The 57,671-nt window shown below is 72.4% G+C and carries 44 protein-coding genes and 1 pseudogene (2 of these 45 running past the window's edge); 18 read left to right on the top strand and 27 right to left on the bottom strand.

The window, feature by feature from the left end; all coding sequences use genetic code 11:
• The 4 genes from AB0E91_RS26600 to AB0E91_RS26585 form a co-directional block, all read left to right on the top strand.
• Positions 1 to 480, top strand: the 3' portion of a protein-coding gene (locus tag AB0E91_RS26600; protein ID WP_361786813.1) for a hypothetical protein. Its footprint begins 3 nt before the window's first position; only the last 480 of its 483 coding nucleotides appear in the window; its start codon lies off the left edge, out of view; its stop codon occupies positions 478 to 480.
• A 9-nt stretch (positions 481 to 489) separates the two neighbouring features.
• Entirely contained in the window at positions 490 to 2,799 is a 2,310-nt protein-coding gene (locus AB0E91_RS26595) for a DUF6571 family protein (RefSeq protein ID WP_361786810.1), read from the top strand.
• Between the two features lie 209 nt (positions 2,800 to 3,008).
• Entirely contained in the window at positions 3,009 to 3,311 is a 303-nt protein-coding gene (locus tag AB0E91_RS26590; protein ID WP_361786807.1) for a hypothetical protein, read from the top strand.
• Between the two features lie 23 nt (positions 3,312 to 3,334).
• A complete protein-coding gene (locus AB0E91_RS26585) occupies positions 3,335 to 3,880 on the top strand; it encodes a hypothetical protein (protein ID WP_361786804.1) in 546 nt (181 codons plus the stop codon).
• A 10-nt stretch (positions 3,881 to 3,890) separates the two neighbouring features.
• On the opposite strand, the gene mycP is transcribed toward AB0E91_RS26585, so the two are convergent.
• Both mycP and eccB read right to left on the bottom strand, forming a co-directional pair.
• Complete coding sequence (gene mycP, locus AB0E91_RS26580; protein ID WP_361786801.1) at positions 3,891 to 5,129, bottom strand: type VII secretion-associated serine protease mycosin; 1,239 nt, start codon at positions 5,127 to 5,129, stop codon at positions 3,891 to 3,893.
• Between the two features lie 11 nt (positions 5,130 to 5,140).
• Positions 5,141 to 6,664, bottom strand: coding sequence for a type VII secretion protein EccB (eccB, locus tag AB0E91_RS26575; protein WP_361786798.1), 1,524 nt, complete (start codon positions 6,662 to 6,664; stop codon positions 5,141 to 5,143).
• Positions 6,665 to 6,861: 197 nt separating this feature from the next.
• Here eccB and eccE point away from each other — a divergent pair, with 197 nt between their 5' ends.
• The 3 genes from eccE to AB0E91_RS26560 all read left to right on the top strand — a co-directional run bounded on the left by eccE (position 6,862) and on the right by AB0E91_RS26560 (position 12,219).
• Positions 6,862 to 8,199, top strand: coding sequence for a type VII secretion protein EccE (gene eccE / locus AB0E91_RS26570; RefSeq protein ID WP_361786795.1), 1,338 nt, complete (start codon positions 6,862 to 6,864; stop codon positions 8,197 to 8,199).
• A complete protein-coding gene (locus tag AB0E91_RS26565) occupies positions 8,196 to 8,975 on the top strand; it encodes a hypothetical protein (protein ID WP_361786792.1) in 780 nt (259 codons plus the stop codon). The genes eccE and AB0E91_RS26565 overlap by 4 nt, the downstream gene beginning before the upstream one ends.
• A gap of 355 nt (positions 8,976 to 9,330) precedes the next feature.
• Complete coding sequence (locus tag AB0E91_RS26560) at positions 9,331 to 12,219, top strand: SCO5717 family growth-regulating ATPase (RefSeq protein ID WP_361786789.1); 2,889 nt, start codon at positions 9,331 to 9,333, stop codon at positions 12,217 to 12,219.
• 109 nt (positions 12,220 to 12,328) lie between these two features.
• Here the strand turns inward: AB0E91_RS26560 and AB0E91_RS26555 are convergent, their stop codons facing one another.
• From AB0E91_RS26555 to rimP, 9 genes are all read right to left on the bottom strand, one after another.
• Positions 12,329 to 13,276, bottom strand: coding sequence for a bifunctional riboflavin kinase/FAD synthetase (locus tag AB0E91_RS26555; protein WP_361786786.1), 948 nt, complete (start codon positions 13,274 to 13,276; stop codon positions 12,329 to 12,331).
• 204 nt (positions 13,277 to 13,480) lie between these two features.
• The gene (locus tag AB0E91_RS26550) at positions 13,481 to 16,861 is read right to left on the bottom strand and encodes a trypsin-like peptidase domain-containing protein (RefSeq protein WP_361786783.1); all 3,381 of its coding nucleotides are present in this window, start codon (positions 16,859 to 16,861) and stop codon (positions 13,481 to 13,483) included.
• A gap of 270 nt (positions 16,862 to 17,131) precedes the next feature.
• The gene (truB, locus tag AB0E91_RS26545) at positions 17,132 to 18,037 is read right to left on the bottom strand and encodes a tRNA pseudouridine(55) synthase TruB (protein WP_361786780.1); all 906 of its coding nucleotides are present in this window, start codon (positions 18,035 to 18,037) and stop codon (positions 17,132 to 17,134) included.
• The gene (gene rbfA / locus AB0E91_RS26540; protein WP_361786777.1) at positions 18,034 to 18,486 is read right to left on the bottom strand and encodes a 30S ribosome-binding factor RbfA; all 453 of its coding nucleotides are present in this window, start codon (positions 18,484 to 18,486) and stop codon (positions 18,034 to 18,036) included. The genes truB and rbfA overlap by 4 nt, the downstream gene beginning before the upstream one ends.
• Positions 18,487 to 18,526: 40 nt before the next feature.
• Positions 18,527 to 18,820, bottom strand: a complete 294-nt coding sequence (locus AB0E91_RS26535; protein WP_361786926.1) for a DUF503 domain-containing protein — start codon at positions 18,818 to 18,820, stop codon at positions 18,527 to 18,529.
• A gap of 324 nt (positions 18,821 to 19,144) precedes the next feature.
• The gene (gene infB / locus AB0E91_RS26530) at positions 19,145 to 22,237 is read right to left on the bottom strand and encodes a translation initiation factor IF-2 (protein WP_361786774.1); all 3,093 of its coding nucleotides are present in this window, start codon (positions 22,235 to 22,237) and stop codon (positions 19,145 to 19,147) included.
• Positions 22,238 to 22,380: 143 nt separating this feature from the next.
• Positions 22,381 to 22,677 (bottom strand): YlxR family protein, encoded by a 297-nt coding sequence (locus tag AB0E91_RS26525; RefSeq protein WP_361786771.1) that lies wholly within the window; start codon positions 22,675 to 22,677, stop codon positions 22,381 to 22,383.
• Between the two features lie 113 nt (positions 22,678 to 22,790).
• Positions 22,791 to 23,777 carry a transcription termination factor NusA gene (nusA, locus tag AB0E91_RS26520; RefSeq protein ID WP_361786768.1) on the bottom strand — a complete coding sequence of 329 codons (987 nt, stop codon included), beginning with the start codon at positions 23,775 to 23,777 and terminating at the stop codon, positions 22,791 to 22,793.
• Positions 23,778 to 23,779: 2 nt separating this feature from the next.
• The gene (gene rimP, locus AB0E91_RS26515) at positions 23,780 to 24,289 is read right to left on the bottom strand and encodes a ribosome maturation factor RimP (protein WP_161182502.1); all 510 of its coding nucleotides are present in this window, start codon (positions 24,287 to 24,289) and stop codon (positions 23,780 to 23,782) included.
• A 251-nt stretch (positions 24,290 to 24,540) separates the two neighbouring features.
• Here rimP and AB0E91_RS26510 point away from each other — a divergent pair, with 251 nt between their 5' ends.
• The 3 genes from AB0E91_RS26510 to AB0E91_RS26500 all read left to right on the top strand — a co-directional run bounded on the left by AB0E91_RS26510 (position 24,541) and on the right by AB0E91_RS26500 (position 26,620).
• A complete protein-coding gene (locus AB0E91_RS26510) occupies positions 24,541 to 25,134 on the top strand; it encodes a hypothetical protein (protein ID WP_361786765.1) in 594 nt (197 codons plus the stop codon).
• Positions 25,131 to 25,637, top strand: coding sequence for a ferritin-like domain-containing protein (locus AB0E91_RS26505; protein WP_361786762.1), 507 nt, complete (start codon positions 25,131 to 25,133; stop codon positions 25,635 to 25,637). Before AB0E91_RS26510 ends, AB0E91_RS26505 begins: the two co-directional genes overlap by 4 nt.
• Positions 25,638 to 25,702: 65 nt before the next feature.
• Entirely contained in the window at positions 25,703 to 26,620 is a 918-nt protein-coding gene (locus AB0E91_RS26500; protein WP_361786759.1) for an aminoglycoside phosphotransferase family protein, read from the top strand.
• 72 nt (positions 26,621 to 26,692) lie between these two features.
• Here the strand turns inward: AB0E91_RS26500 and AB0E91_RS26495 are convergent, their stop codons facing one another.
• The 6 genes from AB0E91_RS26495 to dxr form a co-directional block, all read right to left on the bottom strand.
• Positions 26,693 to 28,396: a proline--tRNA ligase gene (locus AB0E91_RS26495; protein ID WP_361786756.1), complete on the bottom strand. Its 1,704-nt coding sequence runs from the start codon at positions 28,394 to 28,396 to the stop codon at positions 26,693 to 26,695.
• Positions 28,397 to 28,473: 77 nt separating this feature from the next.
• Entirely contained in the window at positions 28,474 to 29,004 is a 531-nt protein-coding gene (locus AB0E91_RS26490; RefSeq protein WP_361786753.1) for a GNAT family N-acetyltransferase, read from the bottom strand.
• Positions 29,005 to 29,098: 94 nt separating this feature from the next.
• The gene (locus AB0E91_RS26485) at positions 29,099 to 29,947 is read right to left on the bottom strand and encodes a GNAT family N-acetyltransferase (RefSeq protein WP_161179256.1); all 849 of its coding nucleotides are present in this window, start codon (positions 29,945 to 29,947) and stop codon (positions 29,099 to 29,101) included.
• Positions 29,948 to 30,135: 188 nt separating this feature from the next.
• Positions 30,136 to 31,293 carry a flavodoxin-dependent (E)-4-hydroxy-3-methylbut-2-enyl-diphosphate synthase gene (ispG, locus tag AB0E91_RS26480; RefSeq protein WP_361786749.1) on the bottom strand — a complete coding sequence of 386 codons (1,158 nt, stop codon included), beginning with the start codon at positions 31,291 to 31,293 and terminating at the stop codon, positions 30,136 to 30,138.
• A gap of 174 nt (positions 31,294 to 31,467) precedes the next feature.
• Positions 31,468 to 32,772 (bottom strand): site-2 protease family protein, encoded by a 1,305-nt coding sequence (locus AB0E91_RS26475; protein WP_361786746.1) that lies wholly within the window; start codon positions 32,770 to 32,772, stop codon positions 31,468 to 31,470.
• The gene (dxr, locus tag AB0E91_RS26470) at positions 32,769 to 34,037 is read right to left on the bottom strand and encodes a 1-deoxy-D-xylulose-5-phosphate reductoisomerase (RefSeq protein WP_361786743.1); all 1,269 of its coding nucleotides are present in this window, start codon (positions 34,035 to 34,037) and stop codon (positions 32,769 to 32,771) included. The genes AB0E91_RS26475 and dxr overlap by 4 nt, the downstream gene beginning before the upstream one ends.
• A gap of 125 nt (positions 34,038 to 34,162) precedes the next feature.
• On the opposite strand from dxr, the gene AB0E91_RS26465 reads away from it, so the two are divergent.
• Positions 34,163 to 34,372 carry a type II toxin-antitoxin system VapB family antitoxin gene (locus AB0E91_RS26465; protein WP_361786740.1) on the top strand — a complete coding sequence of 70 codons (210 nt, stop codon included), beginning with the start codon at positions 34,163 to 34,165 and terminating at the stop codon, positions 34,370 to 34,372.
• Complete coding sequence (locus AB0E91_RS26460; protein ID WP_361786737.1) at positions 34,369 to 34,788, top strand: PIN domain nuclease; 420 nt, start codon at positions 34,369 to 34,371, stop codon at positions 34,786 to 34,788. Before AB0E91_RS26465 ends, AB0E91_RS26460 begins: the two co-directional genes overlap by 4 nt.
• A gap of 4 nt (positions 34,789 to 34,792) precedes the next feature.
• On the opposite strand, the gene AB0E91_RS26455 is transcribed toward AB0E91_RS26460, so the two are convergent.
• Positions 34,793 to 36,730, bottom strand: a complete 1,938-nt coding sequence (locus tag AB0E91_RS26455; RefSeq protein ID WP_361786734.1) for an acyl-CoA dehydrogenase family protein — start codon at positions 36,728 to 36,730, stop codon at positions 34,793 to 34,795.
• 500 nt (positions 36,731 to 37,230) lie between these two features.
• On the opposite strand from AB0E91_RS26455, the gene AB0E91_RS26450 reads away from it, so the two are divergent.
• From AB0E91_RS26450 to AB0E91_RS26435, 4 genes are all read left to right on the top strand, one after another.
• Positions 37,231 to 37,722, top strand: a complete 492-nt coding sequence (locus AB0E91_RS26450; RefSeq protein ID WP_361786731.1) for a hypothetical protein — start codon at positions 37,231 to 37,233, stop codon at positions 37,720 to 37,722.
• A 220-nt stretch (positions 37,723 to 37,942) separates the two neighbouring features.
• Positions 37,943 to 41,959: a polymorphic toxin-type HINT domain-containing protein gene (locus AB0E91_RS26445; protein WP_361786728.1), complete on the top strand. Its 4,017-nt coding sequence runs from the start codon at positions 37,943 to 37,945 to the stop codon at positions 41,957 to 41,959.
• Positions 41,956 to 42,339, top strand: a complete 384-nt coding sequence (locus AB0E91_RS26440) for a hypothetical protein (protein WP_361786725.1) — start codon at positions 41,956 to 41,958, stop codon at positions 42,337 to 42,339. Before AB0E91_RS26445 ends, AB0E91_RS26440 begins: the two co-directional genes overlap by 4 nt.
• A gap of 9 nt (positions 42,340 to 42,348) precedes the next feature.
• Positions 42,349 to 42,717 carry a hypothetical protein gene (locus tag AB0E91_RS26435; protein ID WP_361786722.1) on the top strand — a complete coding sequence of 123 codons (369 nt, stop codon included), beginning with the start codon at positions 42,349 to 42,351 and terminating at the stop codon, positions 42,715 to 42,717.
• 86 nt (positions 42,718 to 42,803) lie between these two features.
• On the opposite strand, the gene AB0E91_RS26430 is transcribed toward AB0E91_RS26435, so the two are convergent.
• The 5 genes from AB0E91_RS26430 to AB0E91_RS26410 all read right to left on the bottom strand — a co-directional run bounded on the left by AB0E91_RS26430 (position 42,804) and on the right by AB0E91_RS26410 (position 50,319).
• Positions 42,804 to 43,697, bottom strand: a complete 894-nt coding sequence (locus AB0E91_RS26430) for a formate/nitrite transporter family protein (protein WP_361786719.1) — start codon at positions 43,695 to 43,697, stop codon at positions 42,804 to 42,806.
• A 205-nt stretch (positions 43,698 to 43,902) separates the two neighbouring features.
• Entirely contained in the window at positions 43,903 to 44,724 is an 822-nt protein-coding gene (locus AB0E91_RS26425; protein ID WP_361786716.1) for an isocitrate lyase/phosphoenolpyruvate mutase family protein, read from the bottom strand.
• A 155-nt stretch (positions 44,725 to 44,879) separates the two neighbouring features.
• Positions 44,880 to 46,325 (bottom strand): aldehyde dehydrogenase family protein, encoded by a 1,446-nt coding sequence (locus AB0E91_RS26420; protein WP_361786713.1) that lies wholly within the window; start codon positions 46,323 to 46,325, stop codon positions 44,880 to 44,882.
• Between the two features lie 160 nt (positions 46,326 to 46,485).
• The gene (locus AB0E91_RS26415; protein ID WP_361786710.1) at positions 46,486 to 48,069 is read right to left on the bottom strand and encodes a PucR family transcriptional regulator; all 1,584 of its coding nucleotides are present in this window, start codon (positions 48,067 to 48,069) and stop codon (positions 46,486 to 46,488) included.
• 135 nt (positions 48,070 to 48,204) lie between these two features.
• A complete protein-coding gene (locus AB0E91_RS26410; protein WP_361786707.1) occupies positions 48,205 to 50,319 on the bottom strand; it encodes an ATP-binding protein in 2,115 nt (704 codons plus the stop codon).
• Between the two features lie 251 nt (positions 50,320 to 50,570).
• Here AB0E91_RS26410 and gabT point away from each other — a divergent pair, with 251 nt between their 5' ends.
• Together gabT and AB0E91_RS26400 are read left to right on the top strand one after the other, a co-directional pair.
• Positions 50,571 to 51,905 (top strand): 4-aminobutyrate--2-oxoglutarate transaminase, encoded by a 1,335-nt coding sequence (gene gabT, locus AB0E91_RS26405; protein ID WP_361786704.1) that lies wholly within the window; start codon positions 50,571 to 50,573, stop codon positions 51,903 to 51,905.
• Between the two features lie 476 nt (positions 51,906 to 52,381).
• Positions 52,382 to 53,044: pseudogene (locus tag AB0E91_RS26400) on the top strand (phosphatase PAP2 family protein); the annotation flags it as partial.
• Here the strand turns inward: AB0E91_RS26400 and AB0E91_RS26395 are convergent.
• From AB0E91_RS26395 to AB0E91_RS26380, 4 genes are all read right to left on the bottom strand, one after another.
• Positions 52,986 to 54,794, bottom strand: coding sequence for a glycoside hydrolase family 18 protein (locus tag AB0E91_RS26395; RefSeq protein ID WP_361786701.1), 1,809 nt, complete (start codon positions 54,792 to 54,794; stop codon positions 52,986 to 52,988). The pseudogene AB0E91_RS26400 and the gene AB0E91_RS26395 sit on opposite strands and share 59 nt — an antisense overlap.
• A gap of 86 nt (positions 54,795 to 54,880) precedes the next feature.
• Positions 54,881 to 55,333: a hypothetical protein gene (locus AB0E91_RS26390; protein WP_361786698.1), complete on the bottom strand. Its 453-nt coding sequence runs from the start codon at positions 55,331 to 55,333 to the stop codon at positions 54,881 to 54,883.
• Between the two features lie 185 nt (positions 55,334 to 55,518).
• Positions 55,519 to 56,949, bottom strand: a complete 1,431-nt coding sequence (locus AB0E91_RS26385) for an FAD-dependent oxidoreductase (RefSeq protein ID WP_361786695.1) — start codon at positions 56,947 to 56,949, stop codon at positions 55,519 to 55,521.
• A gap of 39 nt (positions 56,950 to 56,988) precedes the next feature.
• Positions 56,989 to 57,671, bottom strand: partial view of an ABC transporter permease gene (locus AB0E91_RS26380; RefSeq protein WP_161182143.1) — the 3' portion only. The gene runs 118 nt beyond the window's last position; 683 of the gene's 801 nt are visible here — the last part of the coding sequence; its start codon lies beyond the right edge, outside the window; it ends in the stop codon at positions 56,989 to 56,991.

The following is a 57,671-nucleotide window of genomic DNA, read 5'->3' as shown; positions in this document are numbered from 1 at the left end:
GCGTGGGACGAGTGGGAACAGCTCAAGGCTCAGGCGGCACAGCGGCCTTCGGACCGTACGGCCCGTACGCGGCTGAACCAGGTCGCGCCGGACGGCGGTGGCGGGGGCGGCGGGGAGCTGGTCGTGCACCAGGACGACCTCGGCGCCGTCGGCCATGACGCCCATCTCCTCTACGACGAGGTCAAGGGCTGCGCGGACATCGCGGGCGCGGGGGCGGACAAGGGCGGGAACGGCTCCACCGCGCAGGCGGCGGCCTCGCTGAAGTCGCACGGCTTTCAGCTCGGCGGCGCGCTCAACACGACTGTCGACGTGTGGAGTTCGCAGGTGAAGTCGGTGCTTCAGGCGTGTGCGCACATCTCGGACCACCTGGACTACACGAAGAGGCTGCACGCGGAGGACGACGCCAGGATCGGGACGGTGCTGCGCGGCAGTGACGGGGGCGCCGTGCCGGTGTCCCAGCTCGACGAGTACTTCGAGTAGGGGACTTCCGTGGCTCTCACCTTCACCGATCTCGCCGAGGTGGACCTCGGCCGGCTCGCCTCCGCCGTGGCGGACTGGAAGTCGGCTGCGGACGGTCTGAAGAAGGCGGCCGACAACGCGCGTACGGGGATGCGGACGAAGTCCGAATCCGCCCGGTGGGCGGGCGTCAACGCCACCGTGACGCGGGAGTTCGTCACCAAGACGGCCAAGGAGGTCGCGGACCTCCACGCCGAGGCGCACAGTGTGCACCAGGTGCTGGACGACGGGCACCGGGAGCTGGAGGCGCTGCAGAAGCAGCTCAGGACGGCCGTCGACGTCGAGGCCGTGCGGCTCGGGGTGCGGGTCGAGGACATCGGGGGCGGGAAGGCCCGCTGCTTCTTCCCGCACGTGCGCGGGGACACCGACGAGCGGACGCAGGAGCAGCTCGACTCCCGGCAGGCGCTGGAAAGCAAGATCAACCGGATCGTCGCCCACGCGGAGGAGATCGACGCCTCGGTCGCCCGCGCGCTGGGCAGGATCCACGGCGGCGACCGGCACAACGCGGGCCACACCACCTACGAGTCCCTGAACGACGCGGAGGCCGAGCGCGCGGTCGAACTCGCCCGCAAGGGCGACAAGATGTCCGACGCGGAGCTGCGTGAGCTGAACGAGCTGTTGCGGTTCAACGCCGGTGAGAAGGACGGGGAGTTCTCGACGGAGTTCTACAAGGGGCTCGGCGGCCCCGAGAAGGCGCTGGAGTTCTACGCCTCGATGTCCATCGACGGCACCGGCGCCGACGCGTCCAGGACGCGGCTGGACGAAGTACGCGATCTCCAGCGGGTGATGGGCTACAACCTCGCCAACGCGACCGACCCCGACCACCGGCACCACCTGCCCGACAGCTGGGGCCAGGACTTCCGGCGGCTCGGCACCCGGCGGATCGGCTGGGAACAGGGGCAGTGGAACAAGCCGTACGGCTACCAGGTCCTCGGCGGGCTACTCCGCTACGGCGACTACGACCCGCGGTTCCTCAACCCCATCGCGGAGCACATCACCCAACTCCACAAGAAGGACCCGCACTTCTTCGTCTCCGACAAGCCGGCCGGGAACCCCGACAGCTACGGCTTCAACCCCTCCGGCAAGCTCGGCAGCGGCAACGATCCGCTCAACAGCGTTCTGGAGGCACTCGGGCACAGCCCCGAGGCTTCGGAGAAGTTCTTCACCTCGGCCCCGACCGCCTACAACGAGGACGGCACCGTCAAGCCGGGCGGCAACCCCGGTTTCTCCTCCTACCTCGACCTGTTCACCGCCAAGGACTTCGAGTGGACGGTCGACACCAACGCGACCAACATCCTCGCGGACGAGGACAAGACCAAGGCCGCCCTCGGCTTCGGCCCCACCGCCCTCGGCCACGCCCTGGAATCCGCCACCACGGGCCGCCCCTACGACGGCGACCCGACCGGCGACGCCATCCGCCACACCGAGGCGCGGGCCCATCTGGTGGGCGAGATCGTCGACAAGTTCGGCGAACACCCGGAACTGATCCGGCACAACGAGAACGGGGAGCTGGAGGACGCGGAGTCGGGGCCGTTGTATGCGATGCGGGGGAGTCTGGGGGATATCACGGCTGAGTACATGGGGGATTTCCAGCAGGCCATGTACCGGGAGGATCCGAACAGCAGCCTGTTCCCGACGTTCGGAGCCGCCGCCGGCCTGGACCCGGACCATGCCACCCGATTCCTCGGAGAGGTCGGTCAGGATCCCGATGCCTATTCGGCCATCACCAGTGCGCAACAGGCCTACACGAGCGAGACAGTGGACCGTGTCATCAATGATCCAACGCATTCGACCGCGTCGTTGGACGGACGCGTGGGGGCGGCGGTCGCCCCTGGATCAGCGATCGCGGGTGTCATGAGCGATGCCAGGGCGCACGCCATCTACGAGTACCACGCAGCCTCGGACAAGGAGTTCAACGAGGCGGCCGCCGACAAGCAGAAATGGGTGAACCGCATTCTGGGCATGGGGATCGAGAAGGTCGGCGAACGGGTCCCCATCGCCGGTGCGCCTCTGGAATGGGCCTCCGAGGACATCCAGGAGTCCATCATGAAGAGCATCGAGAAGGACACCCTGACCGATGCCCAGGCTCAGGCGGGTGCCAGTTACACCCAGGGCAGGGACGCGGCCGTGCAGTCCGCGCAGAGGGCCGTCGACCATGCGCTGGTCAACAACCACAGCATCAACCCGGACACCATCGACGACCTCGGCAGGGCGGCGCGTACTTCCGCCGGGCGCAGCCATACGGACGGCGCGCAGTGGAAATCGGAAAGCGGAGAGCATTGAGGCACCGCACTGTCGAAGTGATGTTGTTGACGGGTCTGATCCTCGGGTGCGCCACCGGGTGCATGTCAGGCGGTGAGGAGCGTGCGTTTACCGTCCCCGAGGATTTGTGCGGGGTCCCCGTCCCGACGGGTCCGCTCGGTCGGCTGTTGCCCGTGTCGGGGAAACACCTCGATGTCAGGGGTAAGGCGTCGGCGACCGTCGCCTGCGAGGTGAGTGTCGATGGGCAACTGGTGCTCTGGGTCGAGCGGGAGCGCGTCGATGCCGGCCGCTCGGCCTGGAACATCGCCTCGTACGACCACCGCATCGGGCAGGTGAAGTCCGGCGCGGGCGACATGATCGCGTACGTCGGCGGCGCAGCGGTGTCGGTCGTGCCCTGCGTGCGGAAGAGCGCCCGGGACGAGTCCACGAGTACGTACGTCCGCACGCTGAAGCCGGGACGGCAGGACGAATCGGCCATGAAGAGTCTCATCGTCGGCTACACCGCAGCGCTGCGGAAGCAGCATCCCTGTTAGTCAGCACACGGAGAGAGGCCATCGTGAGGTCATCGTCGTACTCGCTGGGCGTCAGCGCGCTCCTGCTCGCCATGGTCGGAGTGTCCGCCTGCTCCTCTGCCGAGGCGAAGCAGGACTTCGCTGTGCCCGCGTCCCTCTGTGGCGTTTCCGTGCCGTCCGAGGCGCTCTCCCGACTGCTGCCCGCGGATGGTGAACGGGTCTCGGTGAAGCAGGAGGGAACCAAGGAGGACGGGTCGTATCTGTGTGACGTGGTGGTCGACAAGCGGACCGTACTGATCGTCACGCAGGAGTGGATCACGCCGGACTGGTCGGCTCGGCACATCCTGATCCATGAGCTGAAGATCTGGGACCAGAAGGAGGCGGAGGGGGGATCCGTGGTGTACGCCGGTCGGGGGGCCGCGTCGTTGGTGGAGTGTCGGGGGGCCGGGGTGGAGAAGGAGGACGTCAGCACGCTCGTGCAGGTGCTGAAGCCCGGGCGGGAGGACGCGGAGGCCATGGGGCGGTTGATCCGGGGCTATACGACGTCCCTCGGGGCGGGGAAGCCCTGCCATCCCCGGCCCGACGAGTGACCCGCCCCCGCTAAAGCCGGCCGCGCCGCCGCCGCGCGTCCCGTACCGCCACCCCCGCCCCCGTGAGTCCCGCGACCAGCACGCCCGCGCCGATCGCCACGTACGTGGCCAGGCGGGCGTTTCGTTCCTGGGGGGTTTCGCCGAGGGTGAGTTTGGCGGGGGTGGGGGGTTCGGCGTGGGTGAGGACGGGGTCGGGGTGAGGGGTCTCGATCGGGTGGTCGTCGTCCGTCAGGGCTCGGACGGGGTCCACCACGCCCCAGCCGACCAGGCGGTCGTGGCCGGGGATGGAGCGTTCGGCGGTCTGTTCGATCTGGGCGATGACCTCGCGGGAGGTCCAGTCGGGGTGGCGGGACTTGATCAGCGCCGCTACGCCCGCCACGTACGGCGCCGAGAAGCTCGTGCCGTTGTCGGAGCAGTGGCCGCCCTGGGGGACGGTGGAGATCATGTCGACGCCGGGGGCGGCGACGCCGACGAAGTCGCCGGACTGGGAGAAGGCGGCGCGTTCGTTGTTGCGGTCGGAGGCGGCGACGGCGAGGACGCCGGGGAAGGAGGCGGGGTAGGTCTTCTTGACGTTGCCGCCGAGGCCGTCGTTGCCCGCCGAGGCGACGACGACGATCTTGTGGGCGATGGCGTCGTTGACGGCCGCGAGCAGGTCGGCATCCTGGGGCACCGGCTTCACAGTGTCCTGGGAGATGTTGATGACCTGGGCCTGCTTCGCCGTCGCGTGGCGGATCGCCCGCGCCAGTGTCGCGGCCGTGCCGTTGCCCTCCGCGTCGTTCTGCTTGATCGGGATGATCGTGGCCTCGGGGGCAAGACCGACGAAGCCGGTGCCCTTCATCGGGCGGGCGGCGATGATGCCCGCGACGCGCGTGCCGTGGCCGACGGTGTCGGTGGTGCCGTCCGCCTTGCCGCGGTCGATGGCCTGGCCCTTGTCGTCCTTGGGCGGCAGGAGGTTGGTCCCGAGGGAGGCGTTCACCGCCTGCTTGAGCTGCGGGTTCGCCGTGTCGACGCCGGTGTCGATGACGGCCACGCGGACGCCCCGGCCCTTGGAGCGGCTCCACAGGTCGTCCAGGATGACGCGCTGGAGGGCCCAGGGCGTCCCGGAGTACACGTGGTTGGTCTTGCTGAAGGTGCACTGGTCGGTGCCGGAGTCGGCGACCGCCGTGGGTGCCGTCAGCACACCGCCGCCCACGGCGAGCGCCGCGGCCACGCCGGTACGGGCGAACAGGGAGACTTCGGAGCGCGTCATCGGGCCGCCCCTCAAGAGCCCTGCGGCTGGCGCGCGCCGGCCGTCGAGAGCCGGGGGCCCGTCGGCAGGAACTCGGACCAGGCGACGGGCACCGGCGCGGGCTTCACGTCGGCATAGCCGAGATGGGTCTGCGCCAGCTTGGCCTCCTGCTGGAGCTGCTGCCGCTGCTCGGCCGAGATGCCGATCCCGGCGTCGTCGCCGGCGCTGTCGTCGTTGGACTGGAGGGCGTAGCGCAGGCCGGTGTCGGTGACCAGGAAGACCGGTCCGACGGAGGTCTCCTTGCCCTGGTACTGGCGGTAGAGCTGGCCGGAGCCCGCGGTGACGTAGGCGCTGGAGGAGCCGGTGGCCAGGACGGCCGGGAAGTCGCTGCCCGCCCAGGTGCTGAGCGTGGCCTCGCCGCCGCCGGAGACGTGGCGCAGCACGTTGCAGACGGTGTTGCGACTGCCGGAGGCGGTGGACGCCTCGTTGACCGCCTTCGGTTCGTGGACGGGCCACTTGTAATCGGTGGCGAAGGGGCTGCCCTCCTCCACCGCGCCGGGGCTGACCTCCAGCTCGTGGCCGGTCTGGCCGAGCTTGACGAGGTCCTCGCTGGCCAGCAGGAGCTTGGCGACGAAGTCGGAGACGGGGGCGATGCGGCCGGGCAGCACCACGTAGTACCGCTCCTGGCCGTTCACGGGGGCCCTGAGCACCATGCCGACGCGGTCGGCCCGGGGGTCGAGTTGGCCGCCCGCGCGGGCCGGCGCCCCGGGGACGCCCTCGACCTTCGGGAAGCTGATCGGGGAGCCCTGGTGCAGGGTCTCGATCCACTCCTTGGTGACGCGCTCGGGTACGCGGTCCGGGCCGACCAGGGTGCGCAGCAGCAGGGCGTCGGTGGCGTCCACGCGGTACGCCCAGCCCTGCGCGTCGACCACGTAGCGGATGTTGCCGGGGGTGGCGACGTAGAGCAGCTGGCCGCCGTGCAGCTTCTCGGTGCCCTCGGTGCGGTGCTGGTCGCGGGCGGCGAGGACGAAGGCGGCCTTCTGGATGGAGTCGCCGCTGCCGCTGGGGCGTTCGCACACCACCCAGCGCTTGGCGCCGCTCGCCTCCTTGCCGGAGGGCAGCCGGTCGGGGGCGTAGGGGATGCCGATGGTGACGCCGTGCGGGATCTTGCCGTTGTCGAGGATCGACTCGTCCACCGTGACCACGTCCACGTCGCTCTGGGTGTTGAGCACGAGCTTGGCGGAGGCCATGTTGAGCACCGGGTGGAGCTGGACCTTGTCCTTGGTCTTCAGCACCACGTACCGGGTGGTGGACTTGCTGGCGATGATCACCTTCTGGCCGGGGGCGTCCCAGCCCTTCGGCGCGGTCGGTTTGAACATGCCCCAGGCGCCGAAGGCCGCGACCACGACCGCCGCGGCGATCGCGCCGGGCAGCACCGCGCGCAGCGGGCTCGGTGCCCCCTCGTCGGAGGCGTCCGGCGCCGACCGGACGAAGGACGCGAGCATGCGGCGCTTCGCGAAGGTGTAGGCGTTGAGTTGGTCCCGCCGAGATGCCATCTGTGCCCGTTTCTCCCCGTGTCTCACGTGGAGCGCGCCCGGGGACCGCTCTCCCCCGCCCTCCGTTGTCGGACCCGGCCCCTACTATGCCTGGTGCGGGGCGAGTCCTGCGGAGCGGGTAGGGTACCTGGGCCCTCAAGGGCCTTGTGCGGGCGCATGGTTCCAGCGAGTTGTGAGCAAATCGGGGGGATGGAGTGATGGCTTCGGGAACGCGGACACGGCTGCGCGGCCGGTCGGCGGCGCGGCCCGGCGGGTCCGGGTCCGCACCGGCGCCCCGGCAGGCGTCCGGCCGGTCCGGCACGTCGTCGCAGGCCGTCACGTTCGGCCTGGGACACCGGCCGGGCCGCGCGGGTTCGTTTCGTTTGCAACGACTCGTGCTGGTGGAGATCGCGGCGGCGATCCTGCTGGTCGGCTGGGTGATCGGCCCGCTGGCCCTGGCTCCCGCGGGCGTGGTCGCACTGGTACTGATCGCCCTGGCGTTCGTCCGGCGGCGCGGCCGCTCGCTTCCCGAATGGCTGGCTACGGCACGGGAGTTGAAGGCGCGCAGACGGCACGCCGCGAACACGCCGATCCCGCCCGGCACGGAACCCGCGCTGGTGCCCGCGCTCGAGTGCGAGCCCGCGCTGCGGACCTACTCGTACGGGGGACGGGACCGCCGCCCGGTCGGCATGGCCGGGGACGGCACGTTCCTGACGGCCGTGCTCCAGGTGGAGGCCGACGCCACGGCGCTGCGGGCCGAGCGGAACCGGCAGCCGCTGCCGGTCTCCCTGGTGCGCGACGCCCTGGAGGTGGACGACATCCGTCTGGAGTCCGCCCAGGTGGTGCTGCACACCCAGCCCGCGCCCGCGCTGCATCTGCCCCAGCAGTCGGTCGCCGTCGCCAACTACCTTCCGCTCCAGGAGCAGACGGGTGCCCCGGCGGTGCGCATCACCTGGGTCGCGCTGAAGCTCGATCCCGAGCTGTGCGCGGAGGCGGTGGCGGCGCGCGGGGGCGGTCTGACCGGCGCGCAGAAGTGCCTGGCGCGCGTGGCCGACCATCTCGCGAGCAGGCTGACCGGGGCGGGCTTTCGGGCCACGATCCTGGACGAGGAGGAGCTGATCACCGCCCTCGCCACCTCGGCCTGCGCCAATCCGCTGGTCACGGCGGAGGCGGGGCGCGGCGAGCGGCGCGAGCGGCGTACGGAGGAGTCGGGGCGCAACTGGCGCTGCGACAACCGGCGGCACACCACCTACTGGATCAGGCGCTGGCCCCAACTGGGCGGCGCGCGGGGCGAGTCGCTGCCGCAGTTCCTCGCCCTGGTGACGGCGACCCCGGCCCTGGCGACGACGTTCAGTCTCACGCTGGCGCGCGGTGAGCGGCAGGACGTGTCGCTGTCCGGGCATCTGCGGGTGACCGGCCGCAGTGACGACGAACTGGTGGCGGCGCGCCGCTCGTTGGAGGGCGCGGCCCGGCACGCCGGGGCCGGTCTGGCCCGCCTCGACCGCGAACAGCTGCCGGGAATGCTGGCCACGCTGCCCCTCGGAGGCGCTCGATGACGACCGCACGGACGACCGCCGCCGCTCCGGACGCCGAAGAGAGTGGTGCCCGGGGGCTGCGCCGGGCCGGTGAGCTGCTGCGCCAGGGCCTCGGCCTGATCGGCCCCCGGCACGCCTGGCACACCCTGCCCGGCGACCAGCTGGACGCGCTGGCGCTGCCCATCGGGGACGACGGTGTGGTGGCCGGCGTGGACGCCGAGGGCCGCCCCGCGGTGCTGGGCATCAACCGGCCCACGCCGTACGACGTGGTGCTGATCGGCGGCCTGTGGACGGCGCAGGTGCTGGCGCTGCGCACGGCGGCGACGGGTGCGCGGGTGGCGGTGGAGACCGGCCGTCCGCAGTCCTGGATGCAGATGGTGCACGCCATGGGCGGCGGGCAGAACGGCCTCGCCGTGTACGAGGTCGGCCGGGTGCCCCCGCAGGGCGCCTCGGCGGGCACGCCCGTGCTGGTGGTGCGGGACTGCGGGATGCGGCCGCCGCGCGGGCGCGTGGTGGCGGGGCCCTGGCAGTCGGTGGTGACGCTGCTGCCGTATCTGAGCCCGGTGGCGCCCCGGTTGCTGCGGCAGGCGCGGCTCACCGGTATCCAGCGGGTCTCGCCGGACGAGGCGGCCGAGCTGGGGCGCACGATGGGGCTGTCCCGGACCGAGGTGGAGTCGCTGCCGGGGCTGCCCGACGGCGTCACCCTCTGGTGTACGGATCGCGACCGGCAGTACGTGCTCACCCAGCCGACCGACGCCGAGATCGGATTGTTGGGCAACCCACGCCGCATGGACTGAACGACCTTTCTTGTCCGCTTTGTTCGCCTTTCGTGTGACGAAAGGCGTCCGGGGTTTTGTCGCGTGCCCGGTTGTTTGCCCCTTTATTTCCCGGGTGGTTGGGCCGGGCGGCGTGGCGTTCGTGACGCCCGCGCGGGACGTTGAGCGCGTTTCGGGGGGTGGGCGGGCCTGCCTGCGCGGGGCCTGTGGTGATTAGGCTGGGAGCGGGCGCGATGCCGGACCCGCGGGCGGGGCGTCGTCCCCGGGGGTGGACCGGTGGACGGCCCTGCCCGGCACGACTACGGACGACTTGAACGACACGACTTGGTCGGCCCCCGCACGCGTTTGAGGGTGCCCGACCACTTCAGGAGGAACTGTGAGCAGCGATCGGGACGGTATGCGCGGGGGCTGGGCCACACCCGACGACGACCAGCCCGACGCGGAGTCGGCCGTCGAGAACACGGGCGAGTTCACCATCGACTACGCCCCGCCCGCCTGGTACACGCAGAACGCGTCCTCCGGCGGGGCCGGGGGCACGGGCGCCTCCTCCGGGGGGTCCGACGGCGCGGGTGTGCCGACGGGCCCGGGTCCGGTGCCGCCGCCGTTCGTCCCGGCTGCACCGGCTGCACCGGCCTCCCCGGTGGCGGGTCCGACGCCGCCGGTGCCGCCCGTGCCGGGTACGCCGGTTGTTCCGGTTGCTCCGGGCGCTCCGGTTGCTCCGGGCACTCCGGGTGCGCCCTTCGCGCCGCCCGCTCCCGCCGCCGGCCCCGGCGCCCCGTACGCGCCGCACACTCCCCCGGCCGGAACTCCCGCGCCGGTGCCGGGACTTCCCGCCGGGTTCGAAGCGCAGCAGGGCCACGCCCCGGCGGAGCCCGAGCCGGACAACGGCGACCTGGAGAGCGGGGCGACGATGCGGTTCTCCGCCGCCGCTCTGAAGCGGGAGATCGAGGAGCGTACGGCAGCGGAGGAGCAGCCGGAGCAGGGCACCGAGGGGGCCCCTGAGGAGGCACCGGCGGCCGACACCGCCGAGGGCACCGGCGACGTGACCGGTGAGGTCGCATCCGCGGAGACCCCGGCCGCGACCACGGACGCGGAGACGGACACCGCCCCGGAGGGCCAGGACACCCCGGCCACGGACGCCCCGGAGACCGACGACGCCCCCGAGGCCCCCACCGCCGACGCGGATGCCGGAGACGCCGGAGACGCCGGGGAAGCCGGAGACACCGAGGCCGAACCGGCCGACCGGTCCACCCCGGACGCCGAGCCGCAGCAGCAGCTGCCCGCCAACGCCCCCGCAACCGCTCCCGCTCCCGCTCCCGGAGAGCCCCACCCCGCCCCGGCCGACGGCACCGCTCCCCCCGCCTGGACCCCGCCCGCCCCGCAGCAGGGCGTGCCCCCGCTGCCGCCGTCGTACCAGCCCGCCGCGCCCGCCCCGGCGGCGCAGTGGCCCGCGCAGGGCACGCCGCCGCACGGCGTGCCCCCGCACGGCGTCCCGCAGCAGCCCGGCCCGATGCCGCCCGCGCCGCACCAGCCCCCGGCCACGCAGGGCCCCGGCGGTCCCGGCCGGCCGCAGTTCCCGCCGAACCCGGCGCAGCCCGCGCCCGCCGCCGCCTGGAACCAGCCCGGTACCCCGGCACCCCCGGCGGCCGAGCAGCAGCCCAACCCGCAGGCGCAGCCCACCGGTTACTCCTTCCCGCCGCAGCCGGGCCCGGCCGCCGCCCCCGACTCCCCCGGCGGCTACGCCTTTCCCCCGGCGAATCCGCTCAACCAGGCGCCCCCGGCATCCGGTTACGCCTTCCCGCCGCACCCCGGCCCGCAGTCCGCGCCCCAGGCCGGTCCCAACACCCCAGCGCCGCAGTCGGGTTACGCCTTCCCCCCGACCGCGCAGCCCCAGCCGCAGGCACAGGCACAGCCTCAGCCCCCGGCTCAGCAGGCCCCGCCGATCGACCCGCGCACCGGTACCGCCTGGCCGCAGGCCGTCCAGCACGACCAGCGGCAGCCGACCAACCCCGGTGCCGCGCCGCTGGGTTACACGGCTGCCGTGGAGCTGTCCTCAGACCGGCTGCTCAACAACAAGCGGCAGAAGGCGCGCAGTGGGCGCCCCGCTGCCGCGGCGTCCCGGTTCAAGCTGGGCGGCAAGAAGGAGGAGGCGGAGCGGCAGCGCAAGCTGGAGCTGATCCGCACCCCCGTGCTGTCCTGCTACCGGATCGCGGTGATCAGCCTCAAGGGCGGTGTCGGCAAGACGACGACCACCACCGCGCTCGGCTCCACCCTCGCCTCCGAGCGCCAGGACAAGATCCTCGCGATCGACGCCAACCCGGACGCGGGCACCCTCGGCCGCCGGGTGCGCCGTGAGACCGGGGCGACCATCCGCGACCTGGTGCAGGCGATCCCGCACCTCAGCTCGTACATGGACATCCGGCGGTTCACCTCCCAGGCCTCCTCCGGCCTGGAGATCATCGCCAACGACGTGGACCCGGCCGTGTCGACCACGTTCAACGACGAGGACTACCGGCGCGCGATAGACGTGCTCGGCAAGCAGTACCCGGTCATCCTCACCGACTCGGGCACCGGCCTGCTCTACAGCGCCATGCGCGGGGTGCTGGACCTCGCCGACCAGCTGATCATCATCTCCACCCCGTCCGTGGACGGCGCGAGCAGCGCGAGCACCACGCTCGACTGGCTGTCCGCGCACGGCTACGCCGACCTGGTCGCCCGGTCGATCACGGTGATCTCCGGGGTCCGCGAGACCGGCAAGATGATCAAGGTCGACGACATCGTGTCCCACTTCGAGACCCGGTGCCGGGGCGTGGTCGTGGTGCCCTTCGACGAGCACCTGTCCGCCGGTGCCGAGGTGGACCTGGACATGATGCGGCCGAAGGTGCGGGAGGCGTACTTCAACCTCGCGGCGATGGTCGCCGAGGACTTCGTACGCCACCAGCAGGCGCATGGGCTGTGGACCAGGGACGGCAACCCGCCGCCGGTGGCCGCGCCGCCGCTGCCCGGCCAGTACCCGCACATCCCGGGCCAGCCGACCGGCCAGCCGTACCCGGGCCAGCCCTATCCGCCTCAGCAGGGCCAGCAGCCGTACGCGCCCCAGCCGGGTCAGCAGCCCTATCCCCCGCAGCCGGGACAGCCGTACATCCCGCCGCAGGGACAGCCGCCGTACCCGCCGCAGGCCGCGCCGGGCCACCAGCCGCAGCAGCCGCCCCAGGCGCCGCCGTACGGCTATCCGCAGCCGGGACAGCAGCCCCCGCAGCAGTAGGCACGAAAGCAGCGGGCACGGAAAAGGGCGGCCGCGAAACCGGCCGCCCTTTCGTGTCCCGAGTGTTCCGGGCGTCCCGGGTGTCCGGGGCGCCCCGCGTGTCCCGGCGTTACGCGTCCGCCGCCACGATCTCCCGGCATCGCTCCACGTCCCGGCCCATCTGCTCCAGCAGGGCCTCCAGCGAGTCGAACTTGGCCTGGCCGCGCACGTAGGCCAGGAAGTCCACGGCGACGTGCAGCCCGTACAGATCGAGGCCGACGCGGTCGATGGCGTACGCCTCCACCGTGCGCTCGGTGCCGTCGAACTGCGGGTTGGTGCCGACGGAGATCGCGGCCGGCATCGCCTCGCCCTGGCAGTGCAGATACCCGGCGTAGACGCCGTCGGCCGGGATGGCGGTGTGCGGCAGGGTCTCGACGTTGGCGGTGGGGAAGCCCAGCTCGCGCCCGCGCTGGGCGCCGCGCACGACCACGCCCTCCACGCGGTGCGGGCGGCCCAGGATCTCCCGGGCCCCGGCCACGTCGCCCTCGGCGATCAGTCGCCGGGTCAGCGTGGAGGAGAACGGCGCTCCGCCGCCCGCCTCGCCGGTGAGGTGCAGGTCGACGACCTCCACGTCGTAGTCGTAGACCTTGCCCTGCTCGGCGAGGAAGTCCACGGTGCCGGCCGCGCGGTGCCCGAAGCGGAAGTTCGGGCCCTCCACGACGGCCTTGGCGTGCAGCTTGTCCACCAGGACCTTGACCACGAAGTCGGCCGGGGAGAGCTGCGAGAACTCGGCGGTGAACGGCAGCACCAGGACCGCGTCCACGCCCAGCTCGGCCATCAGCTCGGCCCGGCGGTGGTGCGGGGCGAGCAGCGGCGGGTGGCTGCCCGGGCGCACGACCTCGCTGGGGTGCGGGTCGAAGGTGACCACGACGGCCGGGACGCCCAGACGGCGGGCGCGGTCGACGGCGTGCTCGATGATCAACTGGTGGCCGCGGTGGACGCCGTCGTAGGACCCGATGGTGACGACGCTGCGCCCCCAGTCCTGGGGGATGTCCTCCAAGCCACGCCAGCGCTGCACTGTGACCGCTCCTCGAACCCGTGTCCGTGTCCACCGTGGACCTGTCTCGCAGATCCCGGTCTCCATCCTTGACCTCTTGTGCAGGTCTAAGGGTGCCATGCCGCCCGCCCGTGCCCCGCATCGGCCGGGGGCTGTGACCGGACGCACGTACGAGACCCCACCTCAGGTACGCCCGTACCCGGCTGGGGCCCGTACCGGCCGGGCTCACACCGGTACGCGCGTCCCGGCCACGCTCTCGATCGCGCGGCGCGCGCCGGGGCCCGGCAGTCCGGCCCAGTCGTCGGGAGCCTCGGTGAGCCAGCGGGCCAGTCGTACGGCGAGGCCGGGCACCTCTTCGGCGAGGTCCACCAGGCAGTCGTCGAAGCGGGCGGCGCCCTCGGGGGTACGGCCGCACAGCAGGCCGGTGCGGTGCAGAAGCCCGCGCGCCTCGGCCTCGCCGTCACCCTCCGCCTCACCAGCGCCGTCGCCGTCGTCGCCGCCCTCGCCCAGGTGACCGACGGCCGCGCGGGCCGCCGCGAGCAGGACGGCCGGTTCCCGCTCGTGGGCGAACAGCAGGTCGAGCAGCTCGCGGCGCAGGGGCCCGGCGGCCGTCTCGCCCGGCGTGGCGAGCACGGTGGCCAGAGCCGTACGGACCGGTTCGGCGCCCGTGCCGAGCAGGCCACCCACCAGGGGCAGCAGCTCGGAGCGTGCCGTCGGCCCCTGACCGAGGCGGCGGGCGACGTACGCGGCCACGGAACCGGCGCTGTCCGGGCCTGGCGCGACCGCCTCCCTGACCAGGGCGGCGACCCGGTGGACCAGCGCCGGATCGGTGACGTCCGCGAGTGCGCGCAGCGTCCGCGCGGTGTCCGGGCCGCCGCCGCGCAGCCGGGAACGGAAGGAGGCGAGGACCGGGTCGGCGTGGGTGGCCAGGGCGGGCAGCAGCGCGGCGGCGGGGATGCCGAGGTCGCCGTCGGCGAAGCGGCGCAGCGTCTCCGGCAGATGCTCCTCGCGGGTGTGCGGGTCACGGACCAGGAGGGCGAGGGCGCCGCCGTGCAGCTCCCGGTCGGCGGGGCGGGCGAGCAGCGCGCGGGCGGCGCGGCGGAGCAGGGCGCGGTCGTCCGGGGTACGGGCGTGCGGGGCGGCGCGCAGGGCGAGGGCGGTCGCCGCCGCCCGGCGGGCGGGCCGCTCGTCGGACGCCCAGCGGTCCACGGCCCGGCAGGCGGCGGTGGGTTCGTCCTCGGCGAGGACGGCGAGGAGTTCGTCGGCCCGCCGGTGGCCGCTGTCGGCCAGGGCCTCGGTCAGCTCGTCCAGGGCTCCGTGCCGGTGGGTGTGCAGCAGGGCCTGCGCGGCGGTGGCCACGGTGGCGTGCGGGGCGGCGGGCAGCGGGCGTTCGTCCTCGAACCAGCGGGTGAGGTGGGGCTGTACGGCGGCGGGGTCGGCGGCCAGCAGCCGGGCGGCCGCGTCGAGATACCGCTCGCCCGGGGCCGCCCCCTCGGTGTCCCCGTCCGCGAGGACCAGCTCCCGCAGCAGCGCGAACCGCTCGGCGGCGGGCAGCGGCAGCGCGGCCCAGAAGGCGGGCCCGAGACCGTCGGGCACCGGGCGCCGCCCGTGCCGCCAGGCGACGACCCGCCCGGCGAGACAGCGCAGCACCTCGCGGTACGGCGCCGCGTCGGGCACGTCGAGCAGGGTCCGGGAGAGCAGCCGGGCCGCCCACCAGGAGGTCGGGTCCGCGTCCAGGGCGTCGGCCAGCTCCCGCAGCCGGAAGGCGAGCAGCCGGGCCCCACGCCTGCGGCCGAGCAGCAGCAGCGCCTGGACGACGGGGCCCGCGCGGTGGTGCGGCACGGCGACGGGGGCGACCGCGCGCGGCCGGTGCACCAGCACGTCGAGGGCCGCCTCCAGGTCGAGGTGACTGCCCTGGAGCCAGTCGGACAACTCGGTGTGCGCGAAGCGGTAGCCGGTGCCGGTGGGCACCAGGAGTCCTTCGACCAGGACGGCGGAGGCCCAGCCGGAGCCGCCGCCGAGCCGGGCGGGGGCGGGCCCGGGCGGGAACAGCGCCTCGAACGTCTTCCGGTCGAGCGCGCCCGTCCCGCTCCCGAGGGCGCGCCGCGCGGCCTCGTGCACCTGCCCGGCGACCCGGGTCGCGAGCCGCCGTACGGCCGTACCGCGCGGGCCGTCCCCGGCGGTGAGGCGGACCGCGACGCGCAGGCACATCAGGTCGAGGTGGGCGGCGAGAACCTCGTGCCGGTCCACGGGTCCGGGAACCTGCGCACCGGGCAGGGCGGCCCGTACCTCGGCGAGCAGGCGCAGGGCGAGCGGATGCCGGGCGTCGCGCCCGTCGAGGGCGCCCTCCGGGACGCCGTGCCGGGCACGGGCGAGGCGGGCCTCCCGCGGGGTGAACCCGGTGAGCCGCACGCGCGGCGGCGGAGCGCTCGCCGGGGCGCCCCGCTCCCAGTGCTCCGCGTACTCCTCCCAGAACTCCTCCCGGCAGCCGATCACCAGCCGTGCCCCGCTCTCGCGGAGCCAGGCCACCGTGTTCCGGGTCCACTCGGGCAGCCGCCCGGCCAGCGCGGCCGGCATCTCCTCGGGGTCGTCGAGCAGGAGCAGCAGCGGGCGTCCGGCCCCGGCGGCGACGCGGGCCACCCTGCCGGGGTCGAGATCGCCGGGCTCGCCCTCGCGGACGGCCACACCGGCGCGGCGCAGGGCCCGGTGCGCCGCGTCGGCCAGGGAGTCGTCACCGCCGCGCAGATCGGCGCCGCGCAGCCAGAGGGCGGGCGCGGGTGTCTCGTCCCGGTGGCGGCGTACGGCGAGGGCGGCGAGCTGGGTCGTACGGCCGCTGCCGGGCGCCCCGGTGAGGGCGAGCACCGGGGCGGGGCCTTCGGTGAAGTCCTTCAACTCCCTTGTCGCGTCGGCCCGTTCCACCGGCTCCACGTCCTCGGCGAGCGGTGGCCCGTCGACGGTGAGGACGGCTCCGGTGAGTTCGAGGACGGCGGCGGGGTTGAGGTCGGCGCCGTAGGCGGGCACGGTGGCCGCGTTGCGGGCGAGGAGGGCGGCGAGGGCGCTGTCGGCGGCCGTCGGGCGCACCGGGACCGCGAAGCCCCGGTCGGCGCGCTCGGAGCTCAGGGCCGTGCCGAGGACGCCGAGGACCGCGCCGGTGCGGGCGTCGAGGACGGGGCCGCCGGTCGCGCCGCCGCCGGGGCGCAGGGCGTCGCGGCCCGCCGTGCCGATCGCCAGTTCCAGTGCGTCGAGGCGGCGCCGACCGTCGCGGGCGGCGTAGGCGACCGGGGTGGTGGTGAGCACCCGGGCCTCGCGCCAGCAGCCCGCCGGGAGCCGGACATACGTACCCGCGTCGGTCCGGTCCCGCACGGTCAGCGGCAGCGGCCGGACGTCCAGGCCCTCGGTGCGCACGAGCGCGAGGCCCAGCGCGGGCAGCGGGACGACGGCGTCGGGCCCGGCGGTGGCCGTACGGCCGTTGGGCGCGCACAGGACGAGCCGGGTGAGGCCGTCGACGGCCTCGTGACTGGTGAGGAGGGTGCCGTGGTGGTCGGCGAGGAAGCCGACGCCACGGGGGCGGCCGTCGGGGTCGTCGATCCGGACGAGCTGGTCCATCGCCCTGCCTCCCGCCCGTGTGCCCGCGCCCTTGTCCCTCGACGGTAGGGGCGCGATGATCACCCGAGAAGGCCGCGAGACGAAAGCGCCCCCTTAAGCTCCCCCGATTCACTCCGAGCGCCTGCCCGGACGGGTGAATGAACGGGTCCGAATGGACAGACCCTAGGGGTGGGGGAACCCAGGGGGGACCGTGGAGCGGCGGGTGTGGCACGTACCCCGTGGCCGCCGCTCCACGGGCACACACCCGGGAGTTCCTTCAGCGGTCTTCGGTCAGCCGAAGACGGCGAGGCTCTTCGCCTTGCCCTTGTACGCCTCGACCAGCGCGAGGAAGGTGCCCTCGGGGCCGAACACGGCGACGGGACCGGCGCCCGCGTACTCGTCGGGCATCTCCAGGCGCACGCCGTTGAGCAGGAGCCTGGCCCGCTTGGTGTCGACGTTCCAGCGCGGGAAGGCGGCCGTGGCGGCCTCGGCGACGGGCATCACGGCCAGCTCGGTCTGGAGCTGGTCGAGCGTCCTCGCGGAGTCGATCTTGTACGGCCCGACGCGCGTGCGGCGCAGCGCGGTCAGGTGGCCGCCGACGCCCAGGTCGGCGCCCAGGTCGCGGGCGAGGGCGCGGATGTAGGTGCCGGAGGAGCAGACCACGGAGACGACGAGGTCGAGCACGGGGGTGCCGTCCTCGGCGACCGCGTCGCGCACGTCGTAGACCGCGAAGGACGAGACGGTCACCGGGCGGGCCGGGATCTCGAACTCCTCGCCCTCGCGGGCGCGCTTGTACGACCGTACGCCGTCGATCTTGATGGCGCTGACCTTGGACGGCACCTGCATGATCTCGCCGGTCAGCTTGGCGATGCCCGCGTCGATGGCGTCCCGGGTCACCTGGGAGGCGTCGGCGGAAGAGGTGATCTCCCCCTCGGCGTCGTCGGTGACGGTGTTCTGGCCCAGGCGGATGGTGCCCAGGTACTCCTTCTCGGTGAGGGCGAGATGCCCGAGGAGCTTGGTCGCGCGCTCCACACCGAGGACGAGGACACCGGTGGCCATCGGATCGAGGGTGCCGGCGTGGCCGATGCGGCGGGTCCGGGCGATCCCGCGCATCTTGGCGACCACGTCGTGCGAGGTGAAGCCCGACGGCTTGTCCACGATGACAAGGCCGTCGGGCGGGGTGGGCTTGCTGCTCATTCGGCGGTGTCGTCCGTCTCGTCGTCGGACTCCGGCTTGCGGTACGGGTCCGCGCCACCGGCGTACGCGGCGCCCGCGGAGGACTCGCGCACCGCGGCGTCGGACTGCCGGGCCCGGTCGAGGAGGTCCTCGATGTTGCGGGCCGTGTCCGGCAGGGCGTCCGCGACGAAGGTCAGGGTCGGCGTGAACTTGATGCCGGCCGCGCGGCCGACCTCGGAGCGCAGGACGCCCTTGGCGCTCTCCAGACCGGCGGCCGCGGCCGCCCGCTCCTCGTCGTCGCCGTAGACCGTGTAGAAGACGGTCGCCTCCCGCAGGTCACCCGTGACCCGGGTGTCCGTGATGGTGACGTGCGAGCCGAGCCGGGGGTCCTTGATCCCGCGCTGCAGCTTCTGCGCCACCACCTCCCGGATGAGGTCCGCCAGCCTTTTCGCCCGAGCGTTGTCGGCCACTGGTCCGTCTCCCGTTCTTTCTTCTTCTAACGTTCTGTGGTCAGTCGTCGTCGCCGTGGAACTTGCGTCGCACGGACAGCAGCTCCACTTCGGGGCGGGCGGCGACCAGGCGCTCGCACCGGTCGAGTACGTCGGTGAGGTGCGCCGCGTCGCCGGACACCGCCGCGAGGCCGATCAGGGCCCGGCGGTGGAGGTCCATGTGGTCCACCTCGGCCGCGCTCACCGCGTACTTCCGCTGGAGTTCGGCGACGATCGGGCGGATGACGGAGCGCTTCTCCTTCAGCGAGTGGACATCGCCGAGGAGCAGGTCGAAGGACAGAGTCCCCACGTACATGTGCAGCCGGTTCACCCGCCGGTACGGGATCGGTGGCCCGGGTCCGTGTGGACGGGGGCTTCAAGAACCGTACCGCGTACCGGCCGGTGGCTCGACAGGGTTTACGGCCCTGTGGGCTGCGGCCCTGTCCCAGGGGCTCCGCCCCCGGACCCCCGTTCGCCCACCCGAACCCGCCCGTCTCGGTAGGTTGAAAAGTTGGACTCTCAACCAACCGAGACGGGCGGGTAGGTGGCAAGCAGGGGGTCTGGGGGCAGCGCCCCCAGTAACGGCGCGCTGGCCGACGGGACCCGGAAGTCCCGTCGGCCAGCGGCAGCCTAACCGCGATTACACCCGCGGCTTCTCGCGCATCTCGTACGTCGCGATGACGTCGTCGACCTTGATGTCGTTGAAGTTGCCGAGGTTGATACCACCCTCGTAACCCTCGCGGATCTCGGTGACGTCGTCCTTGAAGCGACGCAGGCCCTCGATGTTGAGGTTCTCCGCGATGACCTTGCCGTCGCGGACCAGGCGGGCCTTGGTGTTGCGCTTGACCTCGCCCGAGCGGATGAGGACACCGGCGATGTTGCCCAGCTTGGACGACTTGAAGACCTCGCGGATCTCCGCCGTGCCGAGCTCGACCTCCTCGTACTCCGGCTTGAGCATGCCCTTGAGGGCCGCCTCGATCTCCTCGATCGCCTGGTAGATGACCGAGTAGTACCGGACGTCGACACCCTCGCGCTCGGCCATCTGCGCCGCGCGGCCGGCCGCGCGGACGTTGAAGCCGATGACGATGGCGTCGGAGCCCATGGCCAGGTCGATGTCGGACTCCGTGACCGCACCGACGCCGCGGTGCAGGACGCGGATGTCGACCTCTTCGCCGACGTCCAGCTGGAGCAGCGAGGACTCGAGAGCCTCGACCGAACCGGAAGCGTCACCCTTGATGATCAGGTTCAGCTGCTGGACCTCGCCGGCCTTGAGCACCTTGTCCAGGTCCTCGAGGGAGACACGGCGCGTGCGCTTGGCGAAGGCCGCGTTGCGCTCACGGGCGGCACGCTTCTCCGCGATCTGACGGGCCGTACGGTCCTCGTCCACCACGATGAAGTTGTCACCGGCACCCGGGACGTTGGTCAGGCCCAGGACCTGGACCGGCGTCGACGGGCCGGCCTCGGCCACGTTGTTGCCGTTGTCGTCGAGCATGGCGCGCACACGGCCGTAGGCGTCGCCCACGACCATCGTGTCGCCGACCCGCAGCGTGCCTCGCTGGACGAGGACCGTCGCCACGGCACCGCGGCCGCGGTCGAGGCGGGACTCGATCGAGATGCCCTGCGCGTCCTGGTGCGGGTTGGCACGCAGGTCGAGCGAGGCGTCGGCGGTCAGGATGACCGCTTCCAGCAGGCTGTCGATGTGCAGACCCTGCTTGGCGGAGATGTCGACGAACATGGTGTCGCCGCCGTACTCCTCGGCCACCAGGCCGTACTCGGTCAGCTGACCGCGCACCTTGGTCGGGTCGGCGCCCTCGACGTCGATCTTGTTGACCGCGACCACGATCGGCACACCGGCCGCCTTGGCGTGGTTCAGGGCCTCGACCGTCTGCGGCATGACACCGTCGTTGGCCGCCACCACGAGGATCGCGATGTCGGTCGACTTCGCACCACGGGCACGCATGGCGGTGAACGCCTCGTGACCCGGGGTGTCGATGAAGGTGATCTTGCGCTCTTCGTCGTTGACCTCGGTCGCGACCTGGTAGGCACCGATGTGCTGGGTGATGCCACCGGCCTCGCCCGCGATGACGTTCGTCTTGCGGATGGCGTCGAGCAGGCGGGTCTTACCGTGGTCGACGTGACCCATGACGGTCACGACCGGCGGACGGACGACCAGGTCTTCCTCGGTGCCCTCGTCCTCACCGAACTCCAGGTCGAAGGACTCGAGCAGCTCGCGGTCCTCCTCCTCGGGGCTGACGATCTGAATCGTGTAGTTCATCTCGTCGGCGAGGAGCTGCAGCGTCTCGTCGGAGACGGACTGCGTGGCAGTGACCATCTCGCCGAGGTTCATCATGACCGCGACGAGCGACGCCGGGTTGGCGTTGATCTTCTCGGCGAAGTCGGTGAGCGACGCGCCGCGGGACAGGCGGATCGCCTGGCCGTTGCCGCGCGGCAGCATCACGCCGCCGACGCTCGGGGCCTGCATGGCCTCGTACTCCTGGCGCCTCTGCCGCTTCGACTTGCGGCCACGACGCGCGGGACCACCGGGACGGCCGAAGGCGCCCTGCGTGCCACCACGGGCACCGGGACCACCGGGACGGCCACCGAAGCCGGGACGGCCACCGCCGCCACCGAAGCCGCCGCCACCACCGGGACGACCGGCGAAACCGCCGCCGCCACCGCCGGGACGACCGGCACCGCCGCCACCCGGACCGGCCGGACGACCGGCGAAGCCGCCGCCACCCGGACGACCGCCGCCGCCGGGACGACCGGCACCGGCCGGACCACGGCCGCCGGGGCCGGGACGCGGGCCGGCAGCGGGACGCTGCGGCATCATGCCGGGGTTCGGACGCGGACCGGCACCGGGAGCGCCGCCGGGACGCGGACCACCCTGCGGACGGGGCATACCGGCGGGCGACGGACGGGAACCGCCCGGAGCCTGCGGACGCGGACCGCCACCCTGGGCACCGGGGCCCTGCGGACGGGGACCGGCACCGGGAGCGCCGCCGGGACGCGGACCACCCTGCGGGCGAGGCGCCTGCGGACGGGCCATGCCGGTGGAGCCACCGGAGGTGAAGGGGTTGTTGCCCGGACGGGGACCGGCCGGACGGGCGCCGGGACGCGGGGCCTGGCCACCGGGGCGCGGAGCACCCTGGCCGGGACGGGCCGCCTGGCCCTGACCCTGACCGGGAGCCGGACGGCCACCGGGCTTGGGCGCGCCGGGACGGGCACCACCGGGACGCGGACCACGCTCGGCCGGAGCCTGCGGGGTCTGCGGGGCCTGGGCGGCCGGAGCGGTGAACTCCGGGGCGGCCGGGGCCGGACGCGGCGCGGGCGCGGGCTTGGGGCCCGGAACCGGACGCGGGCCCGGAGCGGGCGCGGACGCCGCCGGGGCCGAGGGGGTGACCGGGGCGGCGGGCTGGGCCGCGGCCGGCTTGGGGGCGCCCGGCTTCGGAGCAGCCGGACGATCCCCCACTGCCTTGACGGCGTGGGAGGGGCCCCCAGCCTGCACCGGAGCCGGCGCGGCGGGCTTGGGGGTCGCCTTGCGCGGGGCGGGCTTGCCGGCGGACTTGCCGGAGCCACCCTGGAAGGCGTCGGTCAGCTTACGTACCACGGGCGCTTCGATGGTCGAAGACGCCGAACGGACGAATTCACCGAGTTCTTGGAGCTTGGCCATGACGACCTTGCTCTCTACACCGAACTCCTTGGCGAGTTCGTATACCCGGACCTTAGCCACTTCGCTCCTTTGAGGTCCGGGTGAAGCCGGACCGTCGCTAGTTCATGGGCGTACTCATCGCGTACTCATCGAGTGCTCATCGCAATCTCGACCTGCTTTCGACTCGCGAGGTACCAGTCCGCACGGGGTTCCGCGCGGCACACTTACGGTGTTGCCTCCTCGGCAACTGTCGTCTGCTCGACGTATCGGCGCAACGCGTTTGTGTCGAGCGTTCCCGGGGCGCGCAGTGCCCGCGTGAACGCCCGGCGGCGTACCGCCTGGTCGAGACAGACCGGGGCCGGGTGTACATATGCACCCCGGCCGGGCAGCGTACCGCGAGGATCGGGGACGCAGGCGTCCTCGATCATCACGATCCGCAGTAGATCGTTCTTGGCCGCCCGCTCCCGGCACCCCACACAGGTGCGTTCAGGGCATGCTCGGGCATGCGTCCGGCCAGACACGATTAAGTCTACCTCCCCGTACCGACCTCACCCCTTTGGGGCAAGGGTCGAACAGTTTCCGCGCATGAAAATGAGCGATCCGGGCGAGTACCCGCCCGGATCTGCTGTCGGTCCTACTCGGCGGGCTGCTCGGTGTCCGGCCGGATGTCGATCCGCCAGCCGGTGAGCCGGGCCGCGAGCCGGGCGTTCTGCCCTTCCTTGCCGATCGCCAGCGACAGCTGGTAGTCCGGCACGGTCACCCGGGCGGAGCGCGAGGCGAGGTCGACGACCTCGACCTTGCTCACCCGGGCGGGTGACAGGGCGTTCGCCACCATCTCGGCCGGGTCGTCCGACCAGTCGACGATGTCGATCTTCTCGCCGTTCAGCTCGCCCATCACGTTGCGCACCCGGCCGCCCATCGGGCCGATGCAGGCGCCCTTGGCGTTCAGGCCCGAACGGGTGGACCGGACCGCGATCTTGGTGCGGTGGCCGGCCTCGCGGGCGATGGCGGCGATCTCCACCGAGCCGTCCGCGATCTCCGGCACCTCCAGGGCGAAGAGCTTCTTCACCAGGTTGGGGTGCGTGCGCGAGAGCGTCACGGAGGGACCGCGCACACCCTTGGCCACCCGGACGACGTACGACCGCAGGCGCATGCCGTGGTTGTAGGTCTCACCGGGGACCTGCTCCTGCACCGGCAGGATGGCCTCCAGCTTGCCGATGTCCACGAGCACGTTCTTCGGGTCGCGGCCCTGCTGGACCACGCCCGTGACGATGTCGCCCTCGCGCCCGGCGTACTCGCCGAGCGTGGCGTCGTCCTCGGCGTCGCGCAGCCGCTGGAGGATGACCTGCTTGGCGGTGGTGGCGGCGATCCGGCCGAACCCCGAGGGGGTGTCGTCGAACTCGAGCCGCTCCTGACCCTCCTCCAGGTCCTCCGGGTCCTCCTTCGCCCACACGGTCACATGACCGGTCTGCCGGTTCAGCTCCACGCGCGCGTGGCGGCGGCTTCCCTCGGTGCGGTGGTACGCGATGAGGAGGGCCGACTCGATCGCCTCGACCAGCAGGTCGAAGGAGATCTCCTTCTCCCTGACCAAGCCCCGCAGGGCGCTCATGTCGATGTCCACGGCTACGCCTCCTCCTCTTCCTTCATGTCCGTCTTGTCCTTGCGGTTGAACTCGACCTGGACGCGCGCCTTCTCGATCTCCGGGAAACCGAGCCGGCGGGTGGTGGCCTTGCGGCCCTTCACGCCGGGGACCTCCAGGTCCAGACCCTCGTCGTCCACGCCCAGGATGCGCGCGACCAGCTCGCCGCCCTCGGTCAGCTGGAACTTGACCAGCCGGTCCACGGCGCGCGCGTAGTGGCGCCGTTCGGTGAGGAGGCGCTCCGCGCCGGGGGTTCCGACCTCCAGGTCGTAGGCCGCGTCACCCATCGCGTCGGTCTCGTCGAGCTTCGCCGAGAGCGCACGGCTCACATCGGCGATCTGGTCCAGGTCGGCCCCGGTGTCCGAGTCGACGACCACGCGCAGCACCCGCTTGCGTCCGACGGAGTCCACAGCGATCTCTTCGAGATCCAGCCCCTGCGAGGTGACGAGCGGTTCGAGCAGCGCTCGCAGCCTCTCGCTCTGGGTGGTGCTCATCCGGGTGACTCCTCGGCCGCGTGTGCTGTTGTGGGATGGGTCGCGTGTCTGGTCAAAGGGTATCCGGTCGCGGCGGGTGTTGCCGTCCACCCTCGCCCCTCCCGGCCGTCCGGGGCCCCGCCCCTGGGCCGTACGGTGCCCGAGCGCGGTGCCGGTGAGGGGGGCGCGCGGGGTGCGCGGGTACGGTGATCACGGGCGTCGCGCCCGCCTGTGGTCTTCCCCCCGTACCCGCTCCCCCGAGGACGTCCGCCATGTCCTACCCTCCACCGTCGCGCGCCCGGTCGGGGCCGCGCAGAAGAACCCTGCTCGCCTCCGCCGCCGGGGCCGCCGCCCTGCTCGCGGGCTGCACCTCCGGCACCGGCCCGGCGAGTACCGTCTCCTCGCCGTCGACGCGGGCGCGGAAGCGGGCCGCCGCCGACAGCACGGCCCTGCTGGCCCGCTACGACGCCGTACTGGCCGCGCATCCGGGCCTGGGCGAGCGGATCTCCCCGCTGCGTGCGGCGGTGGCCGCGCACGCGGCGGCCTTCGACGGCACGGCGACGCCCAGCGCGTCCGCCTCCGCCTCCCCCTCCACCGAGGGCGGCGGGGACGACGCCAAGCACGGCGAGGACGACAAGCCCGGCGAGGACGGCAAGGCGGCCTCCGCCACTCCCGGCGCGAGCCCCGACCCGGTGCCCGCCGCCGAGAAGGACGCGCTCGCCTGGCTCGCCACCGCCGAGCGCACCCTCGCCGACCGGCGGGCCAGGGCGCTCCTGGACGTGCCCGGCGAGCTGGCCCGGCTGATGGCGTCGGTGGCGGCCGCCGGTGCGGCCCACGCGTTCGTGCTGACCGAGGGGGACAAGTGAGCGACAGCACCACCAACAAGGCCGAACTGACCGCGCTCCAGGCCGCGTTGGCGGCCGAGCACGCGGCGGTGTACGGCTACGGCGTCGTCGGCGGCCGGGTCGACGCGGACCGCCGCGCGGAGGCGAAGGCGGCCTGGGACGCCCACCGGGCCCGCCGGGACGGCCTCGCGCGCTCGGTGCGGGACCTGGGCGGCGAGCCGGTGGCCGCGAGTGCCGCGTACGCGCTGCCGTTCACGGTGGCGGACTCCGCCTCGGCGGTGAAGCTGGCCGCCGATCTGGAGCAGCGGGTCGCCGGGGTCTACTCGGACCTGGTGCGCTCGGCGACGGGCGAGCGACGGGCTTCGGCGGCCGGTGCGCTGCGCGAGGCGGCGGTCCGGGCGGTGCGCTGGAGCGGGGAGAGCGTAGCCTTCCCTGGGCTCGCGGAGCGGGCCGGTGACGCGGCCGGACGGGCCGGTACGGCCGGCCGCACGGCTGCGGCGGGCTCGGCGTCCCCGTCGGCGTGACCCGCGCGCGGGTCCGTACGGCGGCGCCTGCAGAGCAGACCCAGGAGGAAGGGAACCACTCGCGCATGGCTTTCGAACCGCCGCAGCGCCTGGTGCGGGCGACCGGGGAGACGGCACCGCCCGGCGACGACTGGCTGGCGGAGCTGCCCCTGGCCGCCGAACGGGCCGTGGCCCGGCGGGGGCTGACCGTGGAGCGGGTCCAGGTGCCCGGCGGCCGCAGCAGTCTGGTGCTGCTGGTCCGGCGCGCGGACGGCACCCCGGCGGTGCTGAAGCTGGCGCCGCCCCGGGCCCGCCCGGAGAGCGAGCGGGCCGCCCTCGCGCACTGGGGCGGACTGGGTGCCGTACAGCTCCTGGAGAGCGGCGCCGAGGACACCGCCGAGGGCGCGCTGCTCCTGGAGCGGCTGCACCCGGAGATGTCGGTGCGGTCGCTGCCGGAGGCCAAGGCGCTCCTGGAGGCGGCGGGCACGCTGCGACGGCTGTGGGTGCCGCCGCCCGCCGGTGCGGGGGCGCACCGCTTCGAGACGGTGGCCGAGCGCACCGGACGGCAGGCCGAGGCGATGGCCGCGAGCGCCCGTACGGACACGGCGGCCGCTCCCCTGGTGGACGCGGCGCTGTCGGTACGGGACGAACTGCTCGCGGAGCCGCCCGAGGACCGGCTGCTGCACGGCACGTTCCGGCAGAGCAAGGTGCTCGGCGCGGACCGGCTGCCGTGGCTCGCGGTGGGCCCGGACCCGGTGGTCGGCGAGTGCGCCTTCGACCTGGCCCGGCTGGTCCGTGACCGGGTGGAGGATTTGATCGCGACCCCGTCGGGCGCGGCCGTCACCCGGCGCCGGATCAAGAAGCTCGCGGAGTCCCTCGAGGTGGACCAGGAGCGGCTGCGCGGCTGGACGCTCTTCCGCGCGGTGGAGTCCGGGGTGCGGTCCCGCCGGGTGGGCCGGGAGCAGGACGCGGAACTGCTGCTGGAGTTCGCGACCTGGCTGTAGAGCCGTAGGCACGGTCAAAACACCGGACCCGGCCGCCCCCCGAGGGCGACCGGGTCCGGGTGTACTCAGGGCTCAGGCGGTGAGGCGGGCGATGGCCTCCTCGACCGTCAGCTCCTCGCGCTCGCCGGTCTTGCGGTCCTTCAGCTCCAGGACGCCCTCACCGGCGCGGCGGCCGGCCACCAGGATCTGGGGCACGCCGATCAGCTCGGCGTCGGTGAACTTCACGCCCGGGGAGACGCCGGGGCGGTCGTCCACCAGGACGCGGACGCCCGCGGCACCCAGCTTCGCGGCCACGTCGAGGGCGACCTCGGTCTGGAGGGCCTTGCCCGCGGCGACGACGTGCACGTCGGCCGGGGCGACCTCCTTGGGCCAGCACAGGCCCTGCTCGTCGGCGGTCTGCTCGGCGAGGGCGGCGACGGCGCGGGAGACACCGATGCCGTAGGAGCCCATGGTGACGCGGACGGGCTTGCCGTTCTGGCCGAGCACGTCGAGCTTGAGGGCGTCGGCGTACTTGCGGCCGAGCTGGAAGATGTGGCCGATCTCGATGGCACGGTCCAGCTTCAGGCCGGTGCCGCACTTGGGGCAGGGGTCGCCCTCCTGCACCACGACCACGTCCACGTACGCGTCGACCTCGAAGTCACGGCCCGCGACGACGTTCTTCGCGTGCGTGTGCTCCTTGTTGGCGCCGGTGATCCAGGAGGTGCCGGGGGCCACGCGCGGGTCGGCGATGTAGGTGACCTTCTCGCCCAGGCCCTGCGGGCCGACGTAGCCGCGCACCAGGTCGGCGCGGGTGGCGAAGTCGGCCTCGGTGACCAGCTCGACGGCGGCCGGGGCGAAGTGGGCCTCGACCTTGTCCATGTCGACCTCGCGGTCGCCGGGGACGCCGACGGCGACGATCTCGCCGTCCACCTTGACCAGCAGGTTCTTCAGGGTGGCGGAGGCGGGCACACCGAGGGAGGCGGCCAGCGTCTCGATGGTCGGGGTGTCCGGGGTGGGGATCTCCTCCAGCGCGGGCACGTCCGTCGCGTCGACCTCGGCGAGCGTGTAGTACACGGCCTCGGTGTTGGCGGCGAAGTCGCAGTTCGGGCAGTCGGCGAAGGTGTCCTCACCCGCCTCGGCGGGGGCCAGGAACTCCTCGGACTTGGAGCCGCCCATGGCGCCCGCGGTGGCGGCGCAGATGCGGTAGTCGAGGCCGAGGCGCTCGAAGATCCGGCGGTAGGCGTCGCGGTGCAGCGCGTACGAGTGGGCCAGGCCCTCGTCCTCGGTGTCGAAGGAGTACGAGTCCTTCATGAGGAACTCGCGGCCGCGCAGGATACCGGCGCGCGGGCGGGCCTCGTCGCGGAACTTGCTCTGGATCTGGTACAGGATGACCGGCAGGTCCTTGTAGGAGGACGCCTGGTCCTTCACCAGGAGGGTGAAGATCTCCTCGTGGGTGGGGCCGAGGAGGTAGTCGCCGCCCTTGCGGTCCTGGAGGCGGAACAGCTCGGCGCCGTACTCGTCCCAGCGGCCTGTGGCCTCGTAGGGCTCACGGGGCAGCAGGGCCGGGAGCAGGACCTCCTGGGCGCCGATGGCGTCCATCTCCTCGCGGACGACGCGCTCGACGTTGGCCAGGACCTTCTTGCCGAGGGGCAGCCAGGACCAGACGCCCGCGGCGGTACGGCGGACGTATCCCGCGCGGACGAGGAGCTTGTGGCTGAGCACCTCGGCGTCGGCCGGGTCGTCGCGCAGCGTCTTCGCCAACAACTGGGACATGCGCTGGACCGGTGCGTTCGCCATGGTTCTCGTACTCCTGCCGGAAAAATGAGGTGATGGCACAGGAGGTTAGCCGGGTCGCCGGTGCCGGTGGAAATCGGTTACGGGCGCAGCAGCGGCAGCGGGGCGCCCATCACGGCGTAGGGGCGGGGCGCGCTCGGGAAGTGGACGCGGCGGGCGAGGTCGGCGTAGCCGAGGGAGTGGTACAGGCCGCGGGCGGGGCTGTCGGTGTCGATCGCGGAGAGGATCGAGCGGGGTTCGGCGGCGCTGTCGGTGATGGCGGTGATCAGCCGGCGGCCGATGCCCCGGTTCTGGTGCTCGGGGTGGACGTGCAGTTCGGTGATGACGAAGGCGTCGTCCAGCCAGAAGTCGGTGCCCCGCGCGCGCAGATACGGCTCGACGACCGTGGACCACCAGTGCGTACGGGAGTTGGGCATCCCGTACACGAACCCGACCAGCCGTCCGCCCGCGAGCGCGCCGAGGGCCCGGGCGCCGGGGAACTGCATGTGGCGCTGGACGATCTGGCGGCGTACGGCCACCTCCTCGGGGCCCAGTCCGAAGGCGACGGCTTGCACCGCCAGCGCCTCGTCGACATGGGCGCCGAGGTCCAGGGAACCGATCACGAGGTCCATGCGGGGAGCGTACAGGGGTGTGTACGGCGGGTGGGGCGAGCGGGGTCCGCGACCGGAACCCCGGGGTCGTGACGGCGGGTTCACGGCCGTCCCCTCAGAACAGCACGCTCATGAACGCGCCGACCTCCTGGAAGCCGACGCGGCGGTACGTGCGGCGGGCGGCGGTGTTGAAGTCGTTCACGTAGAGGCTCACCACCGGGGCCACGTCGGCGAGCGCGTACCGCAGGACGGCGGCCATGCCGGGGGCGGCCAGGCCCCGGCCCCGGTACTCGGGGGCGACCCAGACGCCCTGGATCTGGCAGGCGCGGGTGGTGGCGGCGCCGATCTCCGCCTTGAAGACGACGTTGCCGTGCTCGTCGAGCCGGGCGAAGGAGCGGCCGGCGCCGACCAGTTCCGCCACCCGGGCCTGGTAGAGCAGGCCGCCGTCGCCCGCGAGCGGGGAGACGCCGACCTCCTCGGTGAACATGGCCACGCACGCGGGCATGACCGTGTCCACCTCGTCCTTGCGGATGCGGCGGACGTACGGGTCGGGCGCGATGTCGGCGGGCATGTGGTCGGTGACCATGAGCGGCTGGTGGGCGCGGATCTCGCGGGCCGGGCCCCAGTGGGGCTCCAGCAGACGCCACAGCTCGGCGGTGGCTCCGGCGGGGCCGACGATGGAGGAGCAGCGGCGTCCGGCCCTGCGGGCGCGGTCGGCGAAGGCGCGGACGGCGCGGGGGGTGGCGCAGATCGGGACCAGGTTGGCGCCCGCGTAGCACAGCGAGGTCAGGATGCCGTCCTCGTACCAGCCCCACATTTCGCCGCCCAGTCGCCAGGGGTCGAGGCCGGCGATCTGGACGCGGGCGGTCACGAAGGCGTTCGCGACCGGCTCGCGGTCGAGAACGGCGAGCGCGGCGTCGAGGTCGCTCGGGTCGAGCACCCGGGAGGTGGTCTGGGTCAGCACGGGTCTCATCCTGAGGGGTTGGGTGGGCGCCGTCCAGTTCGTGGGGTTGCGGGTGCGCTGGCGGGTGCGGGTCCGCGGTGGCTGGTCGCGCCCACGCGGCGGAGCCGCACATCGATACAGCCCCGCGCCCCTGGGGCAGGGGGTGGCCTGCGGCCTTGCCCCCTGGCCCCATCAGTTTGCGACGCTTGTCAGCCCGCTACCGCCACCGACGGCTCGCCGGACGCCACGCCGTCCGCCTCCATCTGGGCGGCCAGCTTCATGGCCTCCTCGATGAGCGTTTCGACGATCTTGGATTCCGGGACGGTCTTGATGACCTCGCCCTTGACGAAGATCTGGCCCTTGCCGTTGCCGGAGGCCACACCCAGGTCCGCCTCGCGGGCCTCGCCCGGGCCGTTCACGACGCAGCCCATCACCGCGACACGGAGGGGAACCTCCATGCCCTCCAGACCCGCGGTGACCTCCTCCGCCAGCTTGTACACATCCACCTGCGCACGCCCGCAGGACGGGCAGGAGACGATCTCCAGGCCGCGCTGCTTCAGGTTCAGGGACTCCAGGATCTGCAGGCCGACCTTGACCTCCTCCGCCGGCGGGGCGGACAGGGAGACGCGGATCGTGTCGCCGATGCCCTGGGAGAGCAGCGCGCCGAAGGCCACGGCCGACTTGATCGTGCCCTGGAAGGCCGGGCCCGCCTCCGTCACGCCCAGGTGCAGCGGGTAGTCGCACTGCGCGGCCAGCTGCCGGTACGCCTCGATCATCACGACCGGGTCGTTGTGCTTCACCGAGATCTTGATGTCGCGGAAGTCGTGCTCCTCGAACAGCGACGCCTCCCACAGCGCCGACTCCACCAGCGCCTCCGGGGTGGCCTTGCCGTACTTCTGCAGCAGACGCCGGTCCAGGGAACCCGCGTTCACCCCGATCCGGATCGGCGTGCCGTGGTCCTTCGCCGCCTTCGCGATCTCCCGGACCTTGTCGTCGAACTGCTTGATGTTGCCCGGGTTCACCCGGACCGCCGCACAGCCCGCCTCGATCGCCGCGAACACGTACTTCGGCTGGAAGTGAATGTCAGCGATCACCGGGATCTGCGACTTCCGCGCGATCGTCGCCAGCGCGTCCGCGTCGTCCTGCGTCGGACACGCCACCCGCACGATCTGGCAGCCCGACGCCGTCAGCTCCGCGATCTGCTGCAACGTCGACCCGATGTCCGACGTACGCGTCGTCGTCATGGACTGCACCGAGACGGGGGCGTCGCCGCCGACCGCGACGGTGCCGACCTGGATCTGCCGGCTCTTGCGGCGCTCGGCGATCTTGGTCGGGATGGACGGCATACCGAGAGAAATCGCAGTCATCTGCTGTGCAACCCCAAGTCGTGGATGAAGATCCGGCCCCATGAAACGCCGGGCTCCAGGCTCTGAGATTACGGTACGGCCCCCCGCGCGAGCACATCCCACCCGGCGAAACCCACTCAATGGAAGGGGCCCGGAGCTCAGGGCTCCGGGCCGCCTTCGAGGGTGTCGCGCCCGTCAGGAGATCTTGACCGGGTTCACCACGTCCGCGATCAGCACGAGGAGCGTGAAGCAGACGAAGATTCCCGCCACGACGTAGGCCACCGGCATCAGCTTGGCCACGTCGAAGGGGCCCGGGTCGGGGCGGCGCAGCACCCGGGCGAGGTTGCGCCGCAGCGACTCCCACAGCGCGCCCGCGATGTGCCCGCCGTCGAGCGGGAGCAGCGGGAGCATGTTGAAGAGGAACAGCGAGAGGTTGAACCCGGCGAGCACGAACACGAACATGGCGACCTGCTGGGAGGCCGGGATGTTCAGCGTGGCGATCTCGCCGGTGACGCGGGCGGCGCCGACGATGCCCATCGGGGAGTCCGGCTCGCGCGGGCCGTCGCCGAAGGCGGCGTTCCACAGGGCCGGGATCTTGCCGGGCAGGTCGACGAGGGAGCTCACCGCGTTGCCGACCTGGTCGCCCATCCAGACCACCGAGTCGCCGAAGCCGAGCTGGACGACACCGGTGGCGGCGCTGAAGCCGAGGAAGCCGGCCTTGACGTACTCGCCCTGGACGTAGGTGCCGCTCGCGTCCTTCTTGGCGACCTGGTTGGTGGCGATGGTGGCGTGCAGGGTGAGCTGCTTGCCGTCGCGCTCGACCACGATCGGGACGGTCCTGCCCGCGCTGTCGCGGATGAAGTCGGACAGCGTGTTCCAGTTCTCGGTCGGCCTGCCGTCGAAGGAGACGATCTTGTCGTGCGCCTTCAGGCCCGCGGCCTGGGCCGGGGAGGCCGGGTCGGACTTCTCACAGGTGTCGCGGTGCTCGCTCTGCGCGATGACGCAGGGCGAGACCGAGGAGACCGTGTTGGTCTGCTGCTGGATGCCGAAGCCCATGAGCACGGTGAAGAACAGTCCGACCGCGAGGATCAGGTTCATGAACGGGCCCGCGAACATGACGATGACGCGCTTCCACGGCTTGCGCGTGTAGAACATGCGCGTCTCGTCGCCGGGCTGGAGCTCCTCGTAGGCCGCCGAGCGGGCGTCCTCGATCATGCCGCGCCACGGGGAGGTGGAGCGGGCGGAGACCCGGCCCGCGTCGTCCGGCGGGAACATGCCGATCATGCGGATGTAGCCGCCGAGCGGGATCGCCTTGAAGCCGTACTCGGTCTCGCCCTTGTGCCGCGACCAGACGGTGGGGCCGAAGCCGACCATGTACTGCGGGACGCGGATGCCGAAGAGCTTGGCCGTCGACAGGTGCCCCAGCTCGTGCCAGGCGATCGAGACGAGCAGGCCGACCGCGAAGACCGCTATGCCGAGGATGAACATCAAGGTCGTCATGCACGCGCCTCCGCGGTCGCCGTCGTGGCTGTCAGTTCGCGGGCCCGGGCCCTGGCCCAGGTCTCCGCTTCGAGGACGTCCGACACGGTGAGGGAAGTTCCCGTCGCGGGGGTGCCGTGTTCCTCGACGACCCGGGTGACGGTCTCCATGATCCCGTTGAAGGGCAGCGCGCCGTTCAGGAAGGCCTCGACGCACTCCTCGTTGGCGGCATTGAACACCGCCGGGGCGGTCCCCGCGAGCCGTCCCACGTGTCGGGCGAGGTTCACCGAGGGGAAGGCGTCGTTGTCCAGCGGGAAGAACTCCCACGTGGACGCCTTGCTCCAGTCGAAGGCCGGGGCGGCGTCGGGGACGCGCTCGGGCCAGCCCAGGCCGATGGCGATGGGGCCGCCCATGTCGGGGGGCGTCGCCTGGGCGATCGTGGAGCCGTCGGTGAACTCGATCATCGAGTGGACATACGACTGGGGATGCACGACCACCTCAATGTGGTCGAAGGAAATGTCGTAGAGGAGGTGCGCCTCGATGACCTCCAGGCCCTTGTTGACGAGGGTCGCGGAGTTGACGGTGATGACCGGGCCCATGGCCCAGGTGGGGTGCGCGAGGGCGGCCTGGACTGTGACGTTCGCCAGCTCGGCCTTCGTACGGCCGCGGAAGGGGCCGCCGGAGGCGGTGACGACCAGCTTGCGGACGTCGGCGCGGGTGCCGGAGGCGAGAGCCTGGAAAAGGGCGGCGTGCTCGGAGTCGACCGGGATGATCTGGCCGGGCTTGGCCAGCGCCTTCACCAGCGGGCCGCCGACGATCAGCGACTCCTTGTTGGCGAGCGCGAGGGTACGGCCCGCCTCCAGGGCGGCCAGGGTGGGCGCGAGACCGATCGAGCCGGTGATGCCGTTCAGCACGGTGTGGCAGTCGGACGCGGCGACCTGCGCGGCCGCGTCGGGCCCGGCCAGGATCTCCGGCAGCGGCTCGGTGCCGTAGTGCCCGGCCAGCGCCTCGCGCAGCTCCGGGACGGCGTCCTCGCGCGCCACCGCCACGGTCCGCACCCGCAGCCGGTACGCCTGCTCGGCGAGCAGCGCCACCCGGCCGCCGTTGGCGGACAGCGCGGTCACCCGGAAACGGTCGGGATTGCGCAGCACGAGGTCGATGGCTTGGGTGCCCACCGACCCGGTGGACCCCAGGATCACCACATCCTTCGGCCCGCCACCGGCGAGCGGGTCGTACACCAGGTGCGGATCGGCAAGGGGCGCGGGGCTGACAAGGCTGTCGGTCATCCACCTATTGTGTCCGGCCGCGACACCGGGACGGACAGCGCGTCCCCTTCCCGGGCGGGTGATGCCCGTCGGCGGGCTACTATGGATATACGAGCCAGTCCGCCAGATATACGGAGGGTGCAGTCATGGCCAAGACCCTGATCGACATCGACGAGCAGCTGCTGGCGGACGCGGCCATAGCGTTCGGCACGAAGACCAAGAAGGACACCGTGACGGCGGCCCTGAAGGAGGGCGTCGAGCGCAAGAAGCGGGCGCTGGCGCTGGCCTGGCTGGCCGCACGCGCCGAGGAAGGCGACTTCGACATCCTCCTGGACAAGGCGAACTACCGTCGATGACAGCTGCCGAATTCCTCATCGACACCAGCGCCCTGGTACGGATCGTCAAACAGCCGGCCCTCTCACGCTGGGTGAAGCCGCTGGAAGAGGGACTCATCGCCCACTGCCCGGTCACCGAGATCGAGTTCCTCTACAGCGCCAAGAACGCCGAGCACCGTGAACAGATGGCCCAGCGCCTGGACGCCCTGTTCTGCTGGACTCCGCTCGACGACCGGGCCCTGACCCGGGCCTGGAGCGTGCAACAGGAGCTGACCGACAGCGGAAAGCACCGCTCGGCGGGCACGGTCGACCTGCTGGTCGCCGCGACCGCCGAGCTCCAGGGGCTCACTGTGCTCCATTACGACAACGACTTCGAGACCATCGCGTCGGTCACGGGGCAGAGAACCCATTGGCTTATGCCACCCGGCACTCTCTAACGATTCACCCGCCGAAGGGACGACGGGCGCTCGGCTGCGTGCTTTCGCCGGGCGTCGCGTCCGCGATCCACGGGCCCTCCGTCGACGGGTCGAGGATGCCGTCCTCCAGCCAGTCGTAGGAGCCGTTGAGGACGCCCTTGACGATCTTGCGGTCGAGGTCGTCGGTGTTGGACCAGAGGCGGGTGAAGAGGTCGTCGACGCGCAGGCGGGACTGGTGGCAGAAGGCGTCGGCGAGCTGGTAGGCCTCGCGGCCGTGCTCGCCCTCGCGGCGGAGGCGCTCGGCGCGGACGCAGGCGGCGCTCATGGCGAAGAGTTCGGCGCCGATGTCGACGATGCGGCCGAGGAAGCCCTGCTTGGTCTCCATGCGGCCCTGCCAGCGTGACATGCCGTAGAAGGTGGCGCGGGCGAGCTTGCGGGCGTGCCGTTCCACGTAGCGGAGGTGGCCCGAGAGGTCGATGCCGTGCTTGAACTCGCCGTACGAGGACGGGAGTTGCCCCGGACCCGCGACCAGCTTCGGGAGCCACTTGGCGTAGAAGACGCCCGCGTCGGCGGCCGCCCTCGCCTTGTCCTGGAGGGAGGTGTCGGGGTCGATGAGGTCACCGGCAACCGAGAGGTGGGCGTCGACGGCCTCGCGTGCGATCAGCAGGTGCATGATCTCGGTCGAGCCCTCGAAGATGCGGTTGATGCGCAGGTCGCGCAGCATCTGCTCGGCGGGGACGCCCCGCTCGCCGCGCGCCGCGAGGGACTCGGCGGTCTCGTAGCCCCGGCCGCCGCGGATCTGGACCAGCTCGTCGGCCATCAGCCAGGACATCTCGGAGCCGTAGAGCTTGGCGAGCGCGGCCTCGATACGGATGTCGTTGCGGTCCTCGTCGGCCATCTGGGAGGCGAGGTCCACCACGGCCTCCAGCGCGAACGTGGTCGCCGCGATGAAGCTGATCTTGGACCCGACGGCCTCGTGCAGCGCGACCGGCTTGCCCCACTGCTCGCGCTCGGCCGCCCACTGCCGGGCGATCTTCAGACACCACTTGCCCGCACCCGCGCACATCGCGGGCAGCGAGAGGCGCCCGGTGTTGAGCGTGGTGAGCGCGATCTTCAGACCGGCACCCTCGGGCCCGATGCGGTTCGCCGCCGGGACCCGCACCCGGTGGAGGCGGGTCACGCCGTTCTCGATGCCGCGCAGCCCCATGAAGGCGTTGCGGTGCTCGACGGTGACGCCCTCGGCGGTGCCCTCCACCACGAACGCGGTGATGCCGCCGGGGTGCCCCTCGGACTTCGGCACCCGCGCCATGACGACCAGCAGATCCGCGACCACGCCGTTGGTGGTCCACAGTTTCACGCCGTCGAGGACGTAGTCGTCCCCCTCCGGCACGGCCGTCGTCGCCAGGCGCGCCGGGTCCGAGCCCACGTCCGGCTCGGTGAGCAGGAACGCCGAGATGTCGGTGCTCGCGCAGCGCGGCAGGAAGGCGTCCTTCTGCTCCTGGGTGCCGAAGATCTTCAGCGGTTGCGGTACGCCGATCGACTGGTGCGCGGAGAGCAGCGCGCCGACCGCCGGGCTGACCGAACCGACCAGCGCGAGCGCCTTGTTGTAGTACAGCTGGGACAGGCCCAGGCCGCCGTACTTGGGGTCGATCTTCATGCCGAGCGCGCCGAGCCGCTTGAGCCCGGCCACGACCTCGTCCGGGATACGCGCCTCACGTTCGATGCGGACCGCGTCGATCTCGCTCTCGCAGAAGGCCCGCAGCTCCGCGAGGAACGCCTCACCGCGCCGCACGCTCTCGGGGTCCGGCAGCGGATGGGGGTGGATGAGGTCGAGCCGGAAGCGCCCGAGGAACAGCTCCTTGGCGAAGCTCGGTTTGCGCCAGCCCTGCTCCCGGGCGGCCTCCGCCACCTGGCGGGCCTCGCGCTCGGAGACGGTGGTGCGTTGAGTGGTGGGAGCGGACATCAGGGCTCACCTCGCCACGAAGAGGGGTGTCGGGGACCGATCGCCATGGACCGGTGCTACTGGATCAGTGGTACCCGAATCCGGGTGCTCCCACCAGTCATCGCGCTCCATTGGACTGAAGCGGCCGAGTCCCGCCTCCCGGGCATGACGGATGATCTCCGAACCAAACAAGACCTGCCGGACAACCAGGAATTCAACAAGAAAGAGCCCAATGGGGGAAAATGGAATAGACCAAGGAATCCCAAAATAATTGCGCAGCCCATACAAAAGCGAGGTAACATTCTCGTGCTTTCTCGGGGGGATCCGACGGGACCACAACGGTCGACCTGGAGAGGCGGAAGACCCCACCGGTCGAGCCGCCTCCCCTCTGGCATGCTGCCAGAAAACGGGCATCTCGTGGCATCATCAGGCGTCTTCCTGGGCTTGCACATCCCAGGGGCCCGAGAAGTCCTTCCTTCCAGGGCCCCTGCACATCCTCTGGAAGGAGCAATGAATTGGCAATGCGCACGCGCAGTATTGTCGCTTCCACGCTTTGCGCCGCCGGCGCGGTCGGCGGACTCTCCACTCTCGCCGTCGCCGACCCCGCGCCCCCCACCGGGTCGATCCCTTACGCCGTGGAGGACTTCAACTACCCGGGGGCGGACCAGATCCTGGCCACCAAGGGCATCCTCCTGAAGCGCGGCGACGGCCACATCGTCCTGGCCGAGTGCGGGCAGAACGCGAACGAGATCCGGGTGTACACCGTCAAGGACTCCGCCGCGAACCGGGACGCGCAGTACTGCTTCAAGCCCACCGCGAGCACCGGCTTCCTGACGCTGGAACTTCCCCGCGTCTTCGCCCTGGAGACGGGCGACCACCCCATCAGCGCCGACCTGACCGCCGAGGGCCAGACCACCCAGGTCGACGTGCCCGAGGGCGGGTTCAAGAGCGTCGGCGAGGGAACGGTCGGCGGGGCCCAGTCGGTCCTCGTCGAGATTCGCGTCACCGGCTGACACGGCACCGGCCGATCCGACTTCACCCGAGCCCCCGCCCCGAGGGGCTTACCCACTTTCACCCGAGAAGCGGTCAGATATGTCAGGTGCATGACATTCGACCGCTCCGGCGGGTGCGGGCGCTCGGGCCCATCCGCTCTGACGACAAAAGGTCCGTATGAACTGGAAATGGCGCCGGCGCTCCGCTGGGAAGAGACGCGCCACCGCACGCATATCGTTCATGACCGCCACGGCGGTCCTTGTCGGTCTGCTCGTCGCCCCCACGGCGGCGGCCGACGATCCGCCCGACGCGACCGTCGAGCCGCTGCACATGACGATCCGGCAGCAGGCGGTCGACATCTGGGCCACCGGCGGCACCGAAGTGAGGTCCGCCGCGGAGACCGCCCTCATCGGGAGCGATCAGGACGTCATCGACTTCCTGATGAGCTACGACGACCAGGCGGTGCAGGACTACCGGGTCGAAGCGGCCCAACTGGGGAGCATGGGCGGGGAGAACACCCTCGCCGCGGTACGCCAGGCGCTCACCGGTGACGAGGGTGATCTGGTCCGTTTCCTGAAGACGGGCTGGGAGGAGCCCTTCCATCAGGACCAGCGCGTGCTCGTCGCCCGCGCCATCGATGCCGGAGGCCCCGAGGTCCAGGCACGGGGCCGGCAGGCGCTCGCGGGCACCGTCGAGGACATACAGAACTTCCTCAAGACGGGCCGGGACGAGGCCCAGGAACAGGACGACCGCGTCCTGACGGCGCAGATCGTCTCCGCCGGAGGCACGCAGGTACGCGCCTCCGGCCGACTCGCCCTGAGCGGGACCATCGCGGACGTCCGCGAATTCCTCGAGGTGGGACAGTACGTCGCGCGCAGCCGCGACGAGGAGTACGCCACCGTCGCGGAACTGGCGGATCAGGCCGATCGGGCGGGCAAGCTCGCCGCCACGGAGACCAAGGCCGCCGAAGCCGCTTCCGCCGAGGCGGTCGAGGCCGCCAAGCAGGCGAAGGAAGCGGCGCAGAAGGCGGAGCAGGAGGCGGAGGCCACCCAGAACGACGCCGACAAGGCCGGCCGCGCGGCCAACCGCGCGGCGAGCGCGGCGTCCGGGGCGGCGAAGGCGGCCGAACGGGCCATCTCGGCCGCCAACGCCGCAAGCAGGTCCGCCCGCATCGCGGCCAGTGCCGCGGCACAGGCGGCAGCGGCAGCGGTCGGCGCCTCCAATGCGGCCGCCAACGCCCGCAACGCGGCAGCGGCCGCGGCCACCGACGCCACCAAGGCGGACGCGGCACGCAAGGCGGCCGTGACGGCCGACAACGCGGCGAAGGGCGCGGAGAAGGCCGCCCAGGCGGCCGACCACGCGGTGACCGCGGCGCTCGCCGCGGGACAGTCCGCCAAATCCGCCGCGAGCGCGGGCGCCAACGCGGCCGCCGCGGCCGACGCCGCGGTGCTCGCGAGCAACTACGCCGGGCAGAGCAGCGCCGCGGCGGCGAACGCCCGGGCGGCGGCCGCGGCCGCGCACCGGCAGGCCGCCGAGGCCGACCGGGCCGCGGGCCAGGCGGAATCACTGGCGAACCAGGCCGCGGCCGCGGCCGCCGACGCCCGTGACGCCGCCAACGCCGCGGCCGTGCACGCTCACAAGGCAGCGGATGCGGCCAACGACGCCGCGGACCACGCCGGTGAGGCCGCAGAGGCGGCGGCGCGGTCGACCGCGCACGCCCAGGCGGCCACGGAGGCCGCCGACACCGCATCCGCGGCGGCGGCGCAGGCCCAGACGGTGTACACGCTGGCCCGCAAGATCGAGGCCGAGGACCTCCTCGCCCGCACCAACGCCGGCATCGCCCAGGCACGGGACCTCAAGGCCGAGACGGAGACCGCCGAGGCACAGCGCGCCCAGCAGGCCCAGGCGGCCGAGGACGCCCGTCGCACGGCGGACGAACTGGCCCAGCAGGCCCAGCAGGGCACCAGCGACGAGGAGATCGCCGGGCTGGGCAGGCAACTCGCCCTGTCCGACATGAAGTACGGCAAGTCATGGCTGCGGGCCGCCGCCCAGACAGCGCTGGGCGCCGACACCCAGGGGGTCGTCGCCTACGTACGCACCGGCCGCGCCGAGGCGCAGCAGGAGGACGACCGCACGAGTGTCGAGCGACTGGCGGAGGAGAGCTCCGTCAAGGCGGTGCGCGACGCCGCCGAGCAGGCACTGGACGGTGACGGGGCGGCGGTCGGCGCCTTCCTGCACCAGGGCCAGTACGACGTCGGCACCGAGGCCTTCCGGGTCGCGATCGCCCAGGCGGCGGACTCCGGGAGCACCGTGGTCCGGGAGCGGGCCCGGGCGGCACTGAACGCCGGAACCACCGACGCCTACCGCACGTTCCTGACCACCACTCTCCCCGAGGCCCAGGAACAGGACGACCGGGTGCGGGCCACCCAACTGGTCGACAGCGGCACCCCGGAGGTGCAGGCGGCCGCGCGCGTCGCCCTGGAGGGACCCGCTTCCCTGCTGCGTCAGTTCATCGAGTCGGGCCAGTACACCGCCCAGCGCAAGGATCTGCTGGCGCTGACCCACGACCAGCAGGTCCAGCAGCTCGTGGCCGAGGCACAGCAGGTCGCGGCGAAGGCGCAGATGGACGCCGCCACGGCGAACGCCACGGCGGCCAAGGCCCGCGCCGCCGCCAAGGACGCCCAGGACTGGGCGGACAAGGCCCAGCACCAGTCCGATCTGGCCAACGCGTACTCCGCGCAGGCGGACCAGCACGCGAAGGACGCGGAGGCCTCCGCGCAGCAGGCGGCGGCGTCGGCGAAAACGGCCCGTGACGCCGCCAACCGGGCCGAGGCGTCGGCACGCCAGGCGGCCGTGTCGGCCAGCGACGCCACGCTGTCGTCGGAACTGGCCCAGAACTCGGCCGGCATGGCGTGGGCGTCGGCCGCACAGGCCAGGGCCTCCGCGGAACGCGCCGACAAGAGCTCCGACGAGGCGCTGGCCGCCGCGACGGAGGCGTTCGTCGTCACCGTCCAGAAATACCGCGAGGAGGACGAGGCGCGGCGCCGCCAGGCCGTGGCGGAGAAGGAAGCCTCGGAACGCAACGGCAGTACCCCGGCCGAGCTGTACCGGTGCGGCATTCTCGGCTGCGAGGCCCTGGAGAACCCCGGCCGCTGGTGCCAGCACAACGAGGTCTTCTGCGACGTCCTGTCGAAGACGCCGGAGCTGGAGGTGATGGTCGACACCCTGCTCGACCTCGAGGTCATGATGACCGGCCTCCCCGTCGACAGCATCGAGGGCTGCTTGGCCAAGCACGACCTCATGAGCTGCTGGGATCTCGGGGAGCAGTTCACCATCAGCACCAAGATGCGCCTCGCGGGCATCATGTACCGGGGCCTGCGCGCGGCGATGCGGGGCTGTGGGGAGTGCTTCCTGCCCGGCACGCGCGTGGTCATGGGCAACGGCAAGAACAAGCCGATCGAGCGGGTCCACACCGGGGACCTGGTCCGGGCCACCGACCCGGTGACCGGTGAGACCGGTGCCCACCGGGTCACGCGTCAGATCGTCTCCAAGGGCGACAAGCACCTCACCGCCATCACGATCCGGGGACCGACCGGGCACCGTGGCAAGGTCACGGCCACCGCCGACCACCCCTTCTGGAGCCCCAGCCTCCGCACCTGGGTCGCGGCCGCCGATCTGCGCACCGGCGACACGCTGCGCACCGACAACGGCGCCGAGGCGACCGTCACCGCCGTCCGCTCCTACGACCGGTGGGCCGTCACCTACAGCCTGACGGTCGAGGCTCTGCACTCCTTCTACGTGCTGGCAGGCCGTACCCCGGTTCTTGTCCACAACTCCGAGTGCAAGGTCCTGGTGCTGGCGCTCGACAAGCACATGGCCGAAGAGATGCCGCAGATCAACGGCGGAAACAACTACAACCTGATGGCCTCCGAACTGAAGGAAGAGATCGGACAAATCGGTGGGCACCCCTACACCAAGTGGATGCAGGAGGTCAACACCGCCATGAGCGAGAACCAGAAGATCGCGGTGTCCATCAAGGGCTGGGATCCGCCGGGCGCCACGCCCCAGGAGAAGTTCGACGCGGCCGTGAAAGCCGGGCAGGGAGACAACTGGGGTTCCACGGAGTGGGAGATGCGCCGACTTGAGTACTACTACCGCACGGGAGATCTGGACTGGGGCAACGTGAGCTTCTGGGAAGATGGGAAGGAGATCAAGATGCTGCCGCCCCTGCCGGCGACCCACAAGGGAGGGCGATGATGAAGGTCACCGAGGCGTTCTCCTCCCCCCGCACCTTCACGGTGTGGCAGTACACGGTCGCTCACCATCAAAGGCTGCTGTTGCGCAGCCCTCGGCGGACGGCGTCGGACACCCGCGTCGATCTGCACGTGGGCGGGGTGACCGCGGTGTTCCTGCGCCCGTCCTACGAGGGGATCACGATCCGCCGGGGTACGGACGCGGAAAAGGAACAGGTGGCCTCGCTCCTCGGTCCGAGAGCCTTTGCCCGGGGATCGTTTCTCCACGTGATCGGGGAGGAACGCATGACCGGGTTCATCGTCGGCGGCTCGCTGCAGTACCGGGAGACCGGCGCGGCCGACAACGAGCCGTCCGGTTTCCTGCCGATGCCCGAGACCGCGTAGGGAGCACCCGTGACCGAGATCTACCGCTCCGAGCGCATCTTTCAGATGTGGCACTACACGGCCGCGCACGGCGACCGGCTCCTCCTGCGGGCGACCGCGGAGGACCACCTCCCCCGGATCGACCTGTACGTGGAGAACGTCCGGGGACTCCTGCTGGAGACGCTCTACCGCGGCCTCGTCATCCGCGAGGGCACGCCCGAGGAGGTCCGGACGGTGGAACTCGTCTACGGCGTTCCCGCCGCCGAGTCGTCGCACGTGCACGTCATCGGCGCGGACCGCATGACCGGGTTCGTCGTGGGCGGCCCGCTGCGACAACACGAGGACGGGGAAGGGTTCCGCGCCCCCTCCGCCTTCGGCCCGATCCCGGGCACGCCGTGAGGTCGCTCCGTACGCCGTGAATCCGGCAGTACACAGACGACCGCCCGGTCCCTTTCAGGGGCCGGGCGGTCGTTCCGTTTCAGAGGTCAGGCCTTGCTGCCCGCCGGGGCCGCGAGCGCTGCCGCGGACGCGGGGGCCTCACCGGCGCGGGGGGCCGGGATGCTGTCCGGGGTGGTGACCGACGGGGTTCCGCGCCGGCCGGCGACGGCGTACGCCACACCCACCAGCAGCCCGCCGCCGACCAGGTTGCCCAGGCCCACGTAGAGCAGGTTGTGGGCGAAGGCGCCCACCGTCACGCCGGGGACGTGCTCGAAGAGGCCGAGGGAGAAGGTCGTCATGTTGGCGACGACGTGCTCGAAGCCGGAGGCGACGAAGGCCAGGATGCCGGCGAAGATCAGCATGATCTTGGCGGCGTCGGAGCGGGTGCGCATGCCCATCCACACGGTCAGGCAGACCAGGAAGTTGCAGAGTACGCCGCGGAAGAACATCGCCTCGCCGCTCTCGGCCATCTTGGCGTGGAGCATGCCGGTCAGGCCCATCAGACCCGGGGCGGGGGCTCCGGGGGCGGGGGCGACGCCCAGCACTCCGGCCGCGTGGACCAGCCAGGCGAGGGCGACCGAGCCGACGAGGTTGCCGACGAGGGAGCCGACGATCACGGCGAGCGCGGTGACGGGCGAGAGAGCCCGGCGGACCGCGCCCTGGACCATCGTCATCATGTTGCTGGTGGCCAGCTCGCCGCCGGCGAAGATCACCAGCGTCAGCGCGACACCGAAGACCAGGCCCTGGATCAGCCTGACCCAGGGAGAGTGCGCGAGGCTGAGCGGGCCGGACACCATGACCATCAGGACGACGCCCATGCCGATGAAGGCCCCGGCGAGCGCCGAGAGCACCAGGTAGCGCCCGGGAGAGCGGAGCAGTTTCGCCTTGCCGCGTGCTGCCGCGATCTGGTCGTCCAGGGCTTCTTCAAGTGGTATCGGCACGGTGGCCCTCTCAGTGCTGCTCACTCGTGGTCGGATTGTCCGACTCTCACGCGTGGAGCAGTGTGCGCCCACCGATCAGGAAATGTCAAAAGTCGAATTAATGACGTGATAGGCGGTGCTTATCCTGACTTAATCGGCCAAATCTATCGCGTCATAGGTCTCACCTATCAGTGACGCCTCACTCATCGCCGCCGGGCCCGACGAGTCACCGTCCGGACTCGGCCAGCAGCCCGTCCAGCTCCGCGAAGGACAGGGCGTCGGCGGGCGAGGTGACGGAGCCGGTCCCGTACAGCTCCCGCGCGGCACGGCGGGCGGCGGCGTACGCGGCCAGCGCCACGCCCGGGCCGAGGCTCACCCGGGCCACGCCGAGGGTGCCCAGCTCCGCGACGGACGGCGCGCCGGGGCCCGCCATGACGTTGAGCGGTACGGAGATCTCCCCGGCCAGCGCCTTGAGGGTGGCCGGGTCGGTGACACCGGGGACGAAGACGCCGTCGGCGCCCGCGTCGGCGTACAGCCGGGCCCGGGCCAGGGTCTCCGCCAGGCGGGTCTCCGGGTCGCCCAGGCCCAGCAGGTAGGTGTCGACGCGGGCGTTGAGGAAGAGGTCCGCACCCTCCCGCTCGGCGCTCCGGCGGGCCGCGGCGATCCGGGCGGCCAGCTCGGCCGGAGGCCGGGTGCCGTCCTCGATGTTGACGCCGACGGCGCCCGCCCCGATCACCCCGGCGACGGTCTCGGCGACGGCGGAGGCGTCCTCGCCGTACCCGTCCTCGATGTCGGCGGTGACCGGGACCGTCACGGCGGCCGCGATACGGGCGATCACCTCCAGGGCCCGTTCCCGGGTGAGGGTGCCGCCGTCGGGCGAACCGAGCGCCCAGGAGACCCCGGCGCTGGTGGTGGCGATCGCGGGGGCGCCCGCCGCCTCGACGATGCGGGCGCTCGCCGCGTCCCAGGCGTTGGCGAGCGCGAGGGGGACGGAGGGGGTGTGCAGGGAGCGGAAGAGGCGGGCACGGTCCGCGGATGCGTGGGTCATGACCGCAGTCAAGCACCGTACGCGTACGGGCTTCTGGCAGGAATCCGACATGAACGCCAGCCGGAATCAGGGCGGTTGACCGTCATGGAACGCCAACGGCCGGAGCCCCCGCACAGTGTGGGCTCCGGCCGTCGTGGCGACCTGTTGGTGTCAGGTCAGAGAGCGAGTCCGGTGAGGACCAGGACGCGCTCGTAGGTGTAGTCGTCCATCGCGGAGCGGACGCCCTCGCGGCCGACGCCGGACTGCTTGGCGCCGCCGTACGGCATCTGGTCGGCGCGGTAGGAGGGAACGTCGCCGATGACGACGCCGCCGACCTCGAGCGCGCGGTGGGCGCGGAAGGCGGCCTGGATGTCGTGGGTGAACACGCCTGCCTGGAGGCCGTACTTGGAGTCGTTGACGGCCGCGAACGCCTCGGCCTCGCCGTCCACCTTCCGCACGGTGAGGACCGGTCCGAAGACCTCCTCGGTGGCGAGGGTGACACCGGCCGGGACGTCGGTGAGGACGGTCGGGGCGTAGGTGGCGCCCTCGCGCTTGCCGCCCGCGAGCAGGGTGGCGCCCGCCTCGACGGCTTCGTTCACCCAGGACTCGACGCGCTTGGCGGCGTCCTCGCTGACCAGCGGGCCGACCTCGGTGCGCTCGTCGGCCGGGTCGCCGGTGACCTGGGCCTCGACGGCGGCGACGATGCGCGGCAGCAGACGGTCGTAGACGGAGGCGTCGGCGATCACGCGCTGCACCGAGATGCAGGACTGGCCGCCCTGGTAGTTGGAGAAGGTCGCGATGCGGGTGGCGGCCCAGTCCAGGTCGGCGTCGCTCGCCCAGTCGCCGAGGACGACGGCCGCGCCATTGCCGCCCAGCTCCAGGGTGCAGTGCTTGCGCGGCACCGAGTCCATGATCGCGTAGCCGACCTTCTCGGACCCGGTGAAGGAGATCACCGGCAGGCGCTCGTCCTGGACCAGCGCGGGCATCTTGTCGTTGGCAACCGGCAGGACGCTCCAGGAACCGGCGGGCAGGTCCGTCCCGGCCAGCAGCTCACCGAGGATCAGGCCGGACAGCGGGGTGGCCGGGGCGGGCTTGAGGATGATCGGGACACCGGCGGCGATGGCCGGGGCGACCTTGTGCGCGCACAGGTTCAGCGGGAAGTTGAACGGCGCGATGCCGAGGACGACGCCCTTGGGGAAGCGGCGGATCAGCGCCATACGGCCCTGGCCGCCCGCGTCGGTGTCGAGCCGCTGGGCCTCGCCGCCGTTGAACCGGCGGGCCTCCTCGGCCGCGAGCCGGAAGACGGAGACGGCACGGCCGACCTCACCCCGGGCCCACTTGATCGGCTTGCCGTTCTCGCCGGAGATCAGCTGGGCGATCTCCTCGGCGCGCTCGGTCAGCCCGTTCGCCACGTGGTCGAGGGCGGCGGCGCGCACGTGCGCGGGGACGGCGGCGAAGTCGTCGCGGACGGCGTACGCGGCGGCCACGGCCTCCTCGACCTGGGCGTCGGTCGGCACACTGGCCCGGCCGACCAGGCGCCCGTCCCACGGGTTGGTGACGTCGAAGCTGTCCTCGCCGGTGACCTGGCGGCCGGCGAGCCAGAAGGCGTGGGTGGAAGTCATTGACGAGTCCCGGCCCTTCCGCGTTGTCGGAGTTGTTCTTCGGTGCGTGGTCCACCGTAGGGCGGGCGTGCGGGGGCGTCGCTTGTCCGAGTCGTACGGATGCGGGGCGGTGATGCTCCGGTTTGGCGTGAACGGGCAGGTCGTGCCCCTCGCCCAGGCCCTACGGCTGTTCCGCGCCCGTCGCCTTCAGGGCCAGCCACAGCTCCATCCGCACGTCCGGGTCGTCCAGGGAGCGGCCGAGGATCTCCTCGACGCGGCGCATCCGGTAGCGCAGGGTGTGCCGGTGGACGCCGAGATCGGCGGCGGCCGCGTCCCACTGTCCGTGCCGCGACAGCCAGGCGCGCAGCGAGGCGACGAGGTCGCCGCGTCCGGTGGCGTCGTGCTCGCGCAGCGCGCGCAACAGGCCGTCGGCGAAGGCCCGTACGGCGTCGTCGGCGAGCAGCGGCAGCACCGAGCCCGCCGCCAGGTGCTCATGCTCCACGAGGACCCGGCCCCGGCGCCGGGCGACCGACAGCGCCTGCTCGGCCTGTCGGTGGGCGGTGGCCGCGGCGCTGGGTCCCGCAGGCGCCGACAGGCCCACGACCAGCGCCGTCTGGTCGCCGCCCGGCGGTTCCGGGGCCGTACGGGCGGTCTCCAGCGCACCCGCGAAGGCGACGCAGGCGGCGACCGCCGCTCCCCCGTCGGCGGCCAGCACCACCAGGCGCTGCCCGTCGGGCACGGCGAGGACGGCCTCGCCGGAGCGGGCGGCGGCCGACTCCACGGCCTCCGCGAGACCCCCGAGCGGGTCGCCGTCGCCCGCGCTGTCCGTCTCGGCGACGAGCACCCGGAACGGCGCGTCGAGCAGCCCGTCGTACAGGTCCCCGGCGACGGCGCGGGCGTGGTCCGGCTCCCCGGCGAGCAGCATCCGCAGCACGGCGGCGCCGACGCGCTGTTCGGCGGCGTGCAGCGAGCGGGAGCGCTCGGTGGTGAGGGTGAGCAGGGCGATGGCGGAGTGGACGGCGTAGCGCTCGGCGGTGCCGGGGGCGGCGGCGGTGCCGACGGCGAGCGCGGCGCGGGGGCGGCGGCCGGTGCCGAGGGAGTGCAGCTCGACCCGGTCCTCGTTGTCGGGGCCGCCGACGACGGAGGAGGCGGGCGCGGGGCGCTCCCGCAGCCGTTCGACCTCGGCGGTGAGCCGGGCGGCCCTGCGGTGCGCCCACTCCGGCGCGGCGGCGACGACGGCGCCCGAGGCGTCGTACAACGCGGCCCACCCGTCGAGCTGCGCGGCGAGTGCGCCGAGCAGGCCCTCGGGGCCGGTGGTCAGGGCCTGCCGGGTCAGCTCGCGCTGGGCGGCGAAACCGGCGGTGACGGCGCGGTACTGCTCGGCGGCGATGGCGGCGGATACGGCCTTGCTGATCGCGAGGAAGGGGGTGCGGCGGGGCACCTCCAGGAGCGGCAGGCCTTCCTCGCGGGCGGCGCCGAGCAGTGCCTCGGGGATCTCGTCGTAGTTGACCCCGACGGCGAAGCCGATCCCCACGACCCCGGCCCCGGCCAGCCGCTTCACGTACCGGCGCATCGCCTCGGGGTCCTCCGCGTCCAGCTTGAGCGCGGTGACGAGGAGAAGCTCCCCGCCCTCCATGTACGGCACGGGGTCGGCCAGTTCGCTGACGTGCGCCCAGCGGACGGGCACGTCGAGCCGGTCCTCGCCCGCGCGGACGGTCAGCTTGAGCGCGGAGTGCTGGACGAGCGAGGCGAGGGTCGGGGGCATGGGGCCTTCAGGTCGGAGCGGTCCGGCGGGTCGAAGCGTTACGGCTTGTCACCGCCGGAGATCAATTGGCCGCCGCGTATGAACGGCCCACCCCGATTCTGCCTCACCGTACGATCCCGGTCGCCCCTCCCCGCCTCACCCCCGCAGATCCACCAGCAACGGCGGCGCGTGCTCCCCGCGCACGGTGGTCAACGACAGCACGGCATGCCCGGGCGGCACCGCGTGCGCGAGCTCGGACGCGGACCAGCGCTCGCGCTCCACCTGGCGGACGGTGACCGCGCGGGCGGTGGGCGCCTTGCCGGTGATGACGCGGCGGAGCATGTGCACGGCCTTGCCCGCCGGGGTCTCGGCGATGATCTGCCGGTCGGTGACGTCGCGGGTCTCGATCCACTCCTTGCCCCACACCTCGGCGAAGTCCTGCCCGTCCCAGGGGGTGAGACCGGACAGGGCCATGCGGCAGCCCGTCGCGCCGAGCAGCGGGCCGCGCAGCGGCCGGGGCACGTCGTCCAGGGTGCGCAGGGTCAGCACCACGCCCGCGTTCGCGGAGCGCAGCCGCTGGATGCCGCGGACGGCCTCGGGGGTGACGACGCCGCCCGCGTCGTCCAGGAGCAGGCAGGCGAAGAGCGAGCGGTCCTCGCGCGCCGTCACGCTCGCCGTGAACTGGGCGAGGACCAGCCGGGCCAGGATGCGGGAGGCGTCGGCGTGACCGCGCTGGGGCAGGTCGACGCGGACCCGGACCGGGTGGTCGAGGGCCTTGAGCGAGAACGGCCGGGACTTCCCGGAGGTGTCGAAGAAGGAGGCGAAGGCGGGCCGGTCGAGCAGCGCGATCCGGTCCGCGAGCACCGCGCCCACATCGCCGGAGTGCGCCAACTGCCGTTCGCGTGCGTCGAGTTCACGCAGCAGCGACGCGTGTCCGGTCTCGGTGAGCGCCTTGCGGAGCGCGGCGAGCGGGCCGGGGGCGCCGTCGAGCAGCCCGCGCAGCTCGGGCACGGAGGGGAAGCGGCCGTGGACCGCGCGGAAGGGGCCGAGGAGCTGGGCGAGGACGGTGGTGGAGCGACGGCTGTCGCTGCCGGGGTGCGGGTCGGCCAGGTCGCCGACCAGGGCCTCGGCAAGTATCGCGGCGGCCTCGTCGGGGTCGGTGGTGCCGCCGTAGAGGTCGAGGTCGTAGGCGGAGTCGGGGTGGCCGATCCGGATGACGACGTCGTACGCCTCGGCCGGACCGAGGCCCGCGCCCGCCGCTCCGACGACGACCACGGCGGCCCGGCCGGCGAGCGCCTGGAGGCACATCGACTCCGCGAGCGGCCTGATCAGGCTGCCGGTCTTGCCCGAGCCCGCCGGACCGACCGCGACCAGTGAGGTGCCGAGCAGCTCGGGGCCGAGCGCGAGCCCGGCGCCCCGGTAACGGTAGGGATTGCGCGGGTCGTCGGCGGTGGTGCCGACCCGGACCTGCCCGGTGAGCAGGTCGTGGCGGGCCTGTCGAGCGGGCAGGTCGCGGTCGCCGGAGGGGTGCGGGCAGGCGGCGGCGCCGTCCTTCACCACCGAGGCGGTGAAGGCGGCGAGGTTGTGCAGACCGGAGCGCACCCCCTGCCAGGCGCGCCCGATCCGGGCGTGGTCCACGTCGCGCATGTGTCCGGAACGGGCATCGGCGGCGAGCCGGTCGGCCGCCTCGTGCGCACCCGCGGCCCGCAGCTCGGGCCAGCTCGCGGGATCCTGCCCGGGAGTGGGCGGAGGCTGCTCGGGCGGGGCGGCGCGGCGCCAGGCAGGTGGTCCGTAGCGCCGCCAGACCTCGGCCCAGCGGCCGAGCCGGAAGACGGCGAGGAGCAGGGCACCGCCGATGAGCGTGTAGTACGAGTACCAGAGGACGGCGGTGCCGACCCGGCTCTCGGTCTCCAGCCAGGCGTCGGGCGCGAGCAGCTCCAGGGGCAGGGTCCACCAGCCGCCGAGGTAGCCGTTCCACAGCAGGGACCACACCAGCCAGCCGACGAGGAACGAGATCAGCGCGCCGCTCAGCAGCTGGCGGCCGGGAATCCTCTCGGGCTCCTCCTCGGGCCGGGCCCGGTGGCCGAGACGCCAGACGCCGGGCGGCGCGGTGGGGCGGGGAGCGCGCAGCCAGGCCAGGAAGGCGTTGCCGTCGGGCCTGGGCGGCGCCGTCGGCATGGGCGGCACCACAGAGCCCTGGGGCGGTACCGCCGGACGCGGCACCGGCCCCGCCCCCGTGCCCCGTGCGTCCCGCGTGCCGTCGCTCTCCATCGCCGTTGCCCCCTGAGCAGCCGCTCCGTCCACCGTCAGCGAGTCAATCTAACGCCCCGGAAAGGGGAGTTCACCGGTTACGCGGCCGGTGTCCGGGACCGGCCGTCCGGGTCTCCCACCCACTGCTATGTCCACGGCGGACAAGCGCCATGCCGGACAACGCCCACATGGAGCATGACCACCCCCCGGCAACGGTCCTAACCTGCGAGAAAAGAAGACAAGCGTCCGTAATCACCCCCCAGGAGCCCCGCATGACCGCACTTCCGCAGGAGCGCCGCGTCGTCACCGCCATTCCCGGCCCGAAGTCGCAGGAGCTTCAGGCCCGCCGCACCGCGGTCGTCGCCCAGGGCGTGGGCTCCACGCTGCCCGTCTTCGTGACGCGCGCGGGCGGCGGCGTCATCGAGGACGTGGACGGCAACAGCCTGATCGACTTCGGTTCCGGCATCGCCGTGACCTCGGTGGGCGCCTCCGCCGAGGCCGTCGTACGCCGCGCGAGCGCCCAGCTCGCGGACTTCACCCACACCTGTTTCATGGTCACCCCGTACGAGGGCTACGTCGCCGTCGCCGAGGCGCTGGCCGAGCTCACCCCGGGTGACCACGCCAAGAAGTCCGCGCTGTTCAACTCCGGCGCCGAGGCCGTCGAGAACGCGGTGAAGATCGCCCGCGCGCACACCAAGCGCCAGGCGGTCGTCGTGTTCGACCACGGCTACCACGGCCGTACGAACCTCACGATGGCGCTGACGGCGAAGAACATGCCGTACAAGAACGGCTTCGGCCCGTTCGCGCCCGAGGTGTACCGCGTCCCGGTCGCCTACGCCTACCGCTGGCCGACCGGCCCGGAGAACGCGGGCCCCGAGGCCGCCAAGATGGCGATCGACCAGATCACCAAGCAGGTCGGCGCGGACAACGTGGCCGCGATCATCATCGAGCCGGTGCTCGGCGAGGGCGGCTTCATCGAGCCGGCCAAGGGCTTCCTGCCGGAGATCGTGAAGTTCGCCAACGACAACGGCATCGTGTTCGTGGCCGACGAGATCCAGTCCGGCTTCTGCCGCACCGGCCAGTGGTTCGCGTGCGAGGACGAGGGCATCGTCCCGGACCTGATCACCACCGCCAAGGGCATCGCGGGCGGTCTGCCGCTCGCCGCCGTGACGGGCCGCGCCGAGATCATGGACGCCGCCCACGCGGGCGGCCTCGGCGGCACCTACGGCGGCAACCCGGTGGCCTGCGCCGCCGCGCTCGGCGCCATCGAGACGATGAAGGAGCAGGACCTCAACGGCAAGGCCAAGCGCATCGAGGAGGTCATGAAGGGCCGCCTGGAGGCGATGGCCGAGAAGTTCGACATCATCGGCGACATCCGCGGCCGCGGCGCCATGATCGCCATCGAGCTGGTCAAGGACCGCGCCACGAAGGAGCCGAACGCCGAGGCCGCCGCCGCGCTGGCCAAGGCCTGCCACCAGGAGGGCCTGCTGGTCCTGACCTGCGGCACCTACGGCAACGTGCTCCGCTTCCTGCCCCCGCTGGTCATCGGCGAGGACCTGCTCAACGAGGGTCTGGACATCATCGAGCAGGCCTTCACCCGCATCTGAGCCGGGCCGGACACGGCCACGGACCTGGGCGGATACGGCCACGGACCTGGCCGGACACGGCCACGCACCTGACGGACACGGCCACGCACCGTGCCGGGTACGGCGCCCTCGGGTGCCGTACCCGCAGGCCGTGTGAAGAAGGTGTGCGAGGTGGATGGCGGGACCGGATTCCGGCTGCCCATGCGGCGAGGACTGCCGTAGGTTCTCGTCCAGAAGAGAGATACACCTCGCCCCCAGGGGACTGCGGGCGGGTTCAGGCCGAGGCATCCCCAGCTTCGACCTGGTCGTGCCCTCGCGCACACAGCCGGGGCCCGACGGCTCCGGGATCTCCTCACCGATCGGACGGCCGCCGCCCCAAACCCCCCGGGGCGCGCGGCGTTTCCGGTCCGGTCGGCCGCCTCGGAACCACCCCCCCCTGTTCCGGGGCGGCCGACCTCCTTCTCGGACCCCGCGTACGGACCTGCGAAGCTGGGGCGGTGTCCCTCCCCCGCCGCACTCCGTACGCCGTCCTGCTGACCCTGCCGAGCCTGCTGTTCGCGCTGCTCACCTGGCAGGTTCTCGTCCATGGACCGCTGCTGCGGGAGGACGCCCGGCTCAGCCGGGACCTGGTCCACCCGGACCGCTTCTCGGAGCTGCTCTCCGACCTCGGCAACGTCCAGGTGGCCGTACCGGTGCTGCTCCTCGCCGCCGGATACGCGGCGCTGCGCGGACGCTCCACCGGTACGCACCGCTGGTGGCTGCCCCCGCTCGCGGCGGCCCTGCTGATGGCCCTGCTCCCCGCGCTGGTCGTCCCGCTGAAGCTGTGGGCCGCGCGGCCGGGGACCCCCGTGGTGCCTCCGGCCACCGGCTACTTCCCCTCCGGCCACACGGCGACGGCCTGCGTCGCGTACGGCTCGGCGGTCCTGCTCCTCCTCCCCTGGTGCCGCACGCCCGCGGCCCGCCGCACCGTGCCGGCCGTCGGCGCCGCGCTGGTGCTCGCGGTGTCGTACGGCCTTCTGCGGCGCGGCTTCCACTGGCCGCTGGACGTGCTGGCCTCCTGGTGCCTGGGCACGGTGCTGCTGACCGTGCTCGCGCTGGTGCTCAGCCGAAGTAGCCGTCGAAGGTCCGCTGGAACTCCCAGTTCGCGAAGCGGTCCCAGTTCACCGACCACGTCATCAGACCGCGCAGCGGGGGCCAGGTGCCGTGGGTCGCGTACGAGCCGCAGTTCGTCCGCTTCGTGAGGCAGTCGAGGGTCTTGGTGACCTCGGCGGGGGCGACATAGCCGTTGCCCGCGTTGACCGAGGCGGGCATGCCGATGGCGACCTGGTCGGGGCGCAGCGGCGGGAAGACGTTGTTCGCGTCGCCCGCGACCGGGAAGCCGGTGAGCAGCATGTCGGTCATGGCGATGTGGAAGTCGGCGCCGCCCATGGAGTGGTACTGGTTGTCCAGGCCCATGATCGGGCCCGAGTTGTAGTCCTGGACGTGCAGCAGGGTGAGGTCGTCGCGCAGGGCGTAGATGACCGGGAGGTAGGCGCCGCAGCGCGGGTCCTGGCCGCCCCACTTGCCGCTGCCGTAGAACTGGTAGCCGTTCTGCACGAAGAAGGTCTCGGGCGCCATGGTGAGCACGAACTTCGCGCCGTACCTGGCCTTGAGGGTCTTCAGCGCGGAGATCAGGTTGACGACGACCGGGGTGGTCGGGTTCTTGAAGTCGGTGTCGCCGGTGTTCAGGGACAGCGAATGGCCCTCGAAGTCGATGTCGAGGCCGTCGAGGCCGTAGTCGTCGATGATCTTCGAGACGGAGGAGACGAAGGCGTCGCGGGCGGCCGTGGTGGTCAGCTGGACCTGGCCGTTCTGGCCGCCGATGGAGATCAGCACCTTCTTGCCCGCGGCCTGCTTGGCCTTGATCGCGGCCTTGAAGTCGGCGTCGCTCTCGACGCCTGGGCACTCCGAGACCGGGCAGCGATTGAAGCGGATGTCGCCGGAGGTGACGGAGGTCGGCTCGCCGAAGGCCAGGTCGATCACGTCCCAGCTGTCGGGCACGTCAGCCATACGGGTGTAGCCGGAACCGTTGGCGAAGCTCGCGTGCAGATAGCCGACGAGCGCGTGGGTGGGCAGGTCGGTCGAACCGCCGCCTCCCCCACCGCCGTTGGCCTTGGTCGTCGCGGTCACGACGGCCGACTTGGCGGACTCTCCCGCGTCGTTGACGGCGGTGACCTGGAAGCTGTACGCCGTCGAGGGCGCGAGGCCGCTCACGGTGGCCGAAGTGCCGCTCACCGTCTGGACCTTGGTGCCGTCGCGGTAGACCGCGTAGCCGGTCGCGCCGGAGACGGCCGACCAGGACAGGGCGACCGAGGTGGCGGTGACGGTACCGGCGGTCAGACCGCCCGGTGCGGCGGGCGGCTGGGTGGTGGAGCCGCCGCCGGGGCCGACCAGGGAGATGTCGTCGGCGTTGTAGGCGCCGGTGCCGTACCAACCGTGCGTGTACAGCGTGACCTTGGTGGTGTTCGGCCCTGTGGTGAAGGTGGTGGTGAGTTTCTGCCAGTCGGGCGCGGACTGGGTCCAGGTGGACACGTCGGTGGTGCCGGTGCCGTTCGCGCCGAGGTAGACGTAGGAGCCGCGCACCCAACCGGAGAGCGTGTACGCGGAGTTGGGGCGCACGGTCACGCTCTGGGTGCACTGGGCGTTGTCGCTGCCCTCGGGGGTCGCATGAAGGGCGGAACTACCGCTGTGCACAGGCGAGTTGACGGCGGTCCCGGCGGTGCAGGTCCAGCCGGAGAGGCCGGACTCGAAACCGCCGTTGACCACGGCGTCCGCGTCGGCCGCGCTGGCGGCCGACGAGAGCGCGGTGATGCCGGGCACGGCCAGGGCCGTTGCCGCGAGGAGGACGACCAGAGGTCTGGGGCGATCCACAAATGCCTCCAGGCATGGGGGAGTTGGAGGTCAGGAGGTGCACCAAATTTGGTCCAGACCAATCGCCGTGTCAAGTCGCCCGGGGGCTATCCGTCTCCCTCCCGGGCCAGTCCGGCGGCGGCCTCGTGCATCGCCAGCTCCAGCAGCGCTGGGTCGGTGAGCGTGCCGGAGCCGTCCGGCGGCACCAGCCAGCGCACCCCGTGCGTCGGCCGTCCCGGATACGGCACCACGATCCAGGTCCCGGCCCCCGCGGTGCGGATTCCGGTGCCGAGCCAGCGGGCCGCGGTGCCCGGCGGCACGAAGAAGCCCACCCGGTTGTCCCCGAAGTCGGCCAGCACCGGGCCGGGTTGATCGAGGACACGGGTGAGCACGTCGAGCGTCGGATAGCCGAGGTCACCGGGCAGGATCAGCACGTCCCACGCCCTGCCCGCGGGGAGCAGGGCGACCCCGAGGGGGCTGCGCTCCCACTCCCAGCGGCACGCGTCCGGGTCCGGTGCGGCGGATGCCAGCCACTCGACCGCCGTCTTCGCCCCTGTCATGAGCAGACCTCCCTCTTTCGCCTGGACGCCGTCGCGCCCGGGAGGGAGAGGGAGGTCGGCCGGGGAGCATTACGCGGCTTTCCGGCACTCTTTCGGGTGACCCGGGTCACAGGGCGGCCCGTGGGCGGCGAGGCCCCGCACCACACCGCCCGGCCGCACCACCGCGGCCGCCCGTACGAACCGGCTCAGCTGTCGAACCCCAGCCCCATCCGGTCCATCGTCCGCAGCCACAGATTGCGCCGCCCCGCCTGCGCGTCGGCCCTGGCCAGCGACCAGCGGGTGAGCGCGATCCCGGTCCAGGCGAAGGGCTCGGGCGGGAAGGGCAGCGGCTTTCTGCGCACCATCTCCAGCCGGGTGCGCTCGGTGTCCGCGCCGTCGAGGAGGTCGAGCATCACGTCGGCGCCGAACCGGGTCGCGCCGACCCCGAGCCCCGTGTACCCCGCCGCGTACGCGACCCGGCCCCGGTGCGCGGTGCCGAAGAACGCCGAGAAGCGCGAGCAGGTGTCGATGGCGCCGCCCCAGGCGTGGGTGAAGCGGACGCCCTCCAGCTGCGGGAAACAGGTGAAGAAGTGCCCGGCCAGCTTGGCGTAGGTCTCCGGCCGGTCGTCGTACTCCGCGCGCACCCGGCCGCCGTACGGATAGATCGCGTCGTAGCCGCCCCACAGGACGCGGTTGTCGGCGGAGAGCCGGAAGTAGTGGAACTGGTTGGCCGAGTCGCCCAGGCCCTGGCGGTTCCGCCAGCCGACCGACTCCAGTTGCGCGGGGGTCAGCGGCTCGGTCATCAGCGCGTAGTCGTAGACCGGCACGGTGTACGAGCGCACGCGGCGCAGCAGGCTCGGGAAGATGTTGGTGCCGAGCACGACCTTGCGGGCGCGGACGGCGCCGTAGGGCGTGGTGACGGCCATGCCCGCGCCGTACGGCTTCAGGGTGAGGGCGGGGGTGTGCTCGTAGACGCGCACCCCGAGGGCGAGGCAGGCCCGCTTCAGGCCCCAGGCGAGCTTGGCCGGGTGGACCATGGCGACGCCCCGGCGGTCCCACAGCCCGGCCTCGAAGGTGGGCGAGTGGATCTCGGCGCGCAGGGCGTCGCGGTCCAGGAACTCCATGCCGTCGGCGAGGCCCTTGTCCTCAAGTTCGCGGTGCCAGTCGCGCAGTTCCCACGCCTGGTAGGTCTCGGTGGCGACGTCGATCTCGCCGGTGCGCTCGAAGTCGCAGTCGATGCCGTGCCGGGTGAGGGCGGCCTCGATCTCGTCGAGGTTGCGCGTCCCGAGTTCCTGGAGCGTGCGGATCTCCCCCGGCCAGCGGGCCAGGCCGTTGGGCAGTCCGTGGGTGAGGGAGGCGGCGCAGAATCCGCCGTTGCGGCCGGAGGCGGCCCAGCCCGCCTCACGGCCTTCGAGGAGCACCACGTCGCGGCCGGGGTCGCGCTCCTTGGCGTTGAGCGCGCTCCACAGTCCGCTGTAGCCGCCGCCCACCACGAGCAGGTCGCACGTCTCGGTCGTGGTGAGGGCGGCCTCGGCCTGCGGCCTGCCGGGGTCTTCCAGCCAGTACGGGACCGGCTGGGCTTCGGAGAGAGAGGAGATCCAGTTGTCTTTGCCACGGCTCATGGCGCTCGGGGCCATGATTTCAACTCCCTACGGGGCTTCTACGCCTGTGACGGCTTACGCCTTCTGACGACCGCGCCGGCCCGTGACGAGCATCGAGACCAGCACGAACAGCACGGCGACCAGGAACATGGCCGTGCCGATGACATTGATCTGGACGGGCGTGCCGCGCTGTGCCGAGCCCCAGACGAACATGGGGAACGTGACGGTCGAGCCCGCGTTGAAATTGGTGATGATGAAATCGTCGAAGGACAGCGCGAAGGAGAGCAGCGCGCCCGCGGCGATTCCGGGTGCCGCGATGGGCAGGGTGACCCGGCAGAAGGTCTGCACGGGGCCCGCGTAGAGGTCGCGGGCGGCCTCCTCCAGGCGCGGGTCCATCGACATCACGCGCGCCTTGACCGCGGTGACGACGAAGCTGAGGCAGAACATGATGTGGGCGATCAGGATCGTCCAGAAGCCGAGCTGCGCGCCCATGTTGAGGAACAGGGTGAGCAGCGAGGCGGCCATGACGACCTCGGGCATCGCCATCGGCAGGAAGATCAGCGAGTTGACCGCGCCGCGCGCCCGGAACCGGTAGCGCACCAGCGCGAAGGCGATCATCGTGCCGAGCGCGGTGGCGCCGAGCGTGGCCCACAGGGCGATCTGGAGGCTGAGCGAGAGCGAGCCGCACATGTCGGCGACCCCGCACGGGTCCTTCCAGGCGTCGGTGGAGAACCGCTGCCACTCGTAGTTGAAGCGGC

This window comes from Streptomyces sp. NPDC026659, assembly GCF_040638245.1.
GTDB lineage: Bacteria > Actinomycetota > Actinomycetes > Streptomycetales > Streptomycetaceae > Streptomyces.
The sequence above is the reverse complement of the archived record's forward strand: the minus strand, read 5'-3'. Positions and strand labels throughout refer to the sequence as shown.

Excerpts from the sequence above, each read along its gene's own strand:
- AB0E91_RS26455 (WP_361786734.1), bottom strand. The coding sequence starts at position 36,730 with ATGTCCGCTCCCACCACTCAACGCACCACCGTCTCCGAGCGCGAGGCC.
- AB0E91_RS26535 (WP_361786926.1), bottom strand. The coding sequence starts at position 18,820 with ATGTACGTGGGGACTCTGTCCTTCGACCTGCTCCTCGGCGATGTCCAC.
- ispG (WP_361786749.1), bottom strand. The coding sequence starts at position 31,293 with ATGACTGCGATTTCTCTCGGTATGCCGTCCATCCCGACCAAGATCGCC.
- gabT (WP_361786704.1), top strand. The coding sequence starts at position 50,571 with ATGACCGCACTTCCGCAGGAGCGCCGCGTCGTCACCGCCATTCCCGGC.
- AB0E91_RS26510 (WP_361786765.1), top strand. The coding sequence starts at position 24,541 with ATGTCCTACCCTCCACCGTCGCGCGCCCGGTCGGGGCCGCGCAGAAGA.
- AB0E91_RS26475 (WP_361786746.1), bottom strand. The coding sequence starts at position 32,772 with ATGACGACCTTGATGTTCATCCTCGGCATAGCGGTCTTCGCGGTCGGC.
- dxr (WP_361786743.1), bottom strand. The coding sequence starts at position 34,037 with ATGACCGACAGCCTTGTCAGCCCCGCGCCCCTTGCCGATCCGCACCTG.
- AB0E91_RS26390 (WP_361786698.1), bottom strand. The coding sequence starts at position 55,333 with ATGACAGGGGCGAAGACGGCGGTCGAGTGGCTGGCATCCGCCGCACCG.
- truB (WP_361786780.1), bottom strand. The coding sequence starts at position 18,037 with ATGAGCAGCAAGCCCACCCCGCCCGACGGCCTTGTCATCGTGGACAAG.
- AB0E91_RS26410 (WP_361786707.1), bottom strand. The coding sequence starts at position 50,319 with ATGGAGAGCGACGGCACGCGGGACGCACGGGGCACGGGGGCGGGGCCG.
- mycP (WP_361786801.1), bottom strand. The coding sequence starts at position 5,129 with ATGACGCGCTCCGAAGTCTCCCTGTTCGCCCGTACCGGCGTGGCCGCG.
- AB0E91_RS26495 (WP_361786756.1), bottom strand. The coding sequence starts at position 28,396 with ATGGCGAACGCACCGGTCCAGCGCATGTCCCAGTTGTTGGCGAAGACG.
- AB0E91_RS26460 (WP_361786737.1), top strand. The coding sequence starts at position 34,369 with ATGACAGCTGCCGAATTCCTCATCGACACCAGCGCCCTGGTACGGATC.
- AB0E91_RS26420 (WP_361786713.1), bottom strand. The coding sequence starts at position 46,325 with ATGACTTCCACCCACGCCTTCTGGCTCGCCGGCCGCCAGGTCACCGGC.
- eccB (WP_361786798.1), bottom strand. The coding sequence starts at position 6,664 with ATGGCATCTCGGCGGGACCAACTCAACGCCTACACCTTCGCGAAGCGC.
- AB0E91_RS26415 (WP_361786710.1), bottom strand. The coding sequence starts at position 48,069 with ATGCCCCCGACCCTCGCCTCGCTCGTCCAGCACTCCGCGCTCAAGCTG.
- AB0E91_RS26385 (WP_361786695.1), bottom strand. The coding sequence starts at position 56,949 with ATGGCCCCGAGCGCCATGAGCCGTGGCAAAGACAACTGGATCTCCTCT.
- rimP (WP_161182502.1), bottom strand. The coding sequence starts at position 24,289 with ATGAGCACCACCCAGAGCGAGAGGCTGCGAGCGCTGCTCGAACCGCTC.
- AB0E91_RS26465 (WP_361786740.1), top strand. The coding sequence starts at position 34,163 with ATGGCCAAGACCCTGATCGACATCGACGAGCAGCTGCTGGCGGACGCG.
- AB0E91_RS26550 (WP_361786783.1), bottom strand. The coding sequence starts at position 16,861 with ATGGACCAGCTCGTCCGGATCGACGACCCCGACGGCCGCCCCCGTGGC.
- AB0E91_RS26440 (WP_361786725.1), top strand. The coding sequence starts at position 41,956 with ATGATGAAGGTCACCGAGGCGTTCTCCTCCCCCCGCACCTTCACGGTG.
- AB0E91_RS26425 (WP_361786716.1), bottom strand. The coding sequence starts at position 44,724 with ATGACCCACGCATCCGCGGACCGTGCCCGCCTCTTCCGCTCCCTGCAC.
- AB0E91_RS26445 (WP_361786728.1), top strand. The coding sequence starts at position 37,943 with ATGACCGCCACGGCGGTCCTTGTCGGTCTGCTCGTCGCCCCCACGGCG.
- eccE (WP_361786795.1), top strand. The coding sequence starts at position 6,862 with ATGGCTTCGGGAACGCGGACACGGCTGCGCGGCCGGTCGGCGGCGCGG.
- AB0E91_RS26500 (WP_361786759.1), top strand. The coding sequence starts at position 25,703 with ATGGCTTTCGAACCGCCGCAGCGCCTGGTGCGGGCGACCGGGGAGACG.
- AB0E91_RS26490 (WP_361786753.1), bottom strand. The coding sequence starts at position 29,004 with ATGGACCTCGTGATCGGTTCCCTGGACCTCGGCGCCCATGTCGACGAG.
- AB0E91_RS26565 (WP_361786792.1), top strand. The coding sequence starts at position 8,196 with ATGACGACCGCACGGACGACCGCCGCCGCTCCGGACGCCGAAGAGAGT.
- AB0E91_RS26450 (WP_361786731.1), top strand. The coding sequence starts at position 37,231 with ATGCGCACGCGCAGTATTGTCGCTTCCACGCTTTGCGCCGCCGGCGCG.